Origin of the sequence: Alteromonas sp. S015 (assembly GCF_036864485.1) — a bacterium.
Classification (GTDB): domain Bacteria; phylum Pseudomonadota; class Gammaproteobacteria; order Enterobacterales; family Alteromonadaceae; genus Alteromonas.
This window is the reverse complement of the sequence record NZ_JAZETO010000002.1, coordinates 173,014-230,684: the sequence shown is the minus strand read 5'-3', so window position 1 is coordinate 230,684 and position 57,671 is coordinate 173,014. Positions and strand designations below refer to the sequence as shown.

Sequence of the window (57,671 nt, the reverse complement as noted above, 5' to 3'; positions counted from 1 at the left end):
CAGGACGGTATGTTTGGCTATCGTCAGCCTTATAGTTTAAATTAACCTGCAGTTGAGCGCTTAACCGCGCTTAAATGCAATCAACCAATAATAAAAGAGTGTGTATGAAGTTCATTATCCGTGCATTGATGTTAGGTGCTCTTCTCTCGTTTAATAGTGTTGCGCAAGAGGTTATGCTTGACCGCGTGGCTGTAATTGTTGATCAAGGTGTTGTGCTTGAAAGCGAAATTAAGGCCCTTGTACAAGACGTTAAACGCAACGCTGAAGCGAATGGTCAACAGCTACCATCAGACCGTGCGCTTCGTACACAGGCTATAGAGCGTTTAATCACTAAGAACCTTCAGCTTCAAATGGCAGAGCGTATGGGTATTCGCATAAGCGACCCACAGCTAGAGCAAACTATTACCAATATTGCAGCTAATCAGAAGGCAACGATTGAAGAGCTGCGCGCCCAGTTAGCAGCAGAAGGCATCGCATACGATGATTACCGCGAAGACATTCGCGAAGAAATTATCATGGGTGAAGTTCGCCGTGCGAATGTACGTCGCCGTGTCTATATCACGCCACAGGAAGTCGAAACATTAATTGACCTGATGGAGCAGCAAGGTGCTGAGCAAGCTGAATACCGCTTAGGCCACATTCTCATCGGCTTCCCGGCAGAGCCAACAGATGAAGATATCCAATCGGCACGTGAACGTGCAGACAAAGTTATCTCACTATTAGAGTCAGGCTCTGATTTTGCTAAAATAGCAATTGCATCATCGTCAGGTAATGAAGCATTAGAAGGTGGTGACATGGGATGGCTTAACATTAACGCTATGCCTACGCTTTTTGCTGAAGCTATTCAAAACAAAAACAAAGACTCGCTTGTTGGTCCAATTCGAAGCGGTGCGGGCTTTCACATATTAAAAGTGTTAGATACCCGCGGTATCGAGAAAGTCACCGTAGAAGAAGTTAACTCACGTCACATTCTTGTTAAGCCGTCGATCATCCTTAGTGAAGACAAGGCAAAAGCTATGCTTAGCCGTTTCAAAGAAGAAGTGAAAAATGGTGACGCTGATTTCGCGGAGTTAGCCAAGGAGTATTCGGAAGATCCAGGTTCAGCCCTTCGTGGTGGTGAACTAGGTTGGTCAGATCCAAATGTTTACGTGCCTGAATTTAAAGATGCACTCGCACAGCTTGAGCCGGGTGAATTTAGTGAGCCTGTGCGCACCGTACATGGCTGGCATTTAATTCAACTTGTCGACCGTCGTATTGATGATGCAACTGACAAGCGTAAAGAAGACAAAGCGTATCAGCTAATCTTCAACCGTAAATTTTCAGAAGAGACTGAAAACTGGCTACGTGAGATGCGCGATGCCGCTTATGTAGAAGTTATCGAATCGTAACTATAAGTTATTCATGAGTACACCAATTAAGATAGCAATAACGCCGGGAGAGCCGGCAGGTATCGGACCAGATTTGATAATAAAACTGGCCCAGGAAACATGGCAAGCACAGCTTGTCGTGTTTGCCGATGGCGATATGCTCAAAGCACGAGCTAGCACCTTAGGGTTGCCGTTGACGCTAATCGATTACGATGCTACTAACCCGCGAATTCAAGATGCGGGTTCGTTGTTTATTAAGCAGATAGATAAATCCGCTGATGTCACGCCGGGTGAGCTTGATAGCGAAAATGGGCTATATGTAGTAGAAACCCTTCGCCAAGCGTGTCAGGCAAACATGGAGGGCGACTTCGACGCAGTAGTGACAGGCCCAGTTCACAAGGGCATCATCAACAAAGCGGGCGTATCGTTCAGCGGCCACACAGAATTTTTCGCCTATCAGTCCAATACCATTGATGTGGTTATGCTATTGGCAACTGAGGGACTTAATGTGGCACTGGCCACCACCCATATCCCTCTTGAATATGTGGCGAAAGCTATCACTCGAGAGCGTCTTCATAAGGTCATTCATATTATCAACACCGACCTTAAACTGAAGTTCGGTGTCAAAGAGCCTCATATCTATGTATGTGGCTTGAACCCTCACGCGGGTGAAGATGGTCATATTGGTACTGAAGAGATCCATACCATCATTCCTGCGCTGAATGAACTTCGAGAAGAAGGCTTAAAAATAACAGGCCCTCTGCCAGCTGACACCATATTTCAGCCAAAATACCTAGAAAATGCTGATGTGGTATTAGCGATGTATCACGATCAAGGCTTACCCGTGCTAAAATACAAGGGTTTTGGGGCATCAGTGAATATCACGCTAGGGTTACCCTTCATTCGTACCTCGGTAGACCACGGTACTGCACTAGATTTAGCAGGAAAAGGTGAAGCCGACGCCGGTAGTTTCAGGAAAGCATTGGAAAAAGCCATCGAGCTTGCACATCATCAACAATGAGTAAAACACACTTAGGCCATACGGCCAGAAAGCGATTCGGTCAAAATTTCCTTCACGATGACTACGTGATTGGCAAGATTGTTGCGGCCATTGCACCAAAAAATGAACAGAACTTAGTAGAAATAGGGCCAGGTTTAGGCGCACTAACAGACCCCGTCTGTGAAGAAGTAGACGCACTCACAGTCATTGAGTTAGACAGAGATCTTGCTAAGCGCTTGCGACATCACCCATTTAATGGCGATAAGCTAACGGTTATTGAACAAGATGCAATGACCATGGACTTTGGCGCCCTTTCTAAAGAGATGCCGATAAAAGACAAGAAACTGCGCGTGTTTGGCAATTTACCTTACAACATTTCAACGCCGCTGATGTTTCATCTTTTTGACCACGCGAATTGTATCGAAGACATGCATTTTATGCTTCAAAAAGAGGTTGTAAACCGTTTGGCAGCGGGACCGGGTTCGAAAAATTACGGAAGGCTTTCGGTCATGGCGCAGTATTACTGCCACGTCATTCCTGTGTTGAATGTTCCGCCTGGCGCGTTTAAGCCACCTCCGAAGGTTGACTCTGCAGTAGTAAAGCTTGTGCCACATCAGACTCCTCCTGTAGACGTTGAGTCCGTAAATACCCTTGAGCGCGTTTGCGCACAAGCTTTCAACCAGCGCAGAAAAACCATTCGCAACTCATTAAAAGACAGTTTGAGTGAGGAAGAAATCCGAGAGCTAGGCATCGACCCAACTTCTCGCGCTGAAGTGCTGTCACTAAACGATTTTGCCACTATAGCAAACGCTGTGTCGGCAAAAGAGCACCAACAAGAGCAATAAGTTCTCTATGGATGTACTTGATATTAAAGTGCGGGTGAAAACCCGCCACCTGCCCGACCATCTTCCGTCAGATTCAAAGCAATTTGCCTTTGCCTACCACATTACGATTGAGAACAATAGCAGCCATACAGTACAGCTACTCAGCCGATATTGGAAAATTACTGACGCAAATGGCAAAACATCAGAAGTTGAAGGCGATGGGGTTGTAGGCAAGCAACCGATCATGAAAGCCGGTGAACATTTCGACTATACCAGTGGCGCAGTCATTGACACACCGGTTGGGAATATGGAAGGCTACTATGTCATGAAGCTAGAGAGCGGTGAGCGTTTTCGCGTTCCAGTGAGCGTTTTCCGTTTAGCCATTCCAAGTATTCTCCATTAAGGTGTCTATGACGCAAGGTAATACGTACGTCATCGGCGATATACAGGGCTGTTACAATGGCCTTCGTCGCGCGCTAGATAAAGTAAATTTCGACGAAACGAACGATAAATTATTCGCAGTAGGTGACCTGGTTGCCCGAGGAGAGGACTCGTTAAGCACGCTGCGTTTTTTAAAATCTCTTGGCAACAACTTTAACAGTGTTCTAGGTAACCACGATCTTCACCTGCTTGCTGTTGTAAATGATATCCGCAAAGCCAAAAAATCAGACAAGCTAGAGCCTCTTCTCAATGCCGCGGACCTGACTGAACTCATTGACTGGCTTCGCCAGTTCCCGCTGGCATTGAAATTAGACGAGCAATCAGTAATGGTGCACGCTGGGCTTTACCCCAAATGGTCTATCGATGAGTGTGTTTCACTTAGTGACGATGTCAGCAATATTCTCAAATCAACAGATTACGCTGCTTTTCTTTCAGAAATGTACGGGAATAAGCCAAGTAACTGGTCGAGTGACCTTACAGGCAACGAGCGACTTCGTTTTATTGTAAATGCCTGTACACGCATGCGCTTTGTTCATACTGATGGCACGCTCGATTTCGATAATAAATCTCATCCTAGCGCAGTATCGCACAGTACTAGTAGCACGCTAAAGCCATGGTTTGAAGTAACAAATAAAACACTAAAAGACGCCGAAAGGGTAGTGTTTGGACACTGGGCCGCGCTTTCAGGGCAAACAAATAGCCGTCAATTTATCGGGCTAGATACAGGTTATGTTTGGGGGCAAAGCATGACTCTGCTGCACCTGGACTCCGCCTCACTTGTGAGTATTTCTGCATAACACTGGCTTAACCTGGCCTCTCAATACTACATATAGCACATACTAAGTTGCATAATTTCTTGCGTTAACTGGTATTACCAGTTTAACTTACTAGACATAGGTGCTAAATAAAATAAACTTTAAGTTATTGTAGCCGATACATTTACTCACAATAGAGATGATTGTGTCTCACTCTCTATTCAGTTATATAGCAAACTAGCTTATTTAATCGCTATATTTTGTTTACTGAGACGGGTAATATCGTCTGGGATAAAAATAAAAAACACTCATCCAGGAGTTCCGATGAAAATAACGGTAGCCACACGCGTAATCGGGGGGTTTGTAGCCATTAGCGCACTTCTGATTGTCATTAGTGTTGTTTCACTTTATAACCTCAACTCAATAGGCTCAGCAACGGAAGAAGTTAATGATGTTGCTCTCCCCACCGTAGCAGGTAGCAATGCGCTCAAAGCTAGCTTTCTCAATATGGGCCGACTTACCTTCGAAAGTTATATCGAAGAAGATCTAAACGGTTTAAAAGAGAAACGAACATCTTTTAACTCTGCCAAGGATACCTTTGAAAGCGAATATAAAAAGCTGGCGCAGGCGGTTAATGACGAGCCAGAACTAAAAAGCACGCTGAATACTGTACGTGAATCATATGAAGCGTATATCACCAATGTTGAAGCGATGTACAAAAATCACCAAATGTATCTTGATATACGCAATACAATTCAAGACAGACTGGGTGATGCAGAAGACAGTGCAGACGATGCATCTACGTATCTTCTGGATTTTTCAGACTTAGACTCCGTTCAACGTGATCCAAACCTTCAGCGCGCAGCAGAAATTGGCAGCCAACTTGAGACCTCTCTGCTTTCTTTGTTAACCGTTTCCAACGAATATATTAAGACAGAAACACTGGTTCGTTCACAGACGCTAGGCAACGAAGTTGATTTAGTTGTCGAGAAGGTGGTCACACAGCTAAGTGACATGATGCAAACAGCTGGCGGACGGGACGATTCTGGTACTCTCGATGATATTAACGACTTGGTTAATAACGCTATTAACGCAATTAAAGCTAATGATGGCGTTGCTCAGCTTCATGTTGACCGCCTAGAACGCAGAAATGACGCTGAAAAAGCACTCAACGTTTCAGACTCAAATATCGCGCAAGCTGTGGTTGCCCTTGAGAACCTACTTAATCTTGCAGACAAGAAAGCTTCACACGTGGAAAGTGAGGTCAATGGCGCCATTGCGACAGGTAACACTTTTGTTATCGTAGTTGTCATTATCTCTATCGCAGTAGCAGCATTCATTGGCTATGTAACTGTTCGCGCTATCACGCGTCCGCTTTATCGTGTAAATGAACTTCTTACCGTGGCTTCGTCGGGTGACCTTACTCATCGCCTAGACGATTCGGCGCAAGATGAATTTGGCCTTTTAGCCCGAAACTGTAATACACTTATTGGCAATCTAAAGGAACTGATTACTGCAATTAACGTTCGCGCTGAACAGCTGGCAGCAGCATCAGAACAGACGTCTGCGGTGACGGCGCAGACTACTCATTCGATTCAAGACCAGAAATCACAAATTGGTCAAGTAGCAACAGCAACCACTGAAATGCACTCTACATCGCAACTGGTTGTGCAGAATGCTGAAGATACGCTAAGTCAAATTCGCCACGCAGATGCCGAAGCTGAAAACGTACGCAACATCTCGCTAGAGAACAAAAACACGATAGAGATCCTATCTCGCGATGTTCAAGAAGCGGCAGACGTTATCAATAAGCTTCATCAAGACAGTGCAAGTATTGGCAGTATCTTAGACGTAATTCGTGGCGTTGCAGATCAGACCAACTTACTCGCCTTAAATGCTGCCATTGAAGCAGCGCGTGCTGGTGAGCAAGGCCGAGGCTTCGCGGTGGTTGCTGATGAAGTAAGAACCCTTGCAAGCCGTACTCAAGAATCGACACAAGAAATCAACGCCATGATTGAAGTACTTCAAGCAGGCGCTGAAAAAGCGGTGTCGGTGATGAACCAAGGCAAAGAGCAAACTGCAGCGTGTGTAGCGCAAACTGAAAAAGCCACGCAGGCTTTGGACATCATTTCAGACGCGGTTCACAAAGCCCATGATGTGAGCTCTCAGATTGAACAGTCTGCGCGTGAACAAAATACGGTCTCTCAAGAAATCAGTGAGAAGCTTGAAACAATTGTAGGTATTGCTGAAGAGACGACCGCAGGTGCCCAGCAAACGTCTGAGTCTAGTCATGAAGTAGCGCGACTTGCTGAAGAGCTGCAGCAGTCTATCAGACAGTTCAAAGTGTAACGCTTTTTACATAGAATACGTTAAAAGGGGCAACGGCCCCTTTTTTTTATTCTCAAAAGTAATGCTAGCGAGTTTTCGGATTGTATAGTGATTATCCTAGAAGAGTTTAACTGAGCATTAACCCGCTTTGTTTCGTATAAGCACTATTCGTAACAAACCATTAATTCAGCATGATATTTTCCCGTTTTAGCATGTTTCTTTTAATTACTACTTTATTGGTGTCTACTGTGAGCCAGGCTGAGCCATCATATTACAAAGATACAGAAACGCTACCTTATTCCATTATCGAGACCTTAAATGAAGATATTGAAGTGAGGCATTACAATGAAGCGTTAGGCGTGATGTCTAGTGGGAATGAGGATAACGGAGCATTTCAGCTACTCTTTAATTATATCTCTGGTGAGAATACATCCAGTAGCAATGTATCAATGACGTCCCCCGTAGAAGTTGGAAAGCGCTCTAAAGAAATTGCAATGACCTCTCCTGTCGAAGTCTCATCTTCGGACACCATGATGTTTTTCTTGCCCAGTAAGTATGACATTGAAAGTGCACCTGTGCCCACGCATGAAGCTGTGTCGCTCGTCACTGTGCCAGCGAGAACGGTTGCCGCTATACGTTATTCAGGCTTCAACAAAGACAGCGATAAGAAGCAGTATACGAATAAACTGCTTAAAGCGCTGAGAGACAATAATATTAAGCTTGATGGCGAACCTAGTTATATGAGCTACGATTCGCCATTTACCCTACCGTGGAATAAACGTCACGAAATCATTGTACCAGTCAACATTTTGAAAGCACCTGCAAACTGATGTTAAATAAAAACGGCCGCCTTTAAGGCGACCGTTTTTGGGGTCATTCAGCACAGTAGATGCTTACTCAAACAATGCGGTGTGTAGTTTGCGTACCACATCATTGCTATCAGTCTCGTTAACTAAGAACGACAAGTTGTGCGGGTTGGCGCCAAAACAAATCATGCGCAGGTTGAAGTCTGAAACCGCAGCCAAAATCTTGCTAGAAACACCCACTGCCGTTTGCATGTTGTTACCTACAACGGTGACAAGATCGTAGCCTTTTTCCACTTTTACATCACAGATGGTTTCCAGTTCAGCAATGGTCTCTTTATTTAATCGCTGGGCCACCGAGTTGGCTGGATTATCAAGGGTAAAAGATACTGAGATTTCTGACGTGGTTACCAAGTCAACACTTAGCTTGTGCTTAGCGATAATGGCAAATACCTGCTGCAGGAAACCTTGCGCGTACATCATCTTTGGTGTCTTCACTGTCACCATTACCTGCTCTTTACGACGAGTAATAGCGCGATACGGTGGTTCGTGTTCACAATCACGCACAATCCATGTACCGCCTTTTTCAGGCTCTTTACTTGACCCTACAAACACTTTAATGTCTTTGCGAAGCGCAGGCTCCATGGTGGCAGGGTGTAGTACCTTGGCACCAAAAGTGGCCATTTCCGCGGCTTCTTCAAAGCTGAGTTCAGGTAACGGATGGGCCGCTGGAGTAATGCGTGGGTCAGTTGTGTACACACCCGTTACATCAGTCCAAATCTCGCACGATTCGGCATCGAGTGCTTCGGCAAGTAGCGCCGCCGTAAAATCAGAACCACCACGACCTAGCGTTGTGGTGCGGCCTTCCTCATCGGCACCAACAAAGCCTTGAGTAACCACTATCGCGTCCTTAGTTTCAGGTGCCAGCAGTTGTTTAGATAGCTTTTCGATTTCTTCGATTTGCGGCGCGCCTTCCCCGAACTCACTGTCCGTACGCAGCACCTTACGTACGTCAAAGTTCATGGTTTTTACACCCTGCTCTGCAAGCACTGAGGCGAACATCAGCGATGACATTCGCTCTCCCATAGAAAGCAGCTGATCTTTCAAATCATCGCGGTGAAGGATCTCTTCGTGAAACGCTAAGCTTCGCATTTCATCTAACAAGTCGTTGAGTTTAGGCTCAACCGCGTCTTTATCCTTCAACTTGTTAAGAATAGCCAGCTCAATGTTGATAATAGCCTGACAGGTCTCTTCAATTTGCTGTTGCGTCATAGGTGTATGCGCTAAACTTACTAGATGATTGGTTACACCTGCTGCAGCGCTCACTACCACAATGCGCGTTTTGTCATTACCGGCAACAATTCGGGCGCAGTTCTGCATTACTTCGTAATTCGCAACGCTAGTTCCACCGAACTTAGCTATCGATAAGGCATTTGTCACTATATTTAACTCCAGAATAAAACTAGCTTTTTGCTAGCAGCAACCGCGCGCTCTGCGCAGTTAATCAATCGTAATTTGGTCGCCTACTTTTATATTATTCTCGGCAAACCACCCTTGGTTCATTTCCAATGCGTAAAGTACCTCTTTCGATGATCCGACCGACTCCAAACTATGAGGAGTGAGAGGTTTTATATCCGTTATTACGCCTTTTCTGTCGATAAATGCTACGTCTAGAGGAACAAAGGTATTTTTCATCCACATGCCCGCGAGTTTGGGGCTAGAAAACTTAAAAAACATACCGCAGTCTTCGCACAAGGCTTTACGAAACATAAGCCCCTGAACTCGTTGTTCGAAGGTTTTGGCATACTCTATTTCATAGTGCTTGCCACCTATCTCCAGTGTAACGGATTCAAAGTCCACTGAATTCAGCGACGATACAGGGTCAACCTGCGCTTTTGCACACCCTAAGGTTAATACAAGTGCTGCAACAATAAAGAAAGATTTCCCCATTAGACATTCCTTTTCACCATAAAAAAAGCCGGTCACCTTAACGGCCCCCGGCTTTGTAGTTTATACACTATTTTAAGCAACATTCAATGTTGGAATAATGCGCGCTTTCGCTTCTTCTTCAGCCTTTTTAAAGCTAGGCATTTTGTCGAAGTTTAAGTAGCGGAATACTTCACCCGACATCGCGTTAATTTTGCTAGCGTATTCCATGTATTCTTCAGCAGTTGGAATGCGTCCAACAATGGCACCCACCGCGGCAAGCTCAGCTGAGGTCAAATAAACGTTCGCCCCATCGCCCAAGCGGTTAGGGAAGTTACGAGTAGACGTTGAAAGCACGGTTGTGCCCGCATCAACCCTTGCTTGGTTACCCATACATAGTGAACAGCCCGGCATTTCTGTGCGCACGCCGACGCGACCATAAATGTTGTAGTAGCCCTCTTCCATTAATTGAGCTTTGTCCATTTTCGTCGGTGGTGACATCCATAAACGCGTGGGTAGCGTTTTGTTGTACTGCTCAAGTAACTTACCGGCTGCACGGAAGTGGCCAATGTTTGTCATACATGAACCAATGAATACTTCGTCCACTTTGTCGCCTGCAACATCAGACAAGGTTTTCGCGTCGTCTGGATCATTAGGACAGCAAACAATGGGCTCTTTAATTTCATTAAGGTCAATTTCGATGACCTCAGCGTACTCGGCATCTGTATCGGCGCGCATTAATTCTGGGTTAGCTAGCCACTCTTCCATTTTCTGCGCACGGCGCTCTAGCGTACGTGGGTCGCCATAACCTTCGTTAATCATCCAGCGAAGCATGGTAATGTTTGAACGCAGGTATTCAGCAATCGATTCTTCAGATAGGTTGATAGTACAACCTGCTGCCGAACGTTCCGCCGACGCATCGGACAGCTCGAACGCCTGCTCTACCGTTAAGTTTTCTAGGCCTTCAATCTCTAATATACGGCCAGAGAAGGCGTTAATTTTCCCTTTCTTCTCTACCGTCAATAGCCCTTGTTTAATGGCGTACAGCGGAATGGCGTGTACTAGGTCGCGTAACGTAATACCCGGTTGCATATCGCCTTTAAATCGCACCAGTACCGATTCTGGCATATCAAGGGGCATAACGCCGGTTGCTGCAGCAAACGCCACTAAGCCAGAACCCGCGGGGAATGAAATGCCTAACGGGAAACGAGTATGCGAGTCACCACCCGTGCCTACTGTGTCAGGCAGCAGCATACGGTTTAACCAGCTATGGATAATGCCGTCACCGGGGCGAAGCGATACCCCACCCCGATTCATAATAAAATCAGGAAGCGTGTGCTGCGTTTCTATATCCACCGGCTTTGGATAAGCGGCGGTGTGGCAGAATGACTGCATGGTTAAATCGGCAGTAAAGCCAAGACAGGCTAGGTCTTTAAGCTCATCGCGGGTCATTGGCCCCGTGGTATCTTGCGAGCCCACGGTTGTCATTCTAGGTTCACAGTAGGTACCTGGTCGAATACCTTCAACACCGCACGCCTTACCCACCATTTTTTGCGCTAGCGAGAAACCCGCTCCACTGTCTTTTGGCTGTTCAGGCGTACGGAATAAATCCGTTGGGCCTAAACCTAATGTCTCTCGCGCCTTCTCGGTAAGGCCACGACCAATAATCAGGTTGATACGTCCACCTGCGCGCACTTCATCCAGAATCACCTTCGACTTGTAGCTGTATTCTGCAAGAAGCTCACCGGTTTCGTGGTTGGTGATTTTGCCTTCAAAGGGGTAGATGTCTATCACATCCCCCATATTCATTTTTTCCACATCGGCTTCAAACACCAACGCACCGGCATCTTCCATCGTATTAAAAAAGATAGGCGCGACTTTTGAACCAATGCACACGCCGCCGCCTCGTTTATTAGGCACACCCGGTAAGTCTTCACCAAAGAACCACAACACAGAGTTAGTTGCCGACTTTCGTGACGAGCCGGTACCGACTACATCACCGACAAAAGCAACAGGATAGCCCTTACTTTTGACTTCTTCTATTTGCGCCATTGGGCCTTTAACGCCTGGCTCTTCTGGCTCTAAACCTTCGCGCGGCATTTTGTAGGCTGCCAGGGCGTGCAGAGGAATATCTGGGCGAGACCATGCGTCGGGGGCGGGCGACAAGTCATCAGTGTTAGTTTCACCCGTTACTTTGAACACCGTATAAGTAATTTTATCGTCCATTAATTTGCGCGACGTGAACCATTCACCTTCCGCCCAAGATTTAATGATGTCGGTGGCATGCTCGTTACCCGCTTTGTGTTTTTCTTCCACATCGTGATAAGCATCAAACATTAGAAGGGTGTGTTTTAGCTCTTTGGCTGCCAACGGCGCAAGCGCTTCGTCATCAAGTAGTTCAACCAAGGTGGCAATGTTATAGCCACCATGCATATTACCTAATAACTCAACGGCTTTTTCTTTAGAGATAAGCTCACAGCTGTCTTCGCCTTTAGCGATTGCACTTAAAAAGCCCGCTTTAACGTAGGCCGCTTCATCAACCCCAGGCGGTACACGTTCTGAAATCAGTTCTAAAAGGAATTCGCTTTCACCCTCTGGTGGATTCTTTAATAAATCAACCAGGCCAGCTACCTGTTCAGCGTTAAGCGGTTTAGGTGGAATATTTTGAGCGGCACGTTCTTCAACGTGATTGCGATAGTCTTGTAACACAGTCTCTTCCTCTAAGTTAGCTTGCGCGATGGGAGTAAACATTCTTGTACGCACTTGACGCAAGGTGTGTTTAATCAATCATGAACAGTATAACTTCACGGGCTCATCTTTTAAATTTTGCTGCCTTTTAATTCACTTATAACCGCTATTCATACCATTACTTTTAAACGACAAAAGCGATTAAAAAGAAATAAGCAAAGTCACCTTAGCAATAACCCTATAAATAAGTTATAGGGTTTTATGATTTAAAGGCAAGGTGTTAGTTGCACATGTAGCTTCCTCAATTAAAGAGAACTATAAACGATTTACAGCAGCGAGTGAGAGTCTTTGCATTGGGGCTGCATAGCTAGTTAGCATGCATTAATTTGGTAAATCAGGCTGAGGTCTAGTGCGAAGATAGCTTGCAAATTTTGGCTTTCCATTTTTCGTTAAGCCGTAATACTTAAAGGTTACCCAACTACCGATGGCGGGCGGAGATTGGCGCTCATTTTCTGAAAAGCCCGTTCCTAATTTAAATTGAATGCCTTCTCGCGTTTCTACAAGAAGCGAGCCCATCATTCCTTTGAAACGCCCTTTTCCTGGAAGCAATGCCAGCACTCTCGCTTCTGCATCTTCAAAGCGTTTTACTTTGAGTAACTTGTCACTTCGCCCCGCCATGTACAGCGCTTGTTCATGATGAAGCATTAACCCTTCTCCACCTTGTTGAGTTACTTGCTTCAGCTTATCTTCGAGAGCATCAATAGACGTGAGCTTAAATTGAGGGACAACAGCAAACGAGGGGTTTGATGTAGCTTCAACCAGGCTGTTTAGCAAGGTAAGTCGACGACCAAAAGGTTCATCTACCATAGGTATGTCGAACGCCATAAATTTAATTTTAGCCCAGCGTTTGCTTAATATAGAATGTGGTGCAGCAACGGGGCCCGCTGAAAGTTGATTGCTAGGCGACGCGTAGTCAACTGAATGCAGCTCGATGTTTGTCAGCGTTGAAAGCACAATAGAAGCCGTGCGCTCAAACTCACCTCTTCCTATCCAAAGTTCACCGTCAATAGGGGCTTTTGGCCAGTTAGCGGTGAACCATGGTGGCGCGAATATCTTGTTTCCATTACGGGTAAATAACTCAGTACCGTTCCATCTTGCGCGAATACCGTCTAGTTTCTCGCTAACCCAATAATCAGCCATGTTAATATCAGTGCGGCTTTGATCATATTGCTTAGCAAGTTGAAGCCCTTCAACAATATCGAACTTTGGCTTTGCGTTAACGTTAGCAGTGGCTGTGATTAAAAGTATACTTACAGCAGTCAAAAAATATCGCATTGGCTCTTCCTATAAATCGTAAAACCTCGCTTGCTTTAACCCTTTTAATAAAAAAGCAAAAACAAAGAAGGCAGAGTAAAATACTCTGCCTTCTTTGTTTTTATAACTGTACTTAAGAATGTTTTTATTAGGTTGAAACAGCCTTAATCAGTAATGATATCAATAATAGAAATGAGCACATCTTCAGCAAATGCCTCACCAAACGTTCTCTCCTCGTCACGCCTTAATTGATTGGTCTCTAAGCAAGCATTTAGCTGCTCATCGGCAGTGTAAACGCCGTGAACATCTGCATTACGAGCTTGCTCAATACAGTGATCGGTTTGTCCTGTCGTTACGGTACTGCATCCGCTCGCACCTAAAGTGCCCCCAATTAAAACCACTGCGGTAGCGAAGTTGTTTAAATATTTACATTTTCCAGTGTGATTCAAGGTAACCTATTCCTTTAATAAAGACTGTAAGCGTTTTTGCCTATTTACATAAACCTGATGACCATCGTGCTCAGACGTAGAAAGTGCTAAAGCCTGATTCACGCTTTCCAGCGCTTTTTTGTACTCGCCCATCTGCTCGTAACCATAAGCTAAGCCATTATATGCGTCTGGCGTTTGAGGATACTCAGCAATATCGTATTTAAACAAGGCGATGGCTTTATCGTAGTTTTGTTTACCCACATAATGATAACCTAACTCGCGAATAACCCACTCTGGCGCGTCGAGTTTCTCGCCTCGCTGTTTTGAAACACGGGCGTAATACTCATTAATACTTTTAATGTCTCCATTAAATTGCTGCGGCGTTAAATAAGCTGACAAGAACAAGTGATGATAAGCGCTAAACGTTGACGCAGCTGAGACCAGATTGTGCGTAACACCCTCGTAAGCTTCGTTCTCCCATCTCAATCCGGCAGGTTGGTTCGCCCGAATCCCAGAGATCATATCATTATAATAAGAGCGCATGGGCGCGCCTTCATTGCCGATAGAGGTATAAATAAAGTGGTCTAACCGATTGGCAGATTTAAAGAATTCAATCGTGTTTTTTGCAGATGCACCATAGTTCCACCACACTGCTGCACTATAAGTCAGCGCGGCATTAAAAAGTTCAGGCTTCTGGGTAAGTGCGTATAAAGCAAATACACCACCAGCTGATGCGCCTTCTATCACTCGAAAGTTATGCACGTGATATTTTTTCTCTACCAGCGGCATAAGCTCAGTGGTTAAAAAGGAAAGAAAGTTTGCACCGCCACCGCCATAGCCTACAGGTCCGTTGGGATCTTCATTTGCCGTGGGATATAGATCGCGAAGACGATCGGTGTTTTCAATGGCGACTATAATCACTTCCGGTGCGGCATTTTGAGACTGAAGCGATTCTAGTACTGCATTCATCATAGGTAGATTGCCCGCACCGTCTAACCGATAAATTACCGGGTATTTCTTGTCAGGGTTTTCGGCGTAGCTTTTAGGAAGTTGAACAACCACTTTTCGTTGTTCATTTAACACTTTAGATTGGAGTTTCTCTACTTTTAGTTCGTAGTGCTGACTGTTATTGCCTGTTTCGCTGTTAACCGGAAGACTTGGCAAAGCAAGAAATAGCAGGGTAATAACAGTATGTATTTGTGACTTCAAACTTAAATCCTTTTATAAGATGCTTTGATTTTCGTAATAATGCTATCTACTTGATTGGGCCAGCGCATTTAATTTATTCTATAACAGGGGTTTATTCGGATTATCTACACTTTCTTGCCAACGTTACTCTGTATATTCACCTTTAGCAATACAGGGCTTTTCTATAGTCACTTTTCCGTCCAAATATTCAGTCAGCACAGCGTGTAGTTCCGTTTTGTTGGCGGGTTTTGTGAGATAACCATTCATTCCCGAGCCTAACGCTTTATCTATTTCATCGGCAACCACCGCGGCGGTAAATGCGATAATGGGTGTAGTAATGTTTGCTTGTCGCAACGCTAAAGTAGCTTCACAGCCGTTCATTTCAGGCATGTGTAAGTCCATCAAAATAAGGTCGAAAAGCTGTCTTTTTGCAATCTCTACCGCCTCTTTGCCGTTATTAGCAAGCGTCACTTTTAATCCTGTATCTTCTAACAGCGATTTTGCTACGACCTGATTAATGTCGTTATCTTCGGCAACCAAAACCGTAAGATTTGAGAACGACGGCGCTCTATCGTTTACTTTCGAGCTAATTGCGCCATCTGCGATTTCAAATGGTATCTCGAAATAAAATTCACTCCCATGACCGACGGCGCTTCTCAAATAAACCGTACCACCCATAGCCTCAACCAAGCTTTTTACTATCTGTAAACCAAGTCCCGTTCCTCCGTGTACTCGATTAATGCTGCTGTTGGCTTGGGTAAATGCATCAAAAACGCGATCTTGTTCAGAGGCCTCAATCCCGTCTCCCGTATCCTTTACTGAAAACCTTATAAATTGATGGGTCTTTGAGGCTTCACCTTTCGCTAGCCCTACAGTTACATTGCCCTGATGCGTAAACTTTATCGCATTACTTACTAAATTGTTTAACACTTGAGAAAGGCGCGTTGCGTCCCCCACCACATGGGTATTTAGTGTTTTATCTACATTTATTCTCAGCGAGATACCTTTGTTCTGCGCCAATTGCGCATAAAACGCAACGCAATCTTTGGCGGTGCTTTTAAGGTCAAAGGGAATTATTTCCAGCGCTAATTTTCCCGCATTCAGTTTTGAGAGATCTAATATATCGTTCAAAATGCGGTTCAGCGAGAGTCCTGAACGCTGAATCTTCTCTAGATTAGGCCGTGCACTCTCCGAAATATCATGAGAAAGCACCACATCGGTCAATCCCAAAATACCGTTTAATGGCGTGCGAATCTCGTGTGACATAGTGGCGAGAAACCGTGATTGTGCAGCCGACGCTTGCTTTTCGCTCTCAAGGGCTCTGTTTAACTCGACGGTTTTCCTTTTACTTTCTAGTAGCGCTTTCTCTAACTGACTCGCTAAAACATAGATGATTAGAGAAACAATCACGTTTGTTAGACATAACCTTAACCAAAGACCTTCATCGTAGGGTTTATCGTAGAAAGGGACCAAAAAGGTGCAGCTTGCTAGCACCACCATAGCAATAACTCTCCAGCTATTAGAGAGCAACAAAATAGGAAATATGGTGGCAATAGGCGCAAGGGCTGCGGGCATGAGTCCATTGCTTATGACCAAGTAAGGAGCTACTGGAATCGTGAGCAAGGCCCATAGCTTTGCCAATAGCTCCTGTTTTTTAGGAAAGGTGAGACCTACTACAGATACGGCACACCACGAGAGACCAAAAAACGACGCCACGTAAACGTTATCGGGTTGTGTAATAGCAATAACCACTAGTATCAGTAGAGAAAAAACCAGCAAAATTCTAAACCCTGCGCTTCGCAAGGTCGCTGTGACTTCGCCAAATGATTCAGGTGCTGTGGTGTACTGCTGCGACATTAGCGTTCTAAAGATAAGTAAACATTTGATAACACAGTATAAGTACTAAACAGTGATTCTGCATAAAAATAATAGGGCCAGAGTCTCGACTCTGACCCTATTATTGGCCCGAACCTTGCCCACATATTGAATATTGTTGTCTTAAGCCCTGCTTATAGCACTCCAAGGCTTTTAGATTCGTTCTTTTTTCCATTGCCCGCACCTGTTTGGTGCACCAACAGATTAAATAAGGTCACTATGCGCTTAAGTAATTTTGTTTTATTCGTATGTATATCGTTTTCGTGTCTCGCTAAAGACGATAGCAGCCAATATGGTCCAAAAGATTTTTCCAATGTTGTAAATAAATGGACAGCCGTGGTTGCTGCTTATGAGCCAGAAATTGAAGCCATTGACGCCGCGTTTGCGACTATGGATGATGCGCAAATTACACAAACCGTCTATATCAAAGGGGTTAAGTATCAATTAGGCACATACAAAGGTGAGCCCATTGTTGTCTTCAGTACGGGCGTCAGCATTACCAACGCAGCAATGACCGTACAGATGGCGTTAGATTATTTCCCTATTGATAAACTCGTTATGATGGGCATTGCTGGGGCCATAAATCCAAAATACACGCCGGGAGACATTGCCGTACCTGAACGTTGGTACTTCCACGATGAATCCGTCTATATCAACCCCAAAAAGGATGATGCGAGCATCTATGAACTTCCGGACTATTACGCTAAACAACTTGAGAACTATAAAGAAAGACGAGAGGCAGATACACACGCACCTAATTACAAAAATATTGGGTTTATTCACCCTACCGAGGTAGCGGTTGTAAAGGAAGGATGGGAAACCCGCAAAAGAATGCCTTATTTTGGGGCCAACAAGGCGTTACTTGAGATGGCAAAACGCGCGCTCAAAAAGATTCCTCCTATTACTATGCCATCAGGTAAGGAAATACTAGTAGATATTGGCGGTAACGGTGTCACCGGCTCGGTATTTGTCGATAACGCAAAATATCGCGAATGGCTTCGCGATGTCTACACTGCCGATGTAGCAGAAATGGAATCGGCATCCGTAGCACAAGTGAGTTTTGTAAACAACGTGGACTGGCTAATTATCCGCTCAATTAGCGATCTAGCTGGCGGGCAACACGGTAAAAATGTTGAGAATGTTTTTGACGCTATAGCCTCTGGTACCGGCACCAAGCTGCTGCTTGGCATACTCGACGAACTCGTAGCAACCGACCCTCATTAACACAAAGTGGGGTCAGAGTACTTTTTAATTAATGTACTCTGACCCCAATATTCAAGACTTGGTTAATTCAGTTTCTGTTAGAAAACGCCCGCTGCAATATCGCCACCATCAGGTCGCCAAACAGTGCCCCCGGCGCTGAACGTTCTGCTCGCCTTGCTTGATAGGATTCATCGAGACAATGCTGCAAACGTGCATTAGCCACCTCTGCACTGTTTGTTTCGACCTTATCAACCTGTTCAATGCATTTTTCGGTGTGCACCATACTCGTAGTACTGCAACCCACTAAAGTAAAGTATGTCGAAAACAGAGCAATAAATAGCTTAACCTTTTTCATAGTTTATCCTTCCCTAGTATACAATTAAAAAATTTACTTCTGTATTGCTTAAGTGTAGAAGATTGATGGCGATGTTCAATGAAGTAATGGGGTCAGAGTACATTTCTGAATGAATATTGATGTGATAGGTACCTTACTAAACTACTCTGACCCCATTATTTTATTTCAGGCACAAAAAAGCCCCAACCGAGGTTGGGGCTTTCTAGTGTTTTAGTTAGCGTTAAATGCTTATACGCGCTTAACGGCTACATCTGCTTCGAACTTAGGCTTAACTGCTAAGTCTTCTGAAGGTGGAGCAAACTTGGTTAGGTCGATACCTGCAACCGCTTGCTTGTACTCTTCAGTTGTTGGGAAACGGCCAAGAACCGTTGAAAGCACTACTAGCGGCGTAGAGCCTAGTAGTGATTCACCTTTCTTCTCAGCAGAGTCAGCTACAACACGACCTTGGAAAAGACGTGTAGAGGTAGCAATTACGGTATCGCCTGGCTCCGCTTTTTCTTGGTTACCCATACATAGGTTACATCCAGGGCGTTCTAGGTAAAGAATGTTGTCGTACTTGGTACGCGCTGCTTCTTTCGGCTTAGCATCGTCGAACTCGAAGCCTGCGTATTTCGCAAGTACTTCCCAGTCGCCTTCTGCTTTCAGCTCGTCAACAATGTTGTATGTAGGTGGTGCAACAACTAGCGGTGCTTTGAACTCTACAGAGCCGTTAAGCTTCTCTAGGTTACGCAGCATTTGTGCAATAATTTGCATATCGCCTTTATGCACCATACAAGAACCTACGAAACCTAGGTCTACTGGCTTACCATCGTAGTAAGAGACAGGACGGATCACGTCGTGGGTATAACGTTTAGATACGTCTTCGTTGTTTACGTCTGGGTCAGCAATCATTGGTTCATCGATTTGATCTAGGTCGATAACCACTTCTGCGTAGTACTTAGCGTTGTCATCTGGGGCGAGCGCTGGTACTTCGCCAGACTTGATTTCAGCAATACGCTTATCAGCAAGGTCAATTAGACCTTGAAGCATGTTCGCTTCGTTATCCATTCCCTTGTCGATCATGATTTGGATACGGCTCTTAGCAAGCTCAAGTGACGCAACCATAGTCTCATTATCAGAGATACATATTGACGCTTTCGCTTTCATTTCCGCAGACCAGTCAGTAAATGTAAACGCTTGGTCAGCAAGTAGAGTACCGATCTGTACTTCAATTACGCGGCCTTGGAACACGTTCTCGCCAGAGAACTGCTTAAGCATTTGTGCTTGAGTAGCGTGAACCACGTCACGGAAATCCATGTGCTCTTTCATGCTACCTTTGAAGGTCACTTTTACAGACTCTGGAATTGGCATTGCCGCTTCACCTGTCGCAAGTGCTAGAGCAACTGTACCTGAGTCAGCACCGAACGCTACACCTTTAGACATACGTGTATGCGAGTCACCACCAATGATGATTGCACGGTCGTCTACCGTGATGTCGTTAAGCACTTTGTGAATAACGTCAGTCATTGAGTGATAAACACCTTTAGGATCACGCGCTGTAATTACACCAAAGTTGTTCATGAAAGACATAAGCTTAGGGATGTTAGCCTGTGCTTTTTTATCCCATACTGAAGCCGTGTGACAACCAGACTGGTATGCACCGTCAACAGTAGGTGAAATGGTTGATGCCGCCATTGACTCTAGTTCTTGACAGGTCATAGGACCAGTGGTGTCCTGAGAACCTACAATGTTTACTTTAACGCGAACGTCAGAACCCGCGTGAAGCGGCGAATCTGAGTTTACGCCTACCGCATTGCGGTTAAAGATTTTCTCTACAGCAGTAAGACCTTGACCTTCGTGTGAAACTTCTTTCGATTGCGCGTAAACTGCTGGTGCTTCAACACCTAGTGTACGTGCAGCAAAAGATTGCAGCTGCTTACCAAAAACGACTGCATAAGAACCACCCGCTTTCATAAACTCCATTTTTTGAGGAGTAAATGAGGCAGATACGTCAGCGAGCTCTTCTGAACCGTTGTAAAGCTTCTTGGCTTTGGTATCGATAGTCAATACCGTACCCGTAGCTACAGAGTAAGCTTCTTCTAGCACTGGGTCGCCGTTTGCATCGCGAACGATTTCACCGTTTTCGTCAGTTTTCTTAACCCAGTTTTTAAGGTCAAGACCGATACCACCGGTTACATCTACGGTAGTTAGGAAGATTGGCGCAATACCGTTAGTACCTGCAACAATTGGCGCTTTGTTTACGAATGGAATGTAAGGACTTGTTGGCTCACCTGCCCATAGTGCTACGTTGTTCACACCTGACATACGTGATGAACCTACACCCATGGTGCCTTTTTCAGCAATAAGCATAACTTTTGCGTTAGGATGCTTTTTACCTAGCTCAACGATTTCTTGCTGCGCTTCAGGAGAAATCATGCACTGACCGTGAAGTTCGCGGTCTGCACGAGAGTGCGCTTGGTTACCTGGAGAAAGAAGGTCAGTTGAAATGTCACCTTCAGCGGCGATGTATGTCACTACTTCAATTTTCTCTGGAACATCTGGAAGCTTGGTAAAGAATTCTGCTTTTGCGTAGCTTTCTAGTACGTCTTTAGCAATCGCGTTACCCGCTTTGTATGCTGTTTCAAGACGCTCAGTATCTGCTTCGTATAGGTAAACCTGTGTCTTCAACACTTCAGCTGCAGACTTGGCAACTGATTCATCATCAGAAAGTGCAAGGTCTAAAAGCGCTTCTACAGACGGACCACCTTTCATGTGTGAAAGTAGCTCAAGTGCAAACTCTGGCGTGATTTCTTCTACTTTTTCTTCGCCAAGTACAATTTCTTTCAAAAATTGTGCTTTAACACCAGCAGCAGGTGTAGTTCCTGGCAAAGTGTTATAGATAAAGAATTTTAGAGAGTCTTCGCGGTGCTCGTTTGTTGTATCTTTAATTTGAGCAATAATTTCAGACAGCAGTTCTGCACTGTCAATTGGCTTAGGGTTAAGACCTAATTCCGTTTTACGGGTTTCGATCTCTGCCAGATATTCTGAATACAAACTCATATAGTTCTCTCGGTCTTAGTTTTACTTGGGCGTAGTGTTAAGTCGGTCTTAGCTATACGCATATAAAAATGAGGGATATTTTAACTGATTTTTAGCAGTTACGTAATGACTGAAAGTGATCAGTTAGTTATACAGCCGCTTAAACCAAAGCTAAATAAACAGCATAGAGCATAGGCCAAAAAAATGAGATTTTGATAAAAACAATATTTAACAATTAAATTCAGTTACTTACAGAAAAAAGGCTGAAATAGCAAATCATTTTTGATAAGAATGGTTTGACCAATAAAGATAAATAATAGTGTTGCACTTATGATAAAGATTCATCCTATTTATGGTGCTACCAGTACAAACTACCACCGATTTTAAAGCAAAATTTCAGTTTATTGATTTTTTATTGTGCTTTGTTCTGTTTAGGTGAAACTTTTACCACCTTGGCATTCTCACCGTCAGTTAAAAGAAGTAGGTTACCTTGATGATCAACCGCAATATCTCTTAATCGCATTTCTAGTTTGTCAAAAATCTTCGTAGAAACATACTTACTCGAAGTTTTATTAACCGCATATAAGGCTTTAGCTTTCAAACTAGTAACGAGTAAGGTATTGGTTAACATTGGATACTGATCATCTGAGTAGTAGATCATAGATGATGGTGCGATGGACGGCGTCCAGTCCACCAAGGGTTCTCTCATGCCCGGATACGTCGAAAAAGGCGAAATTCTAGCACCTGAATAGTCTTTTCCTAGCGTAACTATAGGCCAACCATAGTTCGCGCCTTTCTGAAGCAGGTTCACCTCATCGCCTCCGTCTGGTCCGTGCTCGTGCAGAAATATTTGCCCTTGAGGCCCCTGCACCAACCCTTGCGGATTGCGATGTCCCAATGTGTATATATAAGGGCTTTCTAGAAATGCAGGGTTCATCAATGGTTTGCCCGATATAGAAAAACCTAGCACTTTACCTAATTGTGAGCCAATCACCTGAGCTTGCTCTCGGTAATCGAACCCGTCACCGGTGGTGACTAAAAACCCCAGTTCTTGGCTTGAGACGCTACCTTCAAGCTGAAGAAGTTTTCCGCCGTAGTGCACAGGCGTATCTTTTGTTTGTACTACCTCGAAAACCGATTCAATGTTACTAATGCCTGAGCTGAGGGAGAGTTCACCTTTTACTACAGCCAGACGGTTAGCATCATCACTTCCCTTAGAATAACTGAGCAATACCGTGCGACTGGCGGGGAACTGAGAAGGGATAAGAATATCTAGCACACCTCCTTGGCCTTTTATATACAAGTTATCAAGAGACAATGGGAATTTAGATACTTTGCCGCTATCGTCAACAATGACGAGCTCGCCATCTCTTGTCACTATCAATATATGCGTAGCGCGTTTCATCTTATCGACAACCGTTGTCAACGCTTTTGGGAAAGCTAGCGAGGTGACCACGTTCTCTACCACTACATTACTAGTAAAGCTCTTTAAAGAGACCGACATGTCGTTTATAACTGCATGCTTTTCAGTATTAGGTGCAGGCTCAATATTAGCGTCAGAAACGAGACTTGAAGCAAGGACAGGCGAAAACGCACCGCTAGCTAACGCGGAAACCAAAAATTTTTTTATAACACGCACTGACTTCATAGTGATTGTCCTCGCTGGTCTCTGCTAATCTTATTCAAACTACAATGATGTGCTTAGTTGTTAAGCGCAATATAACTACGTTCAGTGTTCTTGTTGCGCTCTGTTGATAATTAATACCTGGCCAATCTTGGAATGTAATACATGAGAAACCTAACTCGCCGCGCTATTTTTCATTTTGTCCCATCTTGGGCAGTCGGCTTCCTACTTGCAAGTCTATTTCATTCAATTTCCGTTTTAATGGGACTGGTACAAATTGGCGTTGAGTTAAAGGTTAGCGACTGGCTTTCCATGATATGGCAGGACACCTTAGGCCTCTTACCCACTTACGGTACTATTATCGCCGTAGCTTTACTGTTAGCTTTTTTAGTAACGCACTTTATCGTCAACCGCATAAGCACCCACGGAGCAAAAGACGCTACCCAATTCATTCTTTTCACTATAGCCGGCGGATTATCTTTCCTACTAATGCTCATAGTTATGCAGCCCATAATGAACATAACCCTAATTGCAGGCGCACGCACTGCTATGGGGCTTGCTGCACAATGCGTGGCAGGTATCTGTGCTGGTGGGGTGTATAGTTACTTAAGTGATAGTTCCACACGCGCTTGATAACTAAAATTTATACTATTAAATAAGCTAACACTGATGTAAATAAAAAGTTAAGTTTGCTAATGTGAGTCATGACCTTACATTCTTTGCCTTACTAGGAATAAGCAACATGATAACTTATCCAGATAACGTGACATGTCTCGCCGACTACATAGAAAGTGTTTTGCAGAAATTTGCAGACAAACCTGCATATACGGCACTGGGGCAAACACTCACGTTTGCCGAAATTGACAACAAGTCATCAGCACTAGCACGCTACTTTGTACACGAAGCAAAGCTTTCTCCTGGTACCAAGGTCGCTATTCAGCTTCCTAATCTAATTCAAAACCCTATTGTTGTTTACGCCGCTCTGCGCGCTGGACTCGTTGTAGTGAATACCAACCCGCTATATACCGAGCGTGAAATGAAGCACCAGTTTACCGATAGCGGTGCTAAAGCCTTAATTATCTTAAGCGATTTACTTCCCAAGTTCGCAAGTATAAAAGATGACACAAGTATAGAAACGGTCATTGCCACTTCAGCTACTGAGCTGCTAGACCCTAAAACTGCGCCTGAACTCAACGAAACGGTTTCGTTTACCCAAGCAATCGAACTAGGGAATACATTACCTTCATTCTCTCGTCGCTCAATAGCGCTAGACGAGTTGGCCATGCTGCAGTACACCGGCGGCACTACTGGGGTTTCTAAAGGTGCGGCGCTTAGTAATAAAAACGTATTGGCTAATTGTATTCAAATGCTTGATCGTATTGGTGAAGGATTCAAGGACGGCGAAGAAGTGCTGGTGTGCCCTTTGCCGCTCTATCATATCTATGCATTTACGGTGGGCATGATGGCGCTATTTGCAAAAGGCACACATATTATCCTTATCCCTAATCCGCGAGACATAGACGGTTTCATTCAAACCCTTAAGCCTCATAAAATATCCGCCTTTATGGGTATAAATACGTTATTTGTCGGTCTTGGTCGACATCCAGAATTTGCAAAGCTCGACTTTTCTAAACTGCATCTCACCATGTCCGGCGGCACCGCCCTTACCCAAGCTGCCGTTTCAATTTGGCGAGACGTAACAGGGAACACTATCACTGAAGGTTATGGACTGTCTGAGACCGCACCCGTTGTCTCATTTAATATCCCTGGAAAAGAGGAAATAGGCACTGTGGGTCACGAACTAGAGGACACTGAGGTAGCATTGCTAGATAGTTATGATAAACCGGTAGCTCAGGGAGAGTCTGGACAAATAGCGGTGCGCGGACCGCAGGTTATGCTGGGCTACTGGAACCGTGAAGACGAAACGGCAAAAGTCATGACCGAAGATGGTTTTTTCAAAACCGGAGATATTGGCATACGCACAGAATCTGGGGCAATTAAAATTGTTGACCGCTTAAAAGATATGATTATCGTCTCAGGCTTTAACGTGTACCCCAATGAAATTGAAGAAGTACTGACTTCACACCCAGACGTAATGGAAGCGGCCGTTGTGGGTAAACCAGACGACAAAACGGGTGAACGAGTATGCGCGTTTATAACGGTTGCAAATGATATAAGCATCGACAATGTAACAGCGTATTGCAAGCAACATCTTACCAACTACAAAATCCCAAAATCGATTACCATTCTTGAAGAATTACCTAAATCGACGGTAGGTAAAATTCTCCGCAGAGAGCTACGTAGCGCGTGAAAGTAAAGAGACAGCCAACCTGTTACCAAGGTTGGCTAATTTTACTTATAAATCAGTTCATTGCTACCAAAGGATAACGCCTCAACATTGTAAATTGGCGCGCCTCTTACTATAACTAAAGAACGCTACAGTTAACCTTTACTAATAATGCTTTCAAAGACGTTCTTTTTTCATAGTTTAGACGAGTTAAAACAAGAAAGTGACGCACTGAGAGCGTTCGCCCCTTCCATGCTAATTGTATACGCATCGGTACCATTTCTTACCTCTCCCCAGCTATATCTTATAGTAAGTGATGTGTGCGCTAACTGCGTTGGCTGTAGTACAGCGGGTGAAATTTCGGATAACCGGGTAACCACCAATGCTATCTCTGTCGTTGTCGTGCGTTTTGAGTCTTCCTCATACGCAAAAATACACCAAACAATGTTGAACGACATGTCGTCTTCTTTTGAAACCGGTCAGTTGATTGCAAGCAGGATTGAGCAGAAGGGCCTAAAAGGTATTTATATACTGGCACCTGGTGTTGAAATAAATGGGTCAGCGTTGCTTAAAGGCATTACGATCAACTTATCACAAAACGTAGGAATAAGTGGCGGCCTTGCTGGCGATGATGGCGCATTCGAACAAACATACGTACTGCATCCCAATGGCATCGATAGTCGTAGTGTTGTTGCGGTTGCCTTTTACGGTGAGTCACTTACTTTTGACTACAGCGCTCGTGGTGGATGGCGGTCATTTGGTCCTGCGCGCAGAGTGGCTTCTGCAAAAGCGAATTTGCTGTTCGAACTTGACGACAAGCCGGCACTTGATATTTACAAAGCATACTTAGGTGAATACGCAGAGGACTTACCAGCAAGTGGACTTTTGTTCCCTTTTGAAGTACTTGATGAACACGGCGAACCAACGGGAATCATAAGAACTATTCTGGGTGTCGACGAACAAAGTAAAAGCTTAGTTTTGGCTGGTGAAGTCAATGAAAACCAATATTTACGCCTTATGAATGCATCAACCGATGATCTCATTAGCGGTGCTATTGATGCGATCGCACCTATTGTGAAAAAAAATCAAGACGAAGACTCACATTCTTTGGCCCTAGTAACGAGCTGCGTGGGAAGAAAATTAGTCATGGGTGACCGAGTTGAAGAAGAGATTGAAGAGTTGAATAGACAATTAAGCGACAATACAAATATTGCTGGATTCTATTCGTATGGAGAGATCAGTCCATCATGTAGTGGCTCCCACTGTGAATTGCACAACCAAACATTCACTCTCATGTTATTGAGGGAGGCGCATTGAACTCGCTATTAGAGCGTCAGTTGCGCCGAGCCTTTCAGCTTGACGACGCCGTATCGCTCGAACAGTGGCTGACCCACCTTAGTGATGAAAGCGATGATGACACGAGTTTCACTCATCAAGCACTTAAACAGGGTCTTGCAGCTCTCATTCGTCGTATAGACGAGTCTTATACCTTCAACGAAAGAGATATCAAGTTAAGAGATAGAAGTTTGCATATCAGCTCAGAAGAGCTCATTGCTGTAAACAGAAAAGTGCGCGAGGAATTTAACGAGCAAAAAACGGTTGTCGAAACCCTGCGGCTAGCGGTAAATCAGCTTTTAGAAGAACGAGGCAAGCCTCTAATAGATAAAAACTTTACTAATCTATCAGATCTTTCTTCACTCATGTACGAGCTCATACGAGAACAAAAAAACGCAAATAACGAACTGCTGTTGCAGCGAAAAGCGATGGATAAGCACGGTGTTGTCGCAACTATCGATCTCAAAGGCACCTTATTATCAGCAAACGATAAGTGCTGTCAGCTTTCAGGCTATACTCGTGAAGAATTAATAGGACAAAGTACCGCTATTTTCCGCATAGAAAATATTTCGCGTACAGAACAAGTCGAAATACTAGGAGCACTGGTTAAGGGGGAGATTTGGCAAGGAGAACTCAATAGCTTTACTAAAGATGGTAAGCCTTGGACTGTCTTTGCAACCGTTGTCCCTATCGTTGAGTACAACCAACGGGTGAATCGTCTTGTGGTCATTTGTACTGATATGTCAGAACAAAAGCGTCTCGCCAGAAGGTTAAAAGAGGACAGAGCTTTTCATGAGAGCATTACCAATAGTATAGGTGAAGGCGTTTACGCGGTTAACGGTGAAGGTACAACACAATTCCTTAACCCCACTGCTTCTCGTCTACTTGGGTGGACCCTTGAAGAGTTACAAGATAGACGCTTCCACGACACGGTTCACTACCAAAAAGGTGATGGTACGCTACTTTCCAGAGAACAATGCCCAGTAAACTTAACGATTAAGAGCGGAGTGTCGTACACCTCTTATGAAGATTTTTTTACTGACAAACGAGGTCGCCTATTCCCTATTTCTATTGTCGCCGTGCCGCTTTTCGATAAAGAAGGCAAGCCTGACGGACATGTTGGGGTTTTCAATGACATCAGCAGCCAAAAAGCCATCGAACAAAAGCTCCAGAAAGCCTACGATGAAGCCCAAAGCGCCAATAAAGCAAAAAGTGACTTTCTCGCTACGATGAGCCATGAAATTAGAACACCAATGAATGCCATCATTGGGTTAACCCACTTAGCACTGGAGTCACAAGACAGCGACCAGCAGCAACAGTATTTAGAGAAGGTTCAGAACAGCTCGAATGCACTACTCGAACTCATCGACAGTATTTTAGATTTCTCAAAAGTAGAAGCAAATAAAATCGAGATCATTGACGAGCCTTTCACGCTAACAAGAACTATCGAAAAACTAGCGCAAGTATTTCAAGTCAAAGCGCAACAAAAGCAACTTCAGCTTATTTTCGACATTCGCTGTAATGCAAATATCCGCTGCCACGGTGATAGCGAAAAAATTTATCAGGTACTACTGAACCTTCTTAGTAATGCCATAAAGTTCACTGATAAGGGAACCGTAACACTCTTTGTGGAACGGAAAGGTTCTATGCTGATGTTTTGCGTGTCGGACACTGGGATGGGTATAAGTGATGAGGGAAAATCTAAACTATTCAATGCATTTGTTCAGGCTGATGCCTCTATTTCACGAAAGTTCGGCGGCACCGGTTTAGGTCTAACTATATGTAAACGCTTGGTAGAATTAATGGGCGGAACCTTAGCGCTAGAAAGTAAAACTAACGAAGGAAGCCGCTTTTCATTCTCACTACCTATTTGTCTAAACGAAAAGGACAAAACCAAGCCTCTGTTGCCGGTCTCACTGCCTAAAAATATTGTATGTATCCAGACACATAAGAGCGTAAAACTTGGGTGTGAGGTACTTAGCAACACGCTAAGGAAACTGGGTATTCACTGCCAGATAGTAGATGAAATCAATAACGAGCTTCCAGATAGCGCGCCTTTGAGCGTGGCGTTTTTGAGCAACGATGAGGGTAGTTGGAGCCGTTTCTCCAATAAATTAGAAGCTGGAGAATACAGCAACATTAACATACGTGCTTTGATAAGCTCATTCAGCCGTCTGGAGGTTCAGAAAAGATTGGGACAAATTTTACCTACCGATCTTAAAATTATAGAGCTTCCCTTTATTGATAGCGACCTCGTGTCTGCCCTTTCACCGCATCAAACGTCTGCAAAGCAGCAGTCAACGGACGGTTTAGAAAGCAAGAAGTGGCGCACTACTCGGTTATCAGACAAGCAGGTGTTAGTGGTTGACGACGACCCCATAAGTGTAGAAATTAGTCAGCAAATACTTAGCGACTTAGGTATAACTGTGGCTACAGCCACCACAGGAAAACAAGCCATCGCGCTTTGTGAAACGTTAAAGTTTGACGCACTTTTGCTTGATTGCCACCTGCCCGATATTTCTGGATACGACATCGCAGAGACACTGTCTCAACAGCATGGCTGGACCGCCCCCATTATTGCACTAAGTGCAGATGAAACGCAGGAAGCTTCAGAAAAAGCCCTTGCTGCAGGGATGTGTTTTCATTTGGTGAAACCAGCTAAAGCAGATGAAATCATTCATACCATAGATACCAACATCCACGCAGGTTACATCGAAGTAACCATTCCTAATGATCCCAGCCCTTTCATTTCTTCATTGGTGGCTTTTTACCATAAGTACAGTCAGCGAAGCATAATGTCAGATTTGCTCAACATTTTTCACTCACCTTCCGTTGATAATCTACTGCTAAAAGAATTATATGACGATGCGCAACACATTGGGGCCTCGACCCTAGCGCAGTGTCTACATATTCTTATCGAGGCAGGCGAGAGGCCAGATGCAATCATTGCAAAACATGTTTCAACCCTGTCTTTTGAGCTAGATGCAACGCTTCGCCTCATAGCGCACACGCTAAATAAAGGCACGCTAAAAGCTGGTGAATGTTCGAATGAAAACCTGGATGAAGCATCTATTCTTGCAAGCTTAGATACCATTAAAAATGCGTTAGAAATCTATGATGCCAAAGCCCTTGAATACATATCGAGTTTTGCTGCACAGCATTCAGAATCTCGTTTTGTGATTGAGATAAATCGACTTAAGCAGCTTGCGTCTGTTTATGATTTTGAAGGGGCTTTAGTCTTAATTAACCAGTTGATAGACAAAATTAGTGATGAATGAGCCGAAACCCAAAAACTGTAGATTCAGCGTGCTTGTTGTCGACGACGAGCCCGCCAATATCGATATATTACTTGGCATACTTAGCCCTTACTATGACGTCAAGGTCGCCCCCTCTGGATCTGTTGCGCTCAAAGTAGTGCAGCAGTTTACGCCAGATCTCATATTATTAGATATTATGATGCCGGGAATGGACGGATTTGAAGTTTGCAAGCAGCTAAAAACAGATAGGCTACTAAGCCAAATCCCAGTCATTTTTGTCACGGCGTTGACCCAAGGCGAAAGCGAAGAAGAGGGGTTCAAACTTGGTGCAGTAGACTACATAACTAAACCCGTCTCACCAAGCATTACACTTGCGCGCGTGAAAACACATATTAGCCTTGCTCACCAAATGCGTACCACCGAAAAACTAGTGGCTAAGCGCACAGAAGAACTCAGTAAAAGCCAGCAAAGTGCCATTACCATGTTAGCCGCGGCAGGCCATTATAACGACACAGATACAGGGCATCATATTTGGCGTATGGCAGCTTACAGCAAGTGCTTAGCTATCGCCTGCGGCTGGTCCTACGACGATGCTTGCTTGTTAGCACAAGCTGCGCCTATGCATGACACAGGTAAAATCGGCATTCCTGACGCAATTTTAAAAGCGCCCCGCCGACTAATAAATAGTGAAATGGAAGTCATGCGCACACATGCACAAATTGGTCACAAAATTCTATCACAGTGCGATACTCCCTTGTTTAACCTTGCGGCGGAGATTGCTTTATGTCATCACGAAAAGTGGAACGGCACCGGCTATCCTGAAGGCTTAGCGGGTGAAGACATTCCTCAGAGCGCTCGTATTGTCGCAATTGCAGACGTATTTGATGCACTTACCATGAAGCGTCCTTATAAAAAAGCATGGTCTGATGACGAAGCGTTTAATTATTTACTAGAGGGCGCAGGCAAGCATTTCGACCCAAATTTAGTGGCATCTTTTATCTCTATTAAACAAGAAATCTTAGACACCAAAAAGTATTGGAACCAGCTAGAAGCCGAGGGACAGATGGCATCAGTAAGCGACTTACTGCCTCCCTCCTCTTAATTCAAGAGACCTTGGGCATACCAACCGCCTAAGACCTATTAAAGACAAGTACATACACGGCTTATCGATTAACGTATAAAAAACAAGATAAAAAAAAGGTCGATATTTTCTATCGACCTTTCAACTGATTCCATCTTTTATGCGAACGGCTAACTGGCTCCAAGCTCGGCAGCGATAGCGTCAGCCTGGCGTTTTTCGCCCTGCACAAACTGCTTCCATTGCTGTGCCATAGCACGGCTTTTCTGGTGCTTTTCTGCTTCCGCCAGCTGGTTAAGCGCAAGGGCATATTGCTTTTTATTGTAAAGTGCCATGCCCTTTATCAAGTAGACCAAACCAGGGTTTCTCAACTCGCCTTTTTCAACCGCGCGGTCGGCCGCTGCAATTGCGTCATCAAAGCGCTCTTCATTAAGAAGAATTTGCGCTAACTGTGCATCTAACTCACCGTCTTCCGACAGCTCAGCCGCTTGCATCATAACGGGTATTGCTTTGTCTTGCTCTTTGGCTAGTGACCAACTTTGACCTAAAAACTTAAGGTTGCGCAAGTTTTTCTCAAGTACGCCGTCGTTCATCGCCTGCTCCATCAACTTGGCCCCTTTATATGGCACGCGATGATAGTAATAAAGCTGCGCCATATTGAACACATCAGCGGATGTATTAACGAACCCACGCTGATAAGCGGTTTCCATTATCGCTAGCTGCTTGCGCTCTTCGCCTAGCTCACCGTACATGCCGGCCAGCTGGATCCAATACTTAGGCTCGTCAAACAACTTAACCATCTTAACTAACACGTCTTTTACCTTCTCAGGCTGCTTGAGTTCGTAGAAGATAGCACGTTGAAGAATTAACCAGCCTTCGTCTGGGATCATACCTTCCGCTTCGTGGTCGGCCACCGCTTCAGAAATCCACATTGCAGCTTCATCGTACTTTTTGTTTTGATAGTACGCCTGCGCTTTTATCACTTTGTTTTTAACCGGTACTGGGCCCGTATTCAGACTTTCCCAACGTTCTAAATAAGTGATGGTATCGTCGTAATTACCTTGCATAAGGTTAAGCTGGGCCAAACTGAAAAGCGTGGTCATTTCGAACTTTTCAGGAATGGGCTGCTGCTCTACCACTTTGGCAAACGATTCCAACGCCTTTGCATAGTCTTCGTTGTTGTAATAAATGAAGCCGAAAAAGTTGTACATCATGGCTTTTTCGTAGGCATTCATTGAGTCAGACTTATCTTCTACTTCTTTCAAAATAGCGATAGCTTCTTCAACGTTACCCGCTTCATCTGCCGCTGTTTGTGCACGCGCTAGCTGCTCATAAACCTTGCCGCGTAGCGTTGGTACACGGCGCGTTTTCTTCTCAATGGCTTTTTGCTCTTGGGCTACAGCGTCCGTCGCAACCAGCATGCTCGGTACAGATACAATGGCCGATGCAAATGCAAACGCCAGTGCACTAAGCAATGTATTCGTCTGTTTTCTCATCATGATCTGTTACCCGTCAATTTGGAACGTAATACGGTTTTGAACACCCGATACTTCGGTAGCTTCACCATTTACCACACGAGGCTTGTATTTAAACTTCATTGCCGCATCAATTGCCGCTTGTTCAAAAATACCTTGTGGGTTGGCTTCAACAACGATTGGATCGCGCACCGCGCCTTGTTTGGTTACCGTGAATTCGACGATAACAAAGCCTTCAATACCCCGTTGAAGTGCACGTCTTGGGTATACTGGCGCCACCTTAACAATTGGAAGGTACTCGCCATCACCAGACTCAAGAGCTAAACCACCCTCTAGTGAGATGTCGTCGCCCACTTCAGCACCAAAGTCCATCGACGTCCCTTCTGCATCTGGCGACGGTGAGTCCATTTGAGGCTGCTCCATTTGCGGGGGCGGCTCTTCAGGCTTAGGTGGCTTTTTCGGCTTACGATCTTTTTTCTCAACTTGTTCGTCCTGCTTAACGCGAACAAAGTCAAGCACGCTTCCCTTAGGCGGTTCCGTTAGCGCACTGCCACCCATCTTGATAAGCGATTGCATCAAGAAGAACAGGCCTAACGTGATCGCAAGGGAAATAACAAATGCGATTAAATATCGTGGCATGATTTATTGCTCTTGGGCTGCAATCGAAACATCGTAAACGCCAGCGGCTCGCGACGCGTCCATTACCTTAATCAAGGTTTCTGTTGTGGCCTTTTTGTCAGCCTGGATAACAACAGTACCCTGCGGGTTTTCAGCATGTAGTCGCTCAATGTTTGCTTGCACTGCGCGAACGTCAATGCGGCGCTTGTTAATCCAAATTTCGCCTTTATCTGAAATAGCGATAAGAATGTTAGCGCGATCCTTCTTCACAGCAGTCGCTGCTTCTGGACGGTTAACATCAATACCCGCTTCTTTCACAAATGACGCAGTCACAATGAAGAAGATCAACATGATAAATACAACGTCCAGCATGGGCGTCATGTCGATGTTTGCTTCTTCCTCATCGACTAAGTTTTGAAAGTGCTGCTTCATAATAAATACCTTACCTTAATGCTTAGCTAGCATTAACGTTGAATAGTCAATGCATCCTCAAGATGCGTGCGTTCTGATTTCACCATACGAGTTAACCAGGTAGCGGCAAATACGCCTGAAAGTGCGCCAACCATGCCCGCCATTGTCGGGATAGTGGCTTTCGATACACCTGATGCCATTGAACGAGCATTACCTGAACCCGCAATTGCCATTACATCGAATACTTCAATCATACCGGTAACCGTTCCCATCAAGCCCAGAAGCGGACAAAGCGCAACCAGTGACTGGATAATTGGGATGCTGCCATTAAGGCGCATGGTTAACTGTGAAATTGTTTTCTGACGAACTTGTTCAGCGAACCAAGAAGAGCGATCGCTACGTGCAGTCCACATTGCTATTGCTTCTTTCTTGGCTTGCTTGTGCCAAACCATCAGATACATCGCACGCTCGAGGATCAAAAGCCACATAACGAATATCAGCAGACCGATGACCAGGAGAACCTGGCCACCTGTTTCTGTGAAATCGCGAATTGCTTCTAGAAACTCGATCATGATTAGCCTCGCTCAGCGCGCTCTGCAATTACGCCAGACGCCTGTTCTTGTAGGATGTACACAATGTTCTTAGAACGTGTGTTAAGCATTGCATAAAGCAGTGTCATTGGAATCGCTACAACAAGACCTAGTACTGTTGTGACAAGTGCGGTTGAAATACCACCCGCCATTAGTTTCGGGTCACCTGTACCGAACAAGGTAATTGCTTGGAAGGTGTTGATCATACCGGTTACCGTACCTAGTAGACCCATAAGCGGTGCTACTACTGAGATAATCTTGATGATAGTTAGGTTACGACCTAGCTTAGGTACTTCGCCCAAGATAGCTTCAGTTAAGTGAAGCTCAAGCGCTTCAACGTCTGCATCTGGGTGCTCGTCACGTACTTTAAGTACACGGCCAAGTGGGTTGTTTGTATTAACTTCTTTGCTCTTAAGCTGCTTGTTCACTTTCATACGTGTTAGCGTCAGTGTTACTAAACGTTCGATAGCTAATAGAAGACCGAAAGCACCAACGATAAGAATGATGTAACCTACAACACCCCCCTGCTCTACACGCTCTTTAAGATTAGGCGCTTGAACAAGGAGACCTAGAATTGAACCACCTGTTGGGTCGATACCGAACTGCACTAGTTCGCCATTTGATGCTTGAAGCTCTGCAGCTGAGTCCATGTAACGGTCAGCTGGTTGACGTACTAGTTCAGATACTGTGCCAGTTACGCCGTTGTAGTCTAGGTATTTACCGTCGGCTACAAGGGCAAACGGACCTACACGTACAACAGACTTATTCACTTTCTCACCACCCGCTTCAACAACGTCGGTTGTAAAAGTGGTCACCTTGCCGGCTTCAGTCATTTCACGCTGCATTTCAAACCAAACACGCTCAATTTCTTCAATTGATGCTAGCTTAGAGCTTGAACCCATGTCTTGTGCCATTTCGTCTAAGAACGCAGCACGGCCAGGGATTTGTGCAGAGATAACAGAGTTATAGAATTTGTTTTTGGTGTCGCCAGCGATTTGCTGAAGTACACCGAATAGCTCTTTAAGTGAACCAAGACGCGTGTCTAGTGCACCATTTAAGTCAGCCAGTTTAAATTCGTTTTCTTCAAATTGAGTTTCTAGCTGCTCTGATTGCGCAAGCATTTGGTCACGCTTTTCACGTGTTTCGCGAAGAATGCGATCTTGCTCTGCACGTTGCGCTTGGAAATCACGCTCACGCTGTTTGTTTTGCTGTGACTGTGCGAACTGACCTTCTTCTAGTTGCTTAAGAAGTGCGTCTAAGTCCATGGCACGGTCGCTCTGTGCGAAAGCACCAACGCTGATGCTAAGGGCTGCTAGACCAACAGCGATACGTTTTACTGTGTTAAACATTCTCATCAACCTCTTAGTCTGTAATTGCCACTGGCAGCATTAGCAAGTCTGGTGCAAGTTGCTTCTTCGCCATGCGCAGACCTTTTGTAATTTGTGTACGGTAGCTGCTATCAAGCTCTTCCCACTGACGGGTTTGCTTGTTCCAAACACCCTGCATGCTTGCATCACGTGTTTGGTAAATTAGCGCTGTACGACCAAGGCGTAGGAATTCAACGTCACGCTCTTGACCGTTAATTGAATGAATACCGCTATACGCTTCCATAGTGCGGCCGTAGTCCATCTCTACTTGGTACGCTTCCATTACACGACGGAATTTTTCAGACGCCGCAACGTCGGCACGGTCCATCATGGCACGAAGGTCAGCTACACGGTTTGCGCGCTCTTCTGGAAGAAAAGGAACGTCTAGTGCTACGAACTGCTCTAGGCCGTCAATCATGCGCATCATTAGTGGCGTGATTTGACGCTCAACCACAGAAACTTCGTCGATAGCAGCGTTTAAGTCTGCCATTTCTTGTTCTTGGTTATTGATTTGCTTACGAAGCTGAATGTTATAAACCTCAAGACCTTCAATCTCTTTCATCAATGTTTTGAACTGTTGAAGTTTGCTGTCGATTTGATCGGTAATACCGTTAATCTTCTCTTGCGATTTCGCCGCTGACTCGTTTATTTTCGCTGCCTCATCGACAACGGGTTTTAAGACTTCATCGTCTTGTGCAAGTACGGGTGTCGCTGCTAGCGCACCTGCCACAAGCAAGGCATTGATAAGCTTCATACATTCAAACCTTTAAAGTTAAAAGAAATCGGATTTGTCCGACTATAAATTTCTGCGCGTAGGATAGGAGTTTTCTGTGACAGTTTTATTACGGAACTGTCATAAATCGAAGACTATTGTCACAAATACAAAAGCCCGGCAAGTAAACCGGGCTTTAGGTGGTTGTTAACGCTCCCTTTTTAAGGAAGCACAACTTGATGCATTTTCTTAGAAATTATAAGTTATTGAAGCGTTTATACCTGTACCTACGCTTAGCTTACGCAGCGTAAGACCTTCTTGCTCAATTTCTTTTTCATCGTTGAAAATGTTCTGCACACGTAATTTAACTGTTGTGTTGAAGTCAGGATAGTAGGTATAAACGGCATCCAATGAATGGAACGGTTTTTCAATACCATCTTCAAAACCACGAACGCCCGGCGCAATGATACGCTCGCCAAATGAGTTATAAACTAATGACGCTGAATGCTCACCGTTATCAGAATCCCAACCTAACTGAAGATTAGCAACCCACTCTGAGTGACCCACTAGACGACGTTTGTCATTGGTAATAGTCGCTGTGATAGTACCACCGTAAGCTTCACGCGCTTGTTGAGAGAACAGTGACTCTTGATCTCCGCTGCCAATGGTTACTTCTGAATCAGAGAGTGTCATGTTTCCTGATACAAAGAAGTTACTAAAGTTATCACCAATAAAACCTAAGTCGTGTAAGAATTCAAACTCGATACCGTACAACTCACCTTCCTGACCGTTAGCCGTTAGTAGCTGAGGTACACCTTCACCGCCATCGAACTGCACCATCTCGATAGGGTTTTCCATATCTTTATAGAAAAGGGCAATAGACAGGTTGTTCCCCTGAGACATATACCACTCCCAACGGAAGTCGATATTGGTCAATTCAGTTTCAACCAATGACGGTGAACCTCGTACCAAGAATTCTGTTAGCGGGTCAATAAAGAAAGTTGAGCTGATGTCACGCAAGTCAGGACGGATTAACGTTTGGCTAACGTTAAAACGATACTGCATTTCTTCGCTTGGAATATAAGTGAAAGCCAATGACGGAAGAACATCAGATTCATTGTAGATGCTGTCAACGATGGCATCAGTATCATCTGCAAACGTATCTGAGTGCTCGACAAATGGAATCGATACTTGCTGGAAGTCTTCATAACGTGCACCGCCACTTACGCGAAACTTCTGGTTGAAGAATGCATCAACCATGAAATAGCCTGCGGTAAGTTTGGTTGCCGCTGAGTACTTATCACCTGCACCGGTGTTGTCCTGAAACACAGAACGCCCCGTTGAGCTAGTGTAGAAGTCGTCGTTATAAATATTATCGCTTGAGAAAATTTCATCCAAGCGATCGCCTTCTTTAAAATCAGAAGAAATACCGAAATGACGAATTGCTAAATCGATATTGTTACCGTCACGGGTTTTGTCGTAGTAATCCATACCGGCTTTAAGTTCAATGTCGTAGCCTTCACCGAAGAACGCGGTAGACACATTGAACCCATAGGTATCAGACTCATCATAAAGAACCTGATATTGACGGTTAAGGTTTGTTCCCGGCGTATCATCAAGACGCTCTAGTTCTAATGCACCTGATTCATCGTAGAACTGCTGAAATGTTACTTCCATGATGTCTGGTGCTTCACGAGACGCTCGGCTAGTTCCAACGTACCAATCAAAAAACACACCATCTAACAAGTTAAGGAAGTTGTGCGTACCTTTAAGCTGCGAAGACACCATTTCACGTTCTTCGAAAATAATGTCCATGCGGCGGAACTCTTCCACGCCAGGGTTAGATTCACTTTCGTCGAAGTAGTATCCATCGCGAACACGATCACGCATGTCGTGAAGGATCATGTTCACAAGTTCTACTTTGTGGTTGCTGTTGTATTCATAACCCACGTTGAACATACCACTCCAACGCACATTTTGCTCAGTAGACACCATATCACGATATTTAGTAAAACGCGGATTTTCCTGACCGCCACCGATATCGTTACCTAGCATCTCTTCGGCAACCGTCCATTCATTGCTGTATGAAACCGTTGCTAAGAAACCTAATACAGAGTCGTTGTCAAATACATAGTTATTACCAATGGTAGACCCAAGACTGAAGTTTGGATCGACAGATTTTTCATCTGGGCCAATGTCCCAGTTAAATGAACTCAGGATATCTTGAGTTTCAGCAAGTGTTCTTGTGCGGTCGCCTTCAAAACCAGCAGAACCGTTTGCTGCAAGGCCTGAACTAATAATATCAGGCAGTGCTCGGGTGCCGTCGTCACGACCTGTCCAATCGTCGCCACCACCAGAATAGAAAACACCGGTGTCGCTGTTTTGCGTATTCCAACCACCGCCCGCTCTAACATTAAAAACAAACTCAGAGGGAATTGATTTGGTGCGAATGTTAACGTTACCGCCACCAAAGTGCCCAGGCATATTTGGTGAGTAAGATTTCTGAACGTTCAGGCTTTCAATGATGCTTGAAGGAAATAAATCAAGCGGTACGACCGAACGCGTCGGATCTGGGCTTGGTACCGTCATGCCATTCAACTGTGTACTTGAATAACGCTCACCCAAACCACGAACGTAGATAAATTTACCGTCAACAAGCGTAAGACCAGTTACACGTCGAAGTGCAGCGGCGGCGTCGCCGTCACCGGTACGAGAAATTTGCTCTGCGCCAAGAATATCAGCAACGAACGCCTGATTCTGACGCTCTTGTAATACCGCAGTAGCGGTACCTTTAAGTCGCGTGCCCGTGGCAACAACTTCTTCAATAACTTCGTCTTCTGACTGCTGTGCTACTGCTGATAACGGTAACGCGCTTGCGCCTAGAATGGACGCGATAGCCAGCGAAAGTCCACCGACTTTGAATACTGACGTTTGTTTATTTTTCATTATGGTAACTCCTAAGGAACTGTAATCAGGTAGCTGCGTTTACACAAAAGCTAAGGCGTACAAACGCCTTAGCTTTACTGTGTTTACCGTTTGCTTGTTAGTCTTGAAGACCAACTGTTACCCAACCCAGTGTCCAGTCAGACTCGCCGTCAAAAGCACCTTGGAAGTCTGTGCTATCAAAGAAAGCGTCCAAAGTAGAAGCGTCGAAGCCTGAGCCTAATAAGACTGAATTGCTTGCTGGTACGAAACCTGTTGAATCAAAGCCAAGTGCTGCTGTATTAGCAAGTACGCTGTTGCTATCTTGGCCTTCAAACCACTCTTGCGTGCTGTCCGTACCAATTGTATCTGAACCAAATGCGCTCGCCGATGAACAAGCAACCGTTGAATGTGTCATTGTTAGCGAACCCGCTGCTGCATTAGCAATGGACTCATCACCGTTTACTCGTAGACAGTTGCTGTAGTTATCGCCACCGGTAACCACTAGGTTTTTGATGGTACCCGCTGTACCGTTGCGTAAACGTACACCGTTTGTACCATCCGCACCTAAAATAGTCACGTTAGATACAGTGGGCGTTGTAAGCGGTGTCCACGATGGGTTGTCTTCGTTGTTGTCTGCTTCGAACGCATTGTCGCCGCCCTCAGCATCTTGCTTGATAACCACATACTGCGCTTTACCCGTCCAACCAAACGACCAATCTAGAGAGTCATCACCGATTGCAGTAAGTACCAAGTGGCTCACATTTACTGCTCCGCCGAAGAACTCTACGCCGTCATCCAGGTTTTGGTGAACGTGAATGAAGTCAACTTCAGTACCGCTACCTACACCTGCAAATGAAATACCGTTTAGTTCATCGCCTGCGGCTAGTGCTTTACCTGCGTGTTTAACAACAACGTAGCGTAGCGTACCTGAGTCATCTTCACTGTCAGGGCCACCATAGAGGCCTGCGTTACCCTCTGCCGCTGTTCCACAGCTAGCAAGTTCCTCTGCAGACGTCTCATCGTCATCACCGGTATTACAAAGGTTAGTAGGTGCATTACCTAGAATAACCAATCCACCCCACTGACCGATTCCAGTTTCGCCTCCAGTCATATCTTCAGAAGACGTGAAGGTAATAGGAAGGGTTGCGGTACCAGATGCTTCAATCTTAGAGCCACGACGAACAACCAGGAAGTCGTCACCGTCTTCACCAAATACTGTAGTACCTCGCTGGATGTATAGCGTTGCGCTGCTGGAATTGTCTTCGCCTACCGCTGTACGACCTTTAATTAACCAGTGAGCATCATTCGTTAGCGATACATCAGTAGTAAATACAGTGTCAGTAGTCAGCTGATAAACAGGCTTGTCAGTGATATCAGGGAAGCTAGCAGACACGTCAGTCGCTAAGCCTTGTTCTAGTGCCGTTGTAACGTCAGATGGAATGCTATCATTTACCGCAACAGTCCAACCGTCCATCCAGTTATTGTCACCATCAAATGCACCGATATAGTCAGTTGCCGCAAAGAAGTCATTCTCTTCTGATACATCAACGCCCGCACCAAGAAGTGGTGAACCAGAACGTGGTGTAAAGCCATCGTTAGAAAGCATTAGTGCGTCAGCAGTAAGTACGCTGTTGCCCGTTTGACCTTCAAACCATGCTTGAGTAGTTTCGCCACCGATAGTATCTGAACCAAAGTTATCACCAGCTTCACAAGCAACCACTGAATGTTCTACAGAAAGCTCGCCAGATACTGCATTAGCAATTGACTCGTCACCGTTAACACGCAGGCAGTTGGAGTAACCTTCACCAGCGGTAACAACTAGGTTGCGAATGTTACCCGCAGTACCGTTGCGTAGACGTACGCCGTTAGTTGTGTCAGCGCCAACGATAGTCACGTTAGAAATAGTAGGCTTAGTGAGTGGAAGCCACGCTGGGTTGTCTTCGTTATTATCTGCCTCAATAGCGTTGTCGCCACCAGCTGCTGATTGTTGGATATAAACGTTTTGCGCGTTACCTGTCCAACCAAAAGACCAGTCTAGTGAGTCATCACCGATATCAGTTAAAACAACGTTACGTACGCTAACTGTACCGCCAAAGAACTCAATACCGTCATCCAAGTTTTGGTGAACTTGAATATACTCAACTTTAGTGCCTGAACCGATACCCGCAAATGAGATACCATTTAGCTCGTCACCCGCTGCCAGGGCACGACCCGCATGCTTAACCACTACGTAGCGAAGTGAACCTGTGCTATCTGCTGGGTTATTACCACCGTAAAGACCCGCGTTACCTTCAGCAGGAGCGCCACACGCAGCAAGTTCAGCGTCAGATGTACCTGCATCGTCACCTGTATTACATAGGTTAGTTGGTGCGTTACCTAGAAGTACGATACCACCCCATTGACCGATACCCGTTTCCTCACCCGTAAGGTCTTGAACTGAGGTAAACGTGATAGGCGCGCTCGCCGTACCGTTAGCTTCAATCATTGAGCCACGACGCACTACCAAGAAGTCATCTCCTTGCTCACCAAACACAGTCGTACCTTGTTCGATGTATAGTGTTGCGCTGTCGTCGTTATCTTCACCCACAGCGGTGCGGCCTTTAATTAGCCAGTAAGCATCATTCGTAAATGTAACATCAGATGTGAATGTAGTGTCTGCAGCAATTTCATAAACTGGCTTGTCTAGGTCGAAGTCAGCCGATACGTCTGTCGCTAAACCTTGTGCAAATGCGTTTTGAACGTCAGTTGGGAAACCGCCGTTCACGCCTACAGTCCAACCCACAGTCCAGTCTGTGCCGTTAGGGTTAAATGCACCGATATACTGACCGCCGCCAAGTGCTACAGGAGATGATTCTGTTGGGAAGTAACCGTTGTCTTCAAGCATAAGTGCAGACGCAGCTAAAACGCTGTTGCCATCTTGGCCTTCAAACCATGCTTGAGTAGTGCCACCGTTAATGGTGTCAGAACCAAAGTTGTTCGCTGGTGTTTCACACGCAACAATTGAATCAGTGATAGAAAGCTCGCCCGACTCAGCGTTAGCAATTGCTTCGTCACCGTTTACGCGCAGGCAGTTATTAGCAAGGGCTGAACCTGTTACTAATACATTTGACAGTACACCTGCCGTACCGTTACGCAAACGTACGCCATTTGTGCCATCAGCGCTTACAATAGTCACGTTTGAAATAGTTGGCTTAGTTAGCGGCAACCAAGACGGATTATCTTCGTTGTTATCCGCTTCGATTGCGTTGTCGCCACCGTCAGCTGACTGTTGGATATAAACGTTAGTTGCGCTACCAGTCCAGCCAAATGACCAATCTAGTGAATCGTCACCGATATCAGTAAGTACAACGTTACTTACGTTAACTGTACCACCGAAGAATTCAATACCGTCATCAAGGTTTTGGTGAACCTGAATATAGTTAACTGTGGTGCCTGAACCGATACCAGCGAATGAAATACCGTTTAGCTCGTCGCCTGATGCCAGTGCTTTACCCGCATGTTTAACTACAACGTACTCTAGCGTACCTGAGTTATCTTCTGGGTTATTACCGCCGTAAAGACCTGCATCACCTTCTGCAGAAACACCACAGTTTGCAAGTTCTTCGTCAGACGTATCTGCATCGTCACCCGTATTACAAAGGTTAGTTGGTGCGTTACCAAGTAGAACTACACCGCCCCACTGACCAATTGAAGTTTCCTCACCAGTTACATCCTGCACCGACGTCATCACGATAGGCGCTGAAGACGTACCAGATGCGTCAATTTGAGAGCCACGACGAACAACTAAGAAGTCATCACCGTCTTCGCCGATTACTGTAGTACCTTCTTCAATACTAAGCACTGCTGGGTCTGAATTATCATTACCTACCGCAGTACGACCTTTGATGATCCAGTGAGCATCGTTCGTTAAGGTCATATCTTGAGTGATAGTTAAATCGGTATCTAAACGATAAACAGGCTTGTCTGTAATTGTTCCTGAGAATTCGCTTGAAACGTCAGTAGCCAAGCCCAGAGAGAAAGGCGTATCTACATCAGGAGTAGTCGGTGTTGTTGGTGTTGTAGGTGTAGTCGGAGTTGTTGGTGTAGTTGGTGCTACGACCTCGTCACCTTCATTAATATTGATGTCACCGCCGCAGCCTGCAAGGACAAGCGCAGTCGTGATAGCACTTACCTTAAATATGTTACGAATTTCCATTAAATTCTCCAGATTTTTGTAATACGGATTCTAAGGTTTGCTAGAGAGTAAAGGAGATCAGTGACATTTTTGTTACAAAGTAAAAAACTTATCGAATTTATTTGAACTTTTTCAGCGTTGAACTGACGCAACTACAAAGCTATTACTTTTCATATAGATAAAAAAGAACTGGTTAAAAACAAAACAAAAAATCAGGTTTTGAACGTTTAGTTTTTCGTTCTAAACCATTTGGTTATGACAGTTTTGTGACCACGAGTAACAGGCTCTGCGAAATGAATACTGTTAAGGTTGGGGTCGCCAGAGGGCAGCAAATTGTTCCAAAAAAGTGCCATTCCCTTTTTGGGGCTTACGGCAATATCGAGCTTCGTAAAACGCGTGTGGCCGCCTTCGCATTGATCATTTAAATAAATCATGCATGTCCATGTTCGCTGCCCTCTCGACTGGCAGTGTTCTTTGTACTGTGGACTACCAGGCGGAAAGAAGTCGTAGTGCGGTTTATAGTACTCCCCCACATTGTAGTGCTGAGCCTGAATAACTTCCCCTTCCCCGACGCCTAAACGAAGCGCTGCAACAATGCGACGATCAACACCTTTAACCAACTCATTACCGAGAAAGGCCAATTCACACGTCGAAGACGTTCTAATGTCATCAGCGCTGGCGGCGCCCGCCAATTCAGAGGGCGCGAGTTTATCTTTAGTTAGTGCGACAATAGCGTCACACTCTTGACTGCTCAAGAAGTTATCGTACGCAAACAGCTGAATGTCATAGGGCTCTGCAAGGGGCTTAGCCTGCCCCACGCGGGTGATAGCACTTTTTGCCAGCGCTTCATAGAAACTTGAAGAGGGTGAAAACCGATAATCAGAGGGCAAATTAGTGCCGAGCACTTTCTTGATCGTTTCGGGCGAAAAACCGTTTTCCACTAGTGTCGCCACAATAGTAGGTACTGCAGTTCTTGAAAGCAGGCATTTAACAACCCATTGTTTCCACGCCGGTGGCATATACGACACAATTTCTCCCTTTGCTTTTAGCGGCTGATGAAGCGATTTCTAAGTTTACTTCTCTATTCCAATAATCGACGTTGGCGTACCAGTACGTCTTCACGAATAGGAAAATACCCATCTCTTAACACTTGCTGCTGCCCTTCCTGTGACAATATGTAGCGTAAGAACTCCCTTTCCAGAGTAGGTAAAGGCTCACCGGGCTTCTTATTTATAACTAAATATAGAAAACGGGCAAACGGGTACGTTTCGTTACGCACGGTATCCGTTGAAAGAGGAATGAGCTTATCTAGCGACTCACCTAAGGGCAAAGCGCGAACGCCCGCGGTTTTGTAACCGTAAGCGGCATAGCCGATCGCACCTGTGCCACTGGCGACAGACAATACCACCGAAGCAGAGCCAGGTTGCTCATTAACCGTATTCTTGAAGTCTCCGTCGCACAGCGCCATCACTTTAAACAAGCCATAAGTCCCTGATACTGAATTTCGGCCATAAAGCCTTATAGGGGAGCGATAGCCTATATCGCTAACCCCAAGCTGAGACCAATTGGTAATAGCTGTTTTGCTGCCACAAAACTGGGTCTCAGAAAATACCGCATCAACTTGCTCAAGAGTCATCCCCGGCAGCGGGTTGCGTCTATCCACAAAAATGGCGATGGCATCCATCGCCACTTTTAATACCGTAGGTGGATAACCATGAGTTCTTGTAAAGTCGCGTATTTCACTGGGTTTTAATTCTCGGCTCATTGGGCCTATGGTGGCAGTACCTTCAATCAGTGCTGGCGGTGCGGTGGACGAACCAGACGCTTGTATCTGAAAGCCTACCTGAGGATAAAGAGTTTTGAACTCCTGCGACCAAAAGGTCATTAAGTTTGCCAGCGTGTCTGAGCCCACTGAGGATATTTTTCCTGCCACCCCCGGCTGGCGTTCATAGGCTGGTACTTTGTAAGTGCTATAAACCGATGACGAGCTTTGTGTATTTTGAGGGTTAGCAAATGCTCCTAGTGATAACAATAAGCTTGTTACTATAAGTAACTTTGAAAGACGATAGCTTTGCCCTTTCATCTTGTCATGCTTTTTGTTCACCAATACTTCTCGCTTCTTAAAGTTAAAGTTGCTCTGCAATCAACTCGTTATCCAGCACAAAAGAAAAGTTGCTGCCTTCGCCTAATGTGCTGGTTACCTCTAAACGAGAATTATGATGGCTTAGTACATGTTTTACAATGGAAAGACCTAAGCCTGAACCACCAGTTTTACGAGAGCGCGCTTTATCTACACGATAAAAACGCTCAGTCAGGCGATTAAGATGGTTTTGCTCAATACCATCACCATTATCTACTACAGAAAATTGGGCGCCATTTGGTTTACGTTGCCAGTACACATTAATTTCACCACCTGCAGGGGTGTAGTGAACCGCATTGAAAACCAGATTTGAACATGCGCTTCGAAGCTCGGTTTCCACACCAAAAACATAGAGTTCCTTATCAATGTGGAAGTTTATTGTGTGTTTTTTTTCTTTGTTAAGCGCCTGCGCTTCCCGCTCAACTTGTTTAAGAACCACAGGAATATTCACAACATTTTCATAGATGCGCTCCGAACTTGCTTCAATGCGTGATAGCACTAACAAGTCTTCAATCAAGTTTTGCATACGCTGGGTTTGCGAGGTCATTTCTTTCATCGCTTTTTGCATAAACGGGTCAGAGCCTTCGTCAATGGGAAGGATTTCAAGGTATCCGTTAATGACTGTTAGCGGCGTGCGCAACTCATGCGACACATTCGCCACAAAGTCTTTACGCATTTCTTCAAGTTGAGAAACGCGCGTTATATCACGGGCAATCAGCAGCAGGTGCTCATCGCCATAGGGCATAATCCGGTATTCGAAAGTTTTGTTTGGATTAGTAGGCGACGGCACTTCAATGGGGTATTTGTAATTGCCCGCGTGAAAGTACTGAATAAATTCTGGGTGGCGCAACAAGTTGTCAATACGGCGCCCAGAATCTTGCGGCCATTTAAGCCCTAAATCCAAACGTGCAAGGCGGTTACACCAGATAATACAAGCCTTGGCATCGACCACAACGGCCGCATCAGGCAAGGCTTCAGAGCCCTCTCTAAAGCGTTTAACCAATTCGCCGAGCTCTTTACGCTTATTGCGGTTACGGCGTTGAAGGTAATAAATCCCTTCATAGATATGTTCCCACACACCACGCACGGTAGGCGGAGACATTTTTCGACTGTGCCATAACCAGCGGTTTAACTTATAAAGATGCCAGTAGTTAAATAACAGCAGTAGTGTTGCGCCAATAGCCACGGCAAATAACATGTCATCTAAATACCACCCGACTAGCGCAAAAACCACAAGGAATAGCACTAAGCGCAATGTACTTCTCAACCAAGAGAACGGGTAATACATGAAATAACTCGCGTTGTTAAAGGTGGAAACAGGCGCACGCCCGTTGGGCGCAAAGACAATCAGGGAACAACATCGTGCTACTCCCCATTATTTTAATTATTACAGCTTTGTAGAAAAACGGTAGCCCGCACCGCGCACTGTTTGGATCATAGCATCATGTCCGTGGCGAGAGATAGCCTTGCGTAGACGTCGAATATGAACATCAACCGTTCTATCTTCTACGTAAACGTTGGTTCCCCAAACATTGTCTAATAATAGTTCTCGGCTGTAGACACGCTCTGGATGGGTCATAAAGAAGTGCAACAACTTAAACTCGGTAGGCCCCATGTCTAACGGTTCATCATTCGCCATCACGCGATGTGATACCGGTTCAAGCTTAAGACCATTGAATTCAATAGGCTCCTCACTTGATGTGGGTGTCACTCGTCGCATTACTGCTTTAATTCTTGCCACAAGTTCCTTCGGTGAGAAAGGCTTAGTGACATAGTCATCAGCGCCCGCATCTAGGCCGCGAATTTTGTCTTCTTCTTCGCCTCGTGCTGTAAGCATAATGACCGGGATGTCACGAGTAAACTCGTGCTGCTTTAAACTTTTAGCCAGCTGAACACCACTACCTCCCGGTAACATCCAATCTAATAAGATTAAATCTGGGTAAGGTTCGCAAATTTTTTCTTGCGCGATGTCGAAATCTTCGGCTTCTATAATATTAAAACCAGATTGCTCAAGCACAAACTTAAGCATTTCACGGATAGGCGCTTCGTCCTCAACCACCAACACTGTACGAGACATCGTAATATTCCTGCTCATTTTTAAACGCCGTTATTATTAATGTGGTCTGTGACAGTTTTATTAAAACCATTACATTTATGTGTCAAGTTTAATACAAACTTGTTCCAAAGTTTAAATACATAATCTTGTTTATTCAGACGATTACGCATATTCTTGAAATTACACAAAACCGACTGTTATCGTTGCAAAGGTGAGCAACTGCCAGGCGATGTCGGTGATTCAAAAGGTCTGATGTAACAGGGGTGTGTTTATCGATGGCTGCGGTCAAGACAGGGTTATCAAGGAAACTCTTAGCCAGAGTGTTATCAGTGTACTTTTCTCTCACGCTGCTCGTAACAGTAGGACAAATTTTTACAGAATACCTTAGTACCAAAAATCACGTTGAAGGCGAGCTTCAAACGCTAAAAAACACCTTTTCCTCCAGTTTAACCCGCGCCTTATGGGAACTTAACCATGACCAAGTGCGAGCCATCGCCGAAGGCCTTATGTCGCTGCCCATTGTTGAAGGGCTTCAAGTTCGTGGTGAAAACGGCAACTACATTGCAGAATACGGCATTCGCGCTCAGCGTTCCAACGCTCCGGTTGACCGTGAAATAATTGAAGATCATCCTGGCGGCGTATTTAGCTACAGCTTCCCATTAGTGTTCAAATTCTCTGGTCGCGAATCTACCGTCGGCGATGTCACCTTATACTCTAGCTTTGATACTATTTTTAGTCGTATTGAAGTGGGCGTATTTTTTCTTATCGGTAATGCTTTAGTAAAAACAACATTTCTCGTCTTCTTGTTCATGACCGCATTTCGCACCATGCTTTCTGAACCTCTGCAGACCATTACCGAACAAATGGGGAATTTCGACCCTCAGCATCCAGAAGAAAGTAAGCTCACCATTAAGCTCGATGATGATAACGAACTGTTACAGCTTAAAGAATCTTATAACCACGTTATTGATGACCTTATTATTTCGAATAATAAGCTGAAGGACGCACAAAACGAACTCACCCTTGCCAACAAAAAACTAGACGATCAGAACTTAATTTTAGAACAAGAGGTAGCAAAGAAAACGGCGTCTTTGTCTCAGATCATGCTCGATTTAGAGCAGCAAAAAGACGAGCTGATTGCTCATCAGAGGGAGCTTCGTCAGGAAAACGAAAATCGCCAGTACATAGAAGCAGAACTTCGCAAGCGTAACCAAGAACTCGCCAGTTCAATGGATACGCTTCATCAAGCACAAGAGCAGCTAGTAGAGTCAGAGCGGATGGCGTCGCTTGGCGGCCTTGTTGCCGGAATCGCGCACGACGTGAACACGCCATTAGGCGTAAGTGTTACTGCAGCGAGTTTTCTACAAGAGCGACTTAATAACTTAAAGACAGACTTTGAAGATAAAAGCCTGACTAGCAAAAATATGGCAAGCTTTATTGATGAAGCTGAGCAAACGGCACTTTTACTTTTAAGTAATCTGGAGCGCGCGTCAGACCTTATTGCCAGCTTTAAACAAGTGGCCGTTGACCAAACCAGTGAAACCGAGCGCGAGTTTGTTTTAGGCGATTACATTAACGAAATCATTCAATCGTTAAAACCAAGCTTCAAACATACTAAACACAGAATCGACGTATCCTGCTCTGACAATTTAGTGGTGACTTGCGCCCCCGGCGCCATCGCTCAAATCGTTACAAATATGGTTGTTAACTCCATTACGCATGGCTTCGAAGGTAAAGCTGTCGGCACGGTAACACTTGACGTAAAAGAAGATGGCAATAACGTTGTGATCCACTATCAAGATGATGGCAGAGGACTAAGCGAAGAAGAGTTGAGCAAATTATTTGATGCGTTCTTTACCACTAAACGCGGAGAAGGTGGCAGCGGCTTAGGCACACATATTATGTATAATCTAGTCACGCAGTCATTGCATGGCCATATCGAAGCGCATAGCACTCGTGGCAATGGCTTGAAGTACACTATTCGCTTTCCGAAAAAAAATGCTTAAAGCATTTTTGTCGCAACCTATCTAAGGAACCTGTAATAAGCACGCTTTCCAGGACCTTTTATTCCATTGCACCGCATGTCGTACATTGGTACGCTTGCGCCCTATTTTTATCAAGAGAATGCTTACACTATGTGGTTTAAAAATGTAAAAGCCTATCAAATTACTCAGCCGCTATCGCTAGACGAGGGCGATTTAGAGCGCGCCCTTAATGAGCATGCTTTTCGCCCATGCGGCAGCCAAGATTTAGCAACCATGGGATTTGCCTCTCCGTTTTCTCAGGCGGGCAAGCAAGGCACCATGTTTCATGTTGTTCAACAGCGTTTTTGGATAACACTTAAGAAACAAGAAAAGATCTTGCCCGGTGCGGTGGTAAATGCCGAGCTTGACGAAATGGTGGCTAAAATTGAAATGGAAACGGGCTCGCCAGTTGGCAAAAAAGCCAAGGCAGATCTTAAACAAGAAATTCAAACCCGCTTGCTGCCACAGGCATTTACAAAAAACACCTACACTCACGGTTTTATTTCGCTTGCTGACAACTTAGTAGTGGTTGACGCATCATCAGACGGCAAAGCCGAAGCCTTTTTAGCCATGGTAAGAAAGGCCATTGGCTCACTTCCAGTAGTACCTTTTACGCGCAGAAGCCTTCAAAGTGAACTTACACATTGGGTTACAGAATCAACGCCAGAAGGAGTGAGCTTACTTGAAGAAGCAGAGCTTAAATCTACCGATGACACCGGCAGCGTTATTCGCTGTAAGAATCAACCGCTAGACAGCGAAGAAATCAGTATTCATTTAGATGCAGGTAAGCTGGTTCAAAAGGTCGCATTCGAATATGCAGAGACGTTAACGGCGATTATGTGTGAGGATGGCGCCATTAAACGTATTAAGTTCACTGACCGCATTAAAGAAGAAACTGACGACGTGCCAAAAGACCAGGTAGAAGCGCGCCTTGACGCAGAGTTTGCGCTAATGTCTGCCGAAATTTGTACGCTGCTTAATTTCCTTCGTGGTGCCCTTAATCTTAACGACGATAGTTTGTAATCCGCGTACTTTGTGAGCGCTCTCTAAAGGCGCTCTCGTTCGCCCATTCTATATTGCACTCGAGGCGACTTCACTATTTTTATGACTGTTACTACAGCTGTCTTCTCACAGGTTTTCAAACATATTTAAAGTAGTGTATGTAAAACTCTCTGCTCATGAACCACACTTATATTCATCCATTCTTCACGAAACTTTCACAACTCATTTTATTACCTACGTAATACTTAAATTGATGCACACGCATCAATTTAAATTAATTAAAGGAGTAATAAATGAAAGCGATATCATTGTTAGTTTTATTCTTGTACGGGGTAATTACGCCTAGTCAGGCAGCCGCGGCGTCAGATGTAGTACTTTATGACATAAGGATATTTAACGAATATGGTTATAAGCAACCAATATGGGCTGAAGGGGGGTCTATTCCATCAACGGTGGCTGGGCAACCCAATGTAAACAGCGCCGCTGACGCTAAAGCCTTTGGGTTTTGTCGGGTTAACAACTTTGACTTCGCTGTTACTTATACCACTACATGTGGTGAAGATGAGTCTACCTATATGGATTACACTGGACAAGGGAACTGGGTGAGCAGAGACTCGGGAAGCGCCAATCGGTGCTATAAATTATTATCTACTGTTACGTGTCGTACCAAGCGATAAATACCGATATCGGCCAGAGCACCTTCTGGCCGGTTATGTTTTTTCGAATACGCGCTTTAGTAAACACCCATGTGCCTCTCAATGATTCATGGATTGGTGGCACGTTTCAAATTACTTCCGTGAACTGATGAATATGAGTGTCCCCCCTTTTAACCTTAGTCCTTTTATTTTTATCCACCAAAAATTGACAGATATGCCTTCTTTAATACTTACGCGAATCTTCACTTTAAAAGTCTATATTTACGGTTCAGCCTGGGTAGTGAATCACCACGATAAAGCGCGTTTCCCCGAGTTGATCTCGATAACCATGAGGCTGATCCGCACGTAACAAACATTGCTCTTGTGCCTGATAGGTTTGCCACTGACCGTCTTGTAAAACACCCAATTTTCCTTGCAATACGTGAATATGTTCAATTACACCTATTTGATGGGCCGAAGAGTGCTGCTCATGAAAGTCCGTTAAGCAAAGTTCAAACATTTCAAACTGGGTGACCGAGTTAAAAGGAAATAACGTCTTAATGGTTACGTTTGGGTCGTTAGCGAACTTATTATCGGCGTGTTGAGAACTAAACGCTGTCTCGCCAGATGATAAGAAGGAAGAAAACGAACATTCAAGGCCTGTGGCTATTTTCCACAGGATAGCGATAGTAGGGCTAGACTCGCCGCGCTCTATCTGCCCCAACATGGCTTTAGACACCCCCGTCAATTGCGCTGTTTTATCAAGGGAAAGCCCCCTAGCTTTTCGAACAGACTGCAGGTGCACTGCAATGCTCTTTGAAATAACAGAGGGCTGCGTATTCGCTTTTGTCATTTAATCAATGCCTTTTTTCCGTCGATATTACTAACTCACTTGTGCGCTATAACGCACAAGTGATAAGTTACACTTTGTGCGTTATAGCGCACAAGCGAGTTAGGTTAGCACATTCGATGAACGCTAAGTGCGTTTTTTGTGTTATGGATTTCAAACCACTGTTTAAGCTTGGGTATTTTCATGAGTAAATGGAAGATCAGCCATATCAGCGCTGGGCTTACCGCCGTTACGGTAGGCTATAGTAGCTCTGTAGTCATTATTATAGATGTAGCGCGTAAAGCCGGTGCCAGCGAAGACATGGTAGTGAGTTGGTTGTTTGCGCTTGGGCTGGGTATGGGCACTACCTGCATTCTTTTCTCATGGCTTTCTAAACTGCCCATTGTTACCGCATGGTCTACCCCAGGAGCGGCCTTTTTGTTAACGAGTATCGGCGACTATCGCTTAAGTGAAGCCATTGGTGCATTTATACTTTGCGCATTGCTTTCTCTTGTAACAGCGCAAAGCCGTAGCCTGCTTAAACAAATAAGTCGGATTCCTCCTGCAATTTCATCGGCGCTTTTGGCCGGAATTCTCTTACCTATATGCCTTGCAATATTCAGTGATGTTAATGACGCTCCGTACTTAGTTGCGTCATTTATCGCTGCTTATTTGGTAGGAAGCCGACTGTTCCCCCGTTATCTTATGCTGTTGCTGCTGTTCATGTCTGTGGCCATCAGCTTGTTTATGAGCAGTGCAAACGGTATGGTTACTTTACCTAGCGACTCATTAGCGCTGTCACCAATGTTTACCCTACCCGAGCCCATTTGGGTTACGCCCACTTTCTCACTTAGTGCTGCCATTGGATTAGCATTTCCCCTTTTTCTTATTACCACGCTTTCTCAAAACCTGCCTGGCATTGCTATTCATCACGCCCATGGTTATACGCCCAACCACAAACCAATTTTGTCAGGTATTGCTGTTGTTCAAGCTTTTTTAGCACCGTTCGGCGGCTTTACCTTTAACTTAGCGGCAATAACGGCGGCATTATGTATGGGGGAGCAAGCGGATAGTGAAAAATCGCAGCGCTATAAAGCGGCTATAGCAGCTGGCGTAGCGTATTTATTTATGGGGCTTTTAGCGTCTGTGGTGGTTGCACTCTTTGTCAGTATGCCCAGTATCATCATTCATTTACTGGCCGGGCTAGCCCTGTTGGCTACGCTGCAAGGGGCATTAGTTCGCGCTATGGAAGTTGAACATCACAGAGCCCCTGCATTGCTTACCTTACTGTGCACAGCGTCAGGATTTAGTTTATTTTCAATGACCTCAGCGGTGTGGGGATTAGGACTAGGGTTATTGCTGCTTTATATTCAAAAGACACCTAACTACGCGTAATGTTGATTGTTAAATTTAGCTCTCATTCACGCCGCCTTCAATTAACAAAAAAGCCGATACTAAGGATACCCCCTAGTATCGGCCCAAGCAGTAATGTATAACTCGTTATTGTGTAAAAATACTTACAAGAAGATTTGCTTCGCGGCGTTTGTAAGCTCTTCAAACTCGTCAGAGTGAAGCTCGCCCATATCTTCAACCACACCACGCTGAATCGCTAAGTTTAAGATGGCATCTTTTTGACTGTCTATTGCACCAGAGACTGCTGCACCAACACGAACGAAGTCAATGTAAGTTAACTCTTCAGGCATATAACTTAGGTCTTTCCAATTTTTTGAAACATTAACGAATGTTTCACCGAATCCCCATTCAGTCATAATGCTTGCACCAATGCGACCTGCTAATTTGTCAATTGCCACTTCAAGGAAAGAAGGGTTCGCAAAAACTTCAGGATGACGCTCAGCTTCAGTTAAAATAGGCAGAACACCAATGTTGTGAACCAGCGCCGCTAATGTCATGGTATCCATACTCATTTCGCGCTTTTTCGTACGTGCTATGTAAAGTTGAAGCACCGCCATTGAATGAGCAACGATATTCACTGTATTCGCCCACTCTTGCTGCAAATAGCGTGCGACTATGTCGTTCTTAGAAACGAATAGCTGTTCCATAGCCAACGCCGTAGAAATGTTTTTAATTTGGCGTAAGCCTATTCGAGTCACCGCTTGACTAATAGACGTAACTTTTACGCTGCGCCCCATGTAAGCGCTGTTTGCAATTTTAATCATTCTTGCACTAAGCGATGGGTCTTGACCAACCACGTCACCCATCGCGCTTAAATTAATGTCGGGATCATCTGCTGCTTTGCGGACTTTTAATGCAATTGCAGGAAGCGTGGGGAGGACGAGCGTGTCATTGTTTATCTTTTCAACCAAGATGGTTGAGAGCGCGTTCTGTGTAGACATATTTCTACCCTTAGAAAGTTCCAAATAGCCTTGTGAAGGCGATAGGTTGCTTTATCAATTAACCATTTCAACCACCAGTAAACCCGATGACCAAAGTAGATTCGATGTTTTTTGCATTCCGTGCGTCAACTTACATAGGCGCCTATGTCCACACTAAAATACAAACCGTTTATTGTTTTATTATGAAATTTCTATCACCATACTATAGTAGCTCTTTAGTTTCGACCAACTAAAAAAATACAGGGTCGATGCGATTCATTAGCAAGGGCAGAACCACCAGAGCTTACTTAAAGTATAGACAACTAGTAACAAACCACTATCGATATTAAACAAATATCTTTCATACTTTTGTATTAAATCAAAAGCATAGCTATAGTGAGCTATCTATTTGCCGCCCCATATAATGTGAAACAGTGCGGTTTAACGACATGGTAAAAGTCATTATGAAAAAAATAATTTCTACGTACTCTCCTATTGCTGCGGCAGTAGCGGGTTTATTTATGCTAACTGCGTGCAGCAAAAGCGCCGATACAACGCAAACTAAAACGGCAAAACCTGAAACTGCAGCAGAACAAACTTTACTTGTTGATGAGTCTCGCTTGTCTATTTACCACGGTGTGGACCTTACCAGCGATTTGTCACACCTTGGTGATAATCAACGTCAGATGCTTTCACTATTAATTGATGCGTCGAAAATTATGGACGATTTGTTTTGGAAACAAGCGTTTTTTGACGATAAAGATGCCTTTCTCTCCTCCATTAACAACGAGAAGGTACGTCACTTTGCAAAAATAAATTATGGCCCTTGGGATCGTCTAAACGGCGACACGCCTTTTATCAGCGGTTATGAAGACAAAGCGCTGGGTGCTGAATTTTACCCTCACGATATGGAAAAGGAAGAATTTGCCACGGCAGACTTTAGCGATAAGCAAGGTCTTTACTCCATTGTTAAGCGCGATGAAGCTGGCAATCTTTATACAGTACCTTACTCTGAAGCATTCAAGAGTGAGCTAATGAAGGCGTCTGAGTTACTTAAAAAAGCATCGCAGCTTGCTGAAGATGAAAGCTTCAAACAATATTTGCAGCTGCGTTCTGAAGCCCTATTGTCGAACGATTACCTTGCTTCTGATATGGCTTGGATGGATATGAAGACCAACCCTGTTGAATTGGTTATCGGCCCCATTGAAAGCTATGAAGATCAACTCTTTGGCTATCGTGCGGCATTTGAGGCCTATGTACTGATTAAAGATTTGGCTTGGAGTGAAAAGCTTGCAAAATACGCGGCTTTTTTACCTGAATTGCAGCAAGGCCTTCCGGTTGCTGACGCATACAAAGCGGAAATGCCAGGTTCTGATGCAGACCTTAACGCTTATGACGTTATTTATTATGCCGGTCACTCTAATGCAGGCAGTAAAACCATTGCGATTAACTTACCAAATGATGAGCGAGTGCAGTTAGAAAAAGGCACCCGCCGCCTTCAGCTAAAAAACGCGATGCGTGCAAAGTTCGATACTATTTTGGTGCCAATTGCCGATACCTTAATTGTACCAGAGCAACGTGAACACATTACGTTCGACGCATTTTTCGCAAACACCATGTTTCACGAAGTTGCGCACGGTTTAGGCATTAAGAATACCTTAGATGGTTCAGGCACCGTACGCGGCGCACTTAAAGAACATGCGTCAGCGCTAGAAGAAGGTAAAGCGGATATTCTGGGCCTATACATGGTGCAAAGCCTTCTTGAAAAAGGTGAAATTACCGAAGGTACGCTAGAAGACTACTATGTTACTTTCATGGCAGGAATTTTCCGTTCAGTGCGGTTTGGTGCAAGCTCAGCTCATGGAAAAGCGAACATGATCCGCTTCAACTTCTTTGCCCAGCAGGGCGCCTTCGAGAAAACAGAAGACGGCATGTATCGAGTAAATATGGAGAAGATGGGCGCCGCTGTAGAAGCGCTATCTGAACTAATTCTTACGCTACAAGGTGACGGCGATTACGACGGCGTAGCGAAGCTAGTAGAAACTATGGGTGTAATTAAGCCTGATCTTGCTTCGGATTTAGCACGTCTGGAAGCAGCGAGCATTCCGGTTGATATTCACTTCAACCAAGGTAAGAAAGTGCTGGGGCTTGCTGACTAAGTAAGCACTGTACTCATTAAATAAAATGCCGCCCTGAGATAACTATCGAGAGCGGCATTTTTGTATTCTTATCTTTCCACGCTACTCTACGTGCTGCTTCATGTTTTCAGTATAAGGAGGCCAGCCCAGCGGTTTGCCTGCCAACACATGTAAGTGAATGTGATATACCGTTTGACCACCATATTCATTGCAATTCATTACAGTACGAAAGCCTTGGTCAGCAAACCCTTGTTCCTTTGCAATTTTTGCTGCAACAAATGACAAGTGTCCCACCACTTCTCGATCTTCTTCTGCAATATCATTTACCGTCGCAATTTGCTTTTTCGGGATAACCAAAAAGTGAGTTGGAGCCTGAGGATTTATATCTTTAAACGCCAGCGCCAATTCATCTTCGTACAAAATATCCGCAGGGATTTTCTTGCTGATAATTTTATCAAATATTGTTTCTGCCATGTCTCACTTCCCTTCCAATGAGGTGTTTACCAATTACATCTGCAATGTTTAAAACTCACTAGCTAACCTAATTATAAGGTTCAAACTTAAGTGTTTTCTTTTTCGCCAGGGCGTAACTTTGTCGAAATTTTACGCCCGGTTTTCTTTACTTATGCGAAAACAAACCACAGTAGCACTGTGCCTAATGCCAAGCGATAGATAACGAAAGGCAACATGCCGATACGCGATATCCAACTCAGGAACAAATAGATACAAAGGTAGGCACTTACAAATGAAAACGCCGCGCCACAAAGTAGTGCATACCAATCTACCGCTTCGTTGGCATTAAGCAGGTCCAAAGTGGCTAATAGCCCCGCGCCTAAGATGACAGGAATAGACAGTAAAAAAGAAAAACGTGCACACGCTTCGCGCTTTAGGCCTAACATCAAACCAGCGGTCATAGTAATACCTGAGCGAGATGTCCCCGGAATGAGCGCCAACACTTGGGCAACCCCAATATAGATAGCTTGCTTTAGCGTCAGCCTTTCGAGCTCCTGTTCCCGTTTTGCAGTGGCATCGGCGTACCAGAGCAACAAGCCAAAAATAATGGTGGTAGCCGCGATTACCAGCGCCGTACGTGCATTTTCCTCTATCCACCCTTTCATTAAAAAACCAATTATAACGGCGGGAATAGT

Annotated in this window: 45 protein-coding genes (2 of these 45 only partly in view); 19 read left to right on the top strand and 26 right to left on the bottom strand. The window is 44.8% G+C overall.

Going from position 1 to position 57,671, the window contains the following annotated elements:
* From lptD to V7R42_RS05015, 8 genes are all read left to right on the top strand, one after another.
* Positions 1-45, top strand: the 3' portion of a protein-coding gene (lptD, locus tag V7R42_RS05050) for an LPS assembly protein LptD (protein WP_334019114.1). The gene continues 2,208 nt to the left of window position 1, outside the view; the window shows 45 of its 2,253 coding nt (coding positions 2,209-2,253); its start codon lies beyond the left edge, outside the window; it ends in the stop codon at positions 43-45.
* 29 nt (positions 46-74) lie between these two features.
* Positions 75-1,388, top strand: a complete 1,314-nt coding sequence (gene surA / locus V7R42_RS05045; protein WP_334019113.1) for a peptidylprolyl isomerase SurA — start codon at positions 75-77, stop codon at positions 1,386-1,388.
* A gap of 13 nt (positions 1,389-1,401) precedes the next feature.
* A complete protein-coding gene (gene pdxA / locus V7R42_RS05040; protein ID WP_334019112.1) occupies positions 1,402-2,388 on the top strand; it encodes a 4-hydroxythreonine-4-phosphate dehydrogenase PdxA in 987 nt (328 codons plus the stop codon).
* Positions 2,385-3,212, top strand: coding sequence for a 16S rRNA (adenine(1518)-N(6)/adenine(1519)-N(6))-dimethyltransferase RsmA (gene rsmA / locus V7R42_RS05035; protein ID WP_334019111.1), 828 nt, complete (start codon positions 2,385-2,387; stop codon positions 3,210-3,212). Before pdxA ends, rsmA begins: the two co-directional genes overlap by 4 nt.
* Before the next feature lie 7 nt (positions 3,213-3,219).
* Entirely contained in the window at positions 3,220-3,594 is a 375-nt protein-coding gene (gene apaG, locus V7R42_RS05030; RefSeq protein ID WP_334019110.1) for a Co2+/Mg2+ efflux protein ApaG, read from the top strand.
* Positions 3,595-3,601: 7 nt separating this feature from the next.
* Positions 3,602-4,429 (top strand): symmetrical bis(5'-nucleosyl)-tetraphosphatase, encoded by an 828-nt coding sequence (locus tag V7R42_RS05025; protein WP_334019109.1) that lies wholly within the window; start codon positions 3,602-3,604, stop codon positions 4,427-4,429.
* Between the two features lie 282 nt (positions 4,430-4,711).
* Entirely contained in the window at positions 4,712-6,736 is a 2,025-nt protein-coding gene (locus V7R42_RS05020) for a HAMP domain-containing methyl-accepting chemotaxis protein (protein WP_334019108.1), read from the top strand.
* A gap of 227 nt (positions 6,737-6,963) precedes the next feature.
* Positions 6,964-7,545 (top strand): SOUL family heme-binding protein, encoded by a 582-nt coding sequence (locus V7R42_RS05015; protein ID WP_334019107.1) that lies wholly within the window; start codon positions 6,964-6,966, stop codon positions 7,543-7,545.
* 63 nt (positions 7,546-7,608) lie between these two features.
* Here the strand turns inward: V7R42_RS05015 and lysC are convergent, their stop codons facing one another.
* From lysC to V7R42_RS04980, 7 genes are all read right to left on the bottom strand, one after another.
* Positions 7,609-8,958: a lysine-sensitive aspartokinase 3 gene (gene lysC / locus V7R42_RS05010; RefSeq protein ID WP_334019106.1), complete on the bottom strand. Its 1,350-nt coding sequence runs from the start codon at positions 8,956-8,958 to the stop codon at positions 7,609-7,611.
* Between the two features lie 60 nt (positions 8,959-9,018).
* Positions 9,019-9,468, bottom strand: a complete 450-nt coding sequence (locus V7R42_RS05005) for a DUF192 domain-containing protein (protein WP_334019105.1) — start codon at positions 9,466-9,468, stop codon at positions 9,019-9,021.
* A gap of 72 nt (positions 9,469-9,540) precedes the next feature.
* The gene (gene acnB / locus V7R42_RS05000) at positions 9,541-12,153 is read right to left on the bottom strand and encodes a bifunctional aconitate hydratase 2/2-methylisocitrate dehydratase (RefSeq protein ID WP_334019372.1); all 2,613 of its coding nucleotides are present in this window, start codon (positions 12,151-12,153) and stop codon (positions 9,541-9,543) included.
* A gap of 360 nt (positions 12,154-12,513) precedes the next feature.
* Positions 12,514-13,467, bottom strand: a complete 954-nt coding sequence (locus tag V7R42_RS04995; protein WP_334019104.1) for a DNA ligase — start codon at positions 13,465-13,467, stop codon at positions 12,514-12,516.
* 143 nt (positions 13,468-13,610) lie between these two features.
* Positions 13,611-13,895 carry a DNA ligase gene (locus V7R42_RS04990; RefSeq protein ID WP_334019103.1) on the bottom strand — a complete coding sequence of 95 codons (285 nt, stop codon included), beginning with the start codon at positions 13,893-13,895 and terminating at the stop codon, positions 13,611-13,613.
* Positions 13,896-13,901: 6 nt separating this feature from the next.
* Positions 13,902-15,083 carry an alpha/beta hydrolase-fold protein gene (locus tag V7R42_RS04985; RefSeq protein ID WP_334019102.1) on the bottom strand — a complete coding sequence of 394 codons (1,182 nt, stop codon included), beginning with the start codon at positions 15,081-15,083 and terminating at the stop codon, positions 13,902-13,904.
* A gap of 123 nt (positions 15,084-15,206) precedes the next feature.
* Positions 15,207-16,919, bottom strand: a complete 1,713-nt coding sequence (locus tag V7R42_RS04980; RefSeq protein ID WP_334019101.1) for an ATP-binding protein — start codon at positions 16,917-16,919, stop codon at positions 15,207-15,209.
* A 237-nt stretch (positions 16,920-17,156) separates the two neighbouring features.
* Here V7R42_RS04980 and V7R42_RS04975 point away from each other — a divergent pair, with 237 nt between their 5' ends.
* On the top strand, positions 17,157-18,161 hold the full coding sequence (locus V7R42_RS04975; protein ID WP_334019100.1) for a 5'-methylthioadenosine/S-adenosylhomocysteine nucleosidase family protein: 1,005 nt from the start codon (positions 17,157-17,159) through the stop codon (positions 18,159-18,161).
* Between the two features lie 67 nt (positions 18,162-18,228).
* Here the strand turns inward: V7R42_RS04975 and V7R42_RS04970 are convergent, their stop codons facing one another.
* From V7R42_RS04970 to V7R42_RS04960, 3 genes are all read right to left on the bottom strand, one after another.
* Positions 18,229-18,495, bottom strand: a complete 267-nt coding sequence (locus V7R42_RS04970) for a DNA ligase (RefSeq protein WP_334019099.1) — start codon at positions 18,493-18,495, stop codon at positions 18,229-18,231.
* A gap of 228 nt (positions 18,496-18,723) precedes the next feature.
* Positions 18,724-21,534, bottom strand: a complete 2,811-nt coding sequence (locus V7R42_RS04965; protein WP_334019098.1) for a bifunctional aconitate hydratase 2/2-methylisocitrate dehydratase — start codon at positions 21,532-21,534, stop codon at positions 18,724-18,726.
* A gap of 391 nt (positions 21,535-21,925) precedes the next feature.
* Entirely contained in the window at positions 21,926-23,161 is a 1,236-nt protein-coding gene (locus V7R42_RS04960; protein WP_334019097.1) for a PQQ-dependent sugar dehydrogenase, read from the bottom strand.
* A gap of 141 nt (positions 23,162-23,302) precedes the next feature.
* Here V7R42_RS04960 and V7R42_RS04955 point away from each other — a divergent pair, with 141 nt between their 5' ends.
* The 5 genes from V7R42_RS04955 (at position 23,303) to V7R42_RS04935 (ending at position 31,118) form a co-directional block, all read left to right on the top strand.
* Positions 23,303-23,770 carry a hypothetical protein gene (locus V7R42_RS04955; RefSeq protein WP_334019096.1) on the top strand — a complete coding sequence of 156 codons (468 nt, stop codon included), beginning with the start codon at positions 23,303-23,305 and terminating at the stop codon, positions 23,768-23,770.
* A gap of 109 nt (positions 23,771-23,879) precedes the next feature.
* Entirely contained in the window at positions 23,880-25,448 is a 1,569-nt protein-coding gene (locus V7R42_RS04950) for an AMP-binding protein (RefSeq protein ID WP_334019095.1), read from the top strand.
* Positions 25,449-25,676: 228 nt separating this feature from the next.
* Complete coding sequence (locus V7R42_RS04945) at positions 25,677-26,741, top strand: FIST signal transduction protein (RefSeq protein ID WP_334019094.1); 1,065 nt, start codon at positions 25,677-25,679, stop codon at positions 26,739-26,741.
* Entirely contained in the window at positions 26,738-30,037 is a 3,300-nt protein-coding gene (locus tag V7R42_RS04940; RefSeq protein ID WP_334019093.1) for a PAS domain S-box protein, read from the top strand. Before V7R42_RS04945 ends, V7R42_RS04940 begins: the two co-directional genes overlap by 4 nt.
* Positions 30,030-31,118 carry a response regulator gene (locus V7R42_RS04935; protein WP_334019092.1) on the top strand — a complete coding sequence of 363 codons (1,089 nt, stop codon included), beginning with the start codon at positions 30,030-30,032 and terminating at the stop codon, positions 31,116-31,118. Before V7R42_RS04940 ends, V7R42_RS04935 begins: the two co-directional genes overlap by 8 nt.
* A 149-nt stretch (positions 31,119-31,267) precedes the next feature.
* Here the strand turns inward: V7R42_RS04935 and V7R42_RS04930 are convergent, their stop codons facing one another.
* From V7R42_RS04930 to phoB, 12 genes are all read right to left on the bottom strand, one after another.
* The gene (locus tag V7R42_RS04930; protein WP_334019091.1) at positions 31,268-32,593 is read right to left on the bottom strand and encodes a tetratricopeptide repeat protein; all 1,326 of its coding nucleotides are present in this window, start codon (positions 32,591-32,593) and stop codon (positions 31,268-31,270) included.
* A gap of 6 nt (positions 32,594-32,599) precedes the next feature.
* Positions 32,600-33,208: an energy transducer TonB gene (locus tag V7R42_RS04925; RefSeq protein WP_202263574.1), complete on the bottom strand. Its 609-nt coding sequence runs from the start codon at positions 33,206-33,208 to the stop codon at positions 32,600-32,602.
* Positions 33,209-33,211: 3 nt separating this feature from the next.
* Complete coding sequence (locus V7R42_RS04920; RefSeq protein ID WP_012517280.1) at positions 33,212-33,619, bottom strand: ExbD/TolR family protein; 408 nt, start codon at positions 33,617-33,619, stop codon at positions 33,212-33,214.
* A 32-nt stretch (positions 33,620-33,651) separates the two neighbouring features.
* The gene (locus tag V7R42_RS04915; RefSeq protein ID WP_334019090.1) at positions 33,652-34,170 is read right to left on the bottom strand and encodes a MotA/TolQ/ExbB proton channel family protein; all 519 of its coding nucleotides are present in this window, start codon (positions 34,168-34,170) and stop codon (positions 33,652-33,654) included.
* A gap of 2 nt (positions 34,171-34,172) precedes the next feature.
* On the bottom strand, positions 34,173-35,537 hold the full coding sequence (locus tag V7R42_RS04910; RefSeq protein ID WP_334019089.1) for a MotA/TolQ/ExbB proton channel family protein: 1,365 nt from the start codon (positions 35,535-35,537) through the stop codon (positions 34,173-34,175).
* Positions 35,538-35,550: 13 nt separating this feature from the next.
* Positions 35,551-36,309: a DUF3450 domain-containing protein gene (locus V7R42_RS04905; protein WP_334019088.1), complete on the bottom strand. Its 759-nt coding sequence runs from the start codon at positions 36,307-36,309 to the stop codon at positions 35,551-35,553.
* Between the two features lie 207 nt (positions 36,310-36,516).
* Entirely contained in the window at positions 36,517-39,213 is a 2,697-nt protein-coding gene (locus V7R42_RS04900; protein WP_334019087.1) for a TonB-dependent receptor domain-containing protein, read from the bottom strand.
* A gap of 97 nt (positions 39,214-39,310) precedes the next feature.
* A complete protein-coding gene (locus V7R42_RS04895; RefSeq protein ID WP_334019086.1) occupies positions 39,311-43,387 on the bottom strand; it encodes a hypothetical protein in 4,077 nt (1,358 codons plus the stop codon).
* 206 nt (positions 43,388-43,593) lie between these two features.
* Positions 43,594-44,385: a prolyl hydroxylase family protein gene (locus V7R42_RS04890; RefSeq protein ID WP_334019371.1), complete on the bottom strand. Its 792-nt coding sequence runs from the start codon at positions 44,383-44,385 to the stop codon at positions 43,594-43,596.
* A gap of 62 nt (positions 44,386-44,447) precedes the next feature.
* Complete coding sequence (locus V7R42_RS04885) at positions 44,448-45,449, bottom strand: PstS family phosphate ABC transporter substrate-binding protein (RefSeq protein WP_334019370.1); 1,002 nt, start codon at positions 45,447-45,449, stop codon at positions 44,448-44,450.
* A gap of 43 nt (positions 45,450-45,492) precedes the next feature.
* The gene (phoR, locus tag V7R42_RS04880) at positions 45,493-46,794 is read right to left on the bottom strand and encodes a phosphate regulon sensor histidine kinase PhoR (protein ID WP_334019085.1); all 1,302 of its coding nucleotides are present in this window, start codon (positions 46,792-46,794) and stop codon (positions 45,493-45,495) included.
* A gap of 99 nt (positions 46,795-46,893) precedes the next feature.
* On the bottom strand, positions 46,894-47,583 hold the full coding sequence (phoB, locus tag V7R42_RS04875; RefSeq protein WP_014997327.1) for a phosphate regulon transcriptional regulator PhoB: 690 nt from the start codon (positions 47,581-47,583) through the stop codon (positions 46,894-46,896).
* Between the two features lie 254 nt (positions 47,584-47,837).
* On the opposite strand from phoB, the gene V7R42_RS04870 reads away from it, so the two are divergent.
* The 3 genes from V7R42_RS04870 (at position 47,838) to V7R42_RS04860 (ending at position 51,265) form a co-directional block, all read left to right on the top strand.
* Positions 47,838-49,568 (top strand): sensor histidine kinase, encoded by a 1,731-nt coding sequence (locus V7R42_RS04870; protein WP_334019084.1) that lies wholly within the window; start codon positions 47,838-47,840, stop codon positions 49,566-49,568.
* A gap of 129 nt (positions 49,569-49,697) precedes the next feature.
* Positions 49,698-50,609: a recombination-associated protein RdgC gene (gene rdgC / locus V7R42_RS04865; RefSeq protein WP_334019368.1), complete on the top strand. Its 912-nt coding sequence runs from the start codon at positions 49,698-49,700 to the stop codon at positions 50,607-50,609.
* 272 nt (positions 50,610-50,881) lie between these two features.
* Positions 50,882-51,265 (top strand): hypothetical protein, encoded by a 384-nt coding sequence (locus tag V7R42_RS04860; RefSeq protein WP_334019083.1) that lies wholly within the window; start codon positions 50,882-50,884, stop codon positions 51,263-51,265.
* A gap of 247 nt (positions 51,266-51,512) precedes the next feature.
* Here the strand turns inward: V7R42_RS04860 and V7R42_RS04855 are convergent, their stop codons facing one another.
* Positions 51,513-52,076, bottom strand: a complete 564-nt coding sequence (locus V7R42_RS04855; RefSeq protein WP_334019082.1) for a helix-turn-helix domain-containing protein — start codon at positions 52,074-52,076, stop codon at positions 51,513-51,515.
* A gap of 180 nt (positions 52,077-52,256) precedes the next feature.
* On the opposite strand from V7R42_RS04855, the gene V7R42_RS04850 reads away from it, so the two are divergent.
* Positions 52,257-53,447, top strand: a complete 1,191-nt coding sequence (locus V7R42_RS04850; protein ID WP_334019081.1) for a benzoate/H(+) symporter BenE family transporter — start codon at positions 52,257-52,259, stop codon at positions 53,445-53,447.
* A 122-nt stretch (positions 53,448-53,569) separates the two neighbouring features.
* On the opposite strand, the gene V7R42_RS04845 is transcribed toward V7R42_RS04850, so the two are convergent.
* On the bottom strand, positions 53,570-54,406 hold the full coding sequence (locus V7R42_RS04845; RefSeq protein ID WP_334019080.1) for an HDOD domain-containing protein: 837 nt from the start codon (positions 54,404-54,406) through the stop codon (positions 53,570-53,572).
* Between the two features lie 443 nt (positions 54,407-54,849).
* Between V7R42_RS04845 and V7R42_RS04840 the strand changes: the two genes are divergently transcribed.
* Positions 54,850-56,544 carry a dipeptidyl-peptidase 3 family protein gene (locus V7R42_RS04840; RefSeq protein ID WP_334019079.1) on the top strand — a complete coding sequence of 565 codons (1,695 nt, stop codon included), beginning with the start codon at positions 54,850-54,852 and terminating at the stop codon, positions 56,542-56,544.
* Positions 56,545-56,625: 81 nt separating this feature from the next.
* On the opposite strand, the gene V7R42_RS04835 is transcribed toward V7R42_RS04840, so the two are convergent.
* Both V7R42_RS04835 and V7R42_RS04830 read right to left on the bottom strand, forming a co-directional pair.
* Positions 56,626-56,997: a histidine triad nucleotide-binding protein gene (locus tag V7R42_RS04835; RefSeq protein WP_334019078.1), complete on the bottom strand. Its 372-nt coding sequence runs from the start codon at positions 56,995-56,997 to the stop codon at positions 56,626-56,628.
* Between the two features lie 149 nt (positions 56,998-57,146).
* Positions 57,147-57,671, bottom strand: the 3' portion of a protein-coding gene (locus V7R42_RS04830) for an undecaprenyl-diphosphate phosphatase (protein ID WP_334019077.1). The gene runs 276 nt beyond the window's last position; only the last 525 of its 801 coding nucleotides appear in the window; its start codon lies off the right edge, out of view — the gene reads right to left on this strand; the stop codon is at positions 57,147-57,149.

Coding starts and splice junctions, on each gene's coding strand:
- surA (WP_334019113.1), top strand. CDS start 75: ATGCAATCAACCAATAATAAAAGAGTGTGTATGAAGTTCATTATCCGT.
- pdxA (WP_334019112.1), top strand. CDS start 1,402: ATGAGTACACCAATTAAGATAGCAATAACGCCGGGAGAGCCGGCAGGT.
- rsmA (WP_334019111.1), top strand. CDS start 2,385: ATGAGTAAAACACACTTAGGCCATACGGCCAGAAAGCGATTCGGTCAA.
- apaG (WP_334019110.1), top strand. CDS start 3,220: ATGGATGTACTTGATATTAAAGTGCGGGTGAAAACCCGCCACCTGCCC.
- V7R42_RS05025 (WP_334019109.1), top strand. CDS start 3,602: ATGACGCAAGGTAATACGTACGTCATCGGCGATATACAGGGCTGTTAC.
- V7R42_RS05020 (WP_334019108.1), top strand. CDS start 4,712: ATGAAAATAACGGTAGCCACACGCGTAATCGGGGGGTTTGTAGCCATT.
- V7R42_RS05005 (WP_334019105.1), bottom strand. CDS start 9,468: ATGGGGAAATCTTTCTTTATTGTTGCAGCACTTGTATTAACCTTAGGG.
- V7R42_RS04995 (WP_334019104.1), bottom strand. CDS start 13,467: ATGCGATATTTTTTGACTGCTGTAAGTATACTTTTAATCACAGCCACT.
- V7R42_RS04980 (WP_334019101.1), bottom strand. CDS start 16,919: ATGTCGCAGCAGTACACCACAGCACCTGAATCATTTGGCGAAGTCACA.
- V7R42_RS04975 (WP_334019100.1), top strand. CDS start 17,157: ATGCGCTTAAGTAATTTTGTTTTATTCGTATGTATATCGTTTTCGTGT.
- V7R42_RS04970 (WP_334019099.1), bottom strand. CDS start 18,495: ATGAAAAAGGTTAAGCTATTTATTGCTCTGTTTTCGACATACTTTACT.
- V7R42_RS04965 (WP_334019098.1), bottom strand. CDS start 21,534: ATGAGTTTGTATTCAGAATATCTGGCAGAGATCGAAACCCGTAAAACG.
- V7R42_RS04960 (WP_334019097.1), bottom strand. CDS start 23,161: ATGAAGTCAGTGCGTGTTATAAAAAAATTTTTGGTTTCCGCGTTAGCT.
- V7R42_RS04955 (WP_334019096.1), top strand. CDS start 23,303: ATGAGAAACCTAACTCGCCGCGCTATTTTTCATTTTGTCCCATCTTGG.
- V7R42_RS04950 (WP_334019095.1), top strand. CDS start 23,880: ATGATAACTTATCCAGATAACGTGACATGTCTCGCCGACTACATAGAA.
- V7R42_RS04945 (WP_334019094.1), top strand. CDS start 25,677: ATGCTAATTGTATACGCATCGGTACCATTTCTTACCTCTCCCCAGCTA.
- V7R42_RS04935 (WP_334019092.1), top strand. CDS start 30,030: ATGAATGAGCCGAAACCCAAAAACTGTAGATTCAGCGTGCTTGTTGTC.
- V7R42_RS04930 (WP_334019091.1), bottom strand. CDS start 32,593: ATGATGAGAAAACAGACGAATACATTGCTTAGTGCACTGGCGTTTGCA.
- V7R42_RS04925 (WP_202263574.1), bottom strand. CDS start 33,208: ATGCCACGATATTTAATCGCATTTGTTATTTCCCTTGCGATCACGTTA.
- V7R42_RS04920 (WP_012517280.1), bottom strand. CDS start 33,619: ATGAAGCAGCACTTTCAAAACTTAGTCGATGAGGAAGAAGCAAACATC.
- V7R42_RS04915 (WP_334019090.1), bottom strand. CDS start 34,170: ATGATCGAGTTTCTAGAAGCAATTCGCGATTTCACAGAAACAGGTGGC.
- V7R42_RS04910 (WP_334019089.1), bottom strand. CDS start 35,537: ATGTTTAACACAGTAAAACGTATCGCTGTTGGTCTAGCAGCCCTTAGC.
- V7R42_RS04905 (WP_334019088.1), bottom strand. CDS start 36,309: ATGAAGCTTATCAATGCCTTGCTTGTGGCAGGTGCGCTAGCAGCGACA.
- V7R42_RS04900 (WP_334019087.1), bottom strand. CDS start 39,213: ATGAAAAATAAACAAACGTCAGTATTCAAAGTCGGTGGACTTTCGCTG.
- V7R42_RS04895 (WP_334019086.1), bottom strand. CDS start 43,387: ATGGAAATTCGTAACATATTTAAGGTAAGTGCTATCACGACTGCGCTT.
- V7R42_RS04890 (WP_334019371.1), bottom strand. CDS start 44,385: ATGCCACCGGCGTGGAAACAATGGGTTGTTAAATGCCTGCTTTCAAGA.
- V7R42_RS04885 (WP_334019370.1), bottom strand. CDS start 45,449: ATGAAAGGGCAAAGCTATCGTCTTTCAAAGTTACTTATAGTAACAAGC.
- phoR (WP_334019085.1), bottom strand. CDS start 46,794: ATGTATTACCCGTTCTCTTGGTTGAGAAGTACATTGCGCTTAGTGCTA.
- phoB (WP_014997327.1), bottom strand. CDS start 47,583: ATGTCTCGTACAGTGTTGGTGGTTGAGGACGAAGCGCCTATCCGTGAA.
- V7R42_RS04870 (WP_334019084.1), top strand. CDS start 47,838: ATGGCTGCGGTCAAGACAGGGTTATCAAGGAAACTCTTAGCCAGAGTG.
- rdgC (WP_334019368.1), top strand. CDS start 49,698: ATGTGGTTTAAAAATGTAAAAGCCTATCAAATTACTCAGCCGCTATCG.
- V7R42_RS04860 (WP_334019083.1), top strand. CDS start 50,882: ATGAAAGCGATATCATTGTTAGTTTTATTCTTGTACGGGGTAATTACG.
- V7R42_RS04855 (WP_334019082.1), bottom strand. CDS start 52,076: ATGACAAAAGCGAATACGCAGCCCTCTGTTATTTCAAAGAGCATTGCA.
- V7R42_RS04850 (WP_334019081.1), top strand. CDS start 52,257: ATGAGTAAATGGAAGATCAGCCATATCAGCGCTGGGCTTACCGCCGTT.
- V7R42_RS04845 (WP_334019080.1), bottom strand. CDS start 54,406: ATGTCTACACAGAACGCGCTCTCAACCATCTTGGTTGAAAAGATAAAC.
- V7R42_RS04840 (WP_334019079.1), top strand. CDS start 54,850: ATGAAAAAAATAATTTCTACGTACTCTCCTATTGCTGCGGCAGTAGCG.
- V7R42_RS04835 (WP_334019078.1), bottom strand. CDS start 56,997: ATGGCAGAAACAATATTTGATAAAATTATCAGCAAGAAAATCCCTGCG.